General features: G+C 27.2%; 53 protein-coding genes and 1 other RNA gene (2 of these 54 cut by a window edge). 29 read left to right on the forward strand and 25 right to left on the reverse strand.

Annotation, left to right across the window (positions count from 1 at the left end):
- From RT575_RS11680 to nusB, 5 genes are all read right to left on the reverse strand, one after another.
- Positions 1-460: the beginning of a HAMP domain-containing sensor histidine kinase gene (locus tag RT575_RS11680; RefSeq protein ID WP_313581041.1), read on the reverse strand. 1,055 nt of this gene lie to the left of the window's left edge; the window shows 460 of its 1,515 coding nt (coding positions 1-460); its start codon is at positions 458-460; the stop codon falls past the left edge of the window.
- Between the two features lie 114 nt (positions 461-574).
- On the reverse strand, positions 575-1,183 hold the full coding sequence (coaE, locus tag RT575_RS11685; RefSeq protein WP_313386160.1) for a dephospho-CoA kinase: 609 nt from the start codon (positions 1,181-1,183) through the stop codon (positions 575-577).
- Between the two features lie 70 nt (positions 1,184-1,253).
- Positions 1,254-1,607 (reverse strand): preprotein translocase subunit YajC, encoded by a 354-nt coding sequence (gene yajC, locus RT575_RS11690; protein ID WP_313386159.1) that lies wholly within the window; start codon positions 1,605-1,607, stop codon positions 1,254-1,256.
- Positions 1,608-1,630: 23 nt separating this feature from the next.
- Complete coding sequence (locus RT575_RS11695) at positions 1,631-2,122, reverse strand: DUF1573 domain-containing protein (RefSeq protein WP_313386158.1); 492 nt, start codon at positions 2,120-2,122, stop codon at positions 1,631-1,633.
- Between the two features lie 44 nt (positions 2,123-2,166).
- Entirely contained in the window at positions 2,167-3,114 is a 948-nt protein-coding gene (nusB, locus tag RT575_RS11700) for a transcription antitermination factor NusB (RefSeq protein ID WP_313581043.1), read from the reverse strand.
- 63 nt (positions 3,115-3,177) lie between these two features.
- On the opposite strand from nusB, the gene RT575_RS11705 reads away from it, so the two are divergent.
- Positions 3,178-4,935 carry an ABC transporter ATP-binding protein gene (locus tag RT575_RS11705; RefSeq protein WP_313581045.1) on the forward strand — a complete coding sequence of 586 codons (1,758 nt, stop codon included), beginning with the start codon at positions 3,178-3,180 and terminating at the stop codon, positions 4,933-4,935.
- A 104-nt stretch (positions 4,936-5,039) separates the two neighbouring features.
- Complete coding sequence (locus RT575_RS11710) at positions 5,040-5,426, forward strand: PUR family DNA/RNA-binding protein (RefSeq protein WP_313386155.1); 387 nt, start codon at positions 5,040-5,042, stop codon at positions 5,424-5,426.
- Positions 5,427-5,561: 135 nt separating this feature from the next.
- Here the strand turns inward: RT575_RS11710 and sucC are convergent, their stop codons facing one another.
- The 9 genes from sucC to RT575_RS11755 all read right to left on the reverse strand — a co-directional run bounded on the left by sucC (position 5,562) and on the right by RT575_RS11755 (position 14,211).
- Positions 5,562-6,755 (reverse strand): ADP-forming succinate--CoA ligase subunit beta, encoded by a 1,194-nt coding sequence (gene sucC / locus RT575_RS11715; protein WP_313373425.1) that lies wholly within the window; start codon positions 6,753-6,755, stop codon positions 5,562-5,564.
- A gap of 192 nt (positions 6,756-6,947) precedes the next feature.
- A complete protein-coding gene (locus RT575_RS11720) occupies positions 6,948-7,793 on the reverse strand; it encodes an SDR family oxidoreductase (RefSeq protein ID WP_313581047.1) in 846 nt (281 codons plus the stop codon).
- An 11-nt stretch (positions 7,794-7,804) separates the two neighbouring features.
- The gene (locus RT575_RS11725) at positions 7,805-8,947 is read right to left on the reverse strand and encodes an MBL fold metallo-hydrolase (protein WP_313581049.1); all 1,143 of its coding nucleotides are present in this window, start codon (positions 8,945-8,947) and stop codon (positions 7,805-7,807) included.
- Between the two features lie 432 nt (positions 8,948-9,379).
- Positions 9,380-10,189, reverse strand: coding sequence for a siderophore-interacting protein (locus tag RT575_RS11730; RefSeq protein WP_313581051.1), 810 nt, complete (start codon positions 10,187-10,189; stop codon positions 9,380-9,382).
- 8 nt (positions 10,190-10,197) lie between these two features.
- Positions 10,198-10,614: an EamA family transporter gene (locus tag RT575_RS11735; RefSeq protein ID WP_313581052.1), complete on the reverse strand. Its 417-nt coding sequence runs from the start codon at positions 10,612-10,614 to the stop codon at positions 10,198-10,200.
- 10 nt (positions 10,615-10,624) lie between these two features.
- Positions 10,625-11,557 carry an ABC transporter substrate-binding protein gene (locus RT575_RS11740; protein WP_313581054.1) on the reverse strand — a complete coding sequence of 311 codons (933 nt, stop codon included), beginning with the start codon at positions 11,555-11,557 and terminating at the stop codon, positions 10,625-10,627.
- Between the two features lies 1 nt (position 11,558).
- Positions 11,559-12,323, reverse strand: coding sequence for an ATP-binding cassette domain-containing protein (locus RT575_RS11745; protein ID WP_313581056.1), 765 nt, complete (start codon positions 12,321-12,323; stop codon positions 11,559-11,561).
- Positions 12,320-13,270 (reverse strand): iron chelate uptake ABC transporter family permease subunit, encoded by a 951-nt coding sequence (locus RT575_RS11750; protein ID WP_313581058.1) that lies wholly within the window; start codon positions 13,268-13,270, stop codon positions 12,320-12,322. The genes RT575_RS11745 and RT575_RS11750 overlap by 4 nt, the downstream gene beginning before the upstream one ends.
- On the reverse strand, positions 13,267-14,211 hold the full coding sequence (locus RT575_RS11755) for an iron chelate uptake ABC transporter family permease subunit (RefSeq protein ID WP_313581060.1): 945 nt from the start codon (positions 14,209-14,211) through the stop codon (positions 13,267-13,269). The genes RT575_RS11750 and RT575_RS11755 overlap by 4 nt, the downstream gene beginning before the upstream one ends.
- A gap of 137 nt (positions 14,212-14,348) precedes the next feature.
- Between RT575_RS11755 and RT575_RS11760 the strand changes: the two genes are divergently transcribed.
- Positions 14,349-15,323, forward strand: coding sequence for an AraC family transcriptional regulator (locus RT575_RS11760; protein ID WP_313581062.1), 975 nt, complete (start codon positions 14,349-14,351; stop codon positions 15,321-15,323).
- Between the two features lie 55 nt (positions 15,324-15,378).
- On the opposite strand, the gene RT575_RS11765 is transcribed toward RT575_RS11760, so the two are convergent.
- Positions 15,379-17,364, reverse strand: a complete 1,986-nt coding sequence (locus RT575_RS11765) for a TonB-dependent receptor domain-containing protein (RefSeq protein WP_313581064.1) — start codon at positions 17,362-17,364, stop codon at positions 15,379-15,381.
- A gap of 165 nt (positions 17,365-17,529) precedes the next feature.
- Between RT575_RS11765 and RT575_RS11770 the strand changes: the two genes are divergently transcribed.
- Both RT575_RS11770 and RT575_RS11775 read left to right on the forward strand, forming a co-directional pair.
- Positions 17,530-18,204 (forward strand): ABC transporter ATP-binding protein, encoded by a 675-nt coding sequence (locus RT575_RS11770; protein WP_313581065.1) that lies wholly within the window; start codon positions 17,530-17,532, stop codon positions 18,202-18,204.
- Positions 18,204-18,968 (forward strand): TIGR02757 family protein, encoded by a 765-nt coding sequence (locus RT575_RS11775; RefSeq protein WP_313581067.1) that lies wholly within the window; start codon positions 18,204-18,206, stop codon positions 18,966-18,968. Before RT575_RS11770 ends, RT575_RS11775 begins: the two co-directional genes overlap by 1 nt.
- On the opposite strand, the gene RT575_RS11780 is transcribed toward RT575_RS11775, so the two are convergent.
- Positions 18,965-19,942, reverse strand: coding sequence for an AraC family transcriptional regulator (locus RT575_RS11780; RefSeq protein WP_313581069.1), 978 nt, complete (start codon positions 19,940-19,942; stop codon positions 18,965-18,967). The genes RT575_RS11775 and RT575_RS11780 overlap by 4 nt on opposite strands.
- A gap of 127 nt (positions 19,943-20,069) precedes the next feature.
- On the opposite strand from RT575_RS11780, the gene RT575_RS11785 reads away from it, so the two are divergent.
- The 5 genes from RT575_RS11785 (at position 20,070) to RT575_RS11805 (ending at position 26,445) form a co-directional block, all read left to right on the forward strand.
- The gene (locus RT575_RS11785; RefSeq protein WP_313581071.1) at positions 20,070-22,430 is read left to right on the forward strand and encodes a TonB-dependent receptor; all 2,361 of its coding nucleotides are present in this window, start codon (positions 20,070-20,072) and stop codon (positions 22,428-22,430) included.
- A 29-nt stretch (positions 22,431-22,459) separates the two neighbouring features.
- Entirely contained in the window at positions 22,460-23,686 is a 1,227-nt protein-coding gene (locus RT575_RS11790; RefSeq protein ID WP_313581073.1) for a DUF4374 domain-containing protein, read from the forward strand.
- A gap of 7 nt (positions 23,687-23,693) precedes the next feature.
- Positions 23,694-25,193, forward strand: a complete 1,500-nt coding sequence (locus RT575_RS11795) for an ankyrin repeat domain-containing protein (RefSeq protein ID WP_313581075.1) — start codon at positions 23,694-23,696, stop codon at positions 25,191-25,193.
- 6 nt (positions 25,194-25,199) lie between these two features.
- Complete coding sequence (locus RT575_RS11800; protein WP_313581077.1) at positions 25,200-25,679, forward strand: DUF2271 domain-containing protein; 480 nt, start codon at positions 25,200-25,202, stop codon at positions 25,677-25,679.
- Positions 25,680-25,797: 118 nt separating this feature from the next.
- Positions 25,798-26,445: an alpha/beta fold hydrolase gene (locus tag RT575_RS11805; RefSeq protein WP_313581079.1), complete on the forward strand. Its 648-nt coding sequence runs from the start codon at positions 25,798-25,800 to the stop codon at positions 26,443-26,445.
- On the opposite strand, the gene RT575_RS11810 is transcribed toward RT575_RS11805, so the two are convergent.
- The gene (locus RT575_RS11810; protein WP_313581081.1) at positions 26,446-26,961 is read right to left on the reverse strand and encodes a hypothetical protein; all 516 of its coding nucleotides are present in this window, start codon (positions 26,959-26,961) and stop codon (positions 26,446-26,448) included. It lies immediately after the preceding gene.
- A 122-nt stretch (positions 26,962-27,083) separates the two neighbouring features.
- Between RT575_RS11810 and RT575_RS11815 the strand changes: the two genes are divergently transcribed.
- From RT575_RS11815 to RT575_RS11890, 16 genes are all read left to right on the forward strand, one after another.
- Complete coding sequence (locus RT575_RS11815; RefSeq protein ID WP_313581083.1) at positions 27,084-27,950, forward strand: decaprenyl-phosphate phosphoribosyltransferase; 867 nt, start codon at positions 27,084-27,086, stop codon at positions 27,948-27,950.
- On the forward strand, positions 27,950-29,266 hold the full coding sequence (locus RT575_RS11820) for an FAD-binding oxidoreductase (RefSeq protein ID WP_313581085.1): 1,317 nt from the start codon (positions 27,950-27,952) through the stop codon (positions 29,264-29,266). Before RT575_RS11815 ends, RT575_RS11820 begins: the two co-directional genes overlap by 1 nt.
- Positions 29,267-29,269: 3 nt before the next feature.
- Complete coding sequence (locus RT575_RS11825; RefSeq protein WP_313581087.1) at positions 29,270-29,995, forward strand: SDR family NAD(P)-dependent oxidoreductase; 726 nt, start codon at positions 29,270-29,272, stop codon at positions 29,993-29,995.
- Positions 29,995-30,585 carry an HAD-IB family phosphatase gene (locus RT575_RS11830; protein WP_313581089.1) on the forward strand — a complete coding sequence of 197 codons (591 nt, stop codon included), beginning with the start codon at positions 29,995-29,997 and terminating at the stop codon, positions 30,583-30,585. Before RT575_RS11825 ends, RT575_RS11830 begins: the two co-directional genes overlap by 1 nt.
- Positions 30,586-30,660: 75 nt before the next feature.
- Positions 30,661-33,663, forward strand: coding sequence for a T9SS type A sorting domain-containing protein (locus RT575_RS11835; protein ID WP_313581091.1), 3,003 nt, complete (start codon positions 30,661-30,663; stop codon positions 33,661-33,663).
- A gap of 87 nt (positions 33,664-33,750) precedes the next feature.
- Complete coding sequence (locus tag RT575_RS11840; RefSeq protein ID WP_313581093.1) at positions 33,751-35,262, forward strand: hypothetical protein; 1,512 nt, start codon at positions 33,751-33,753, stop codon at positions 35,260-35,262.
- Entirely contained in the window at positions 35,262-36,407 is a 1,146-nt protein-coding gene (locus RT575_RS11845) for a glycosyltransferase (RefSeq protein ID WP_313581095.1), read from the forward strand. The genes RT575_RS11840 and RT575_RS11845 overlap by 1 nt, the downstream gene beginning before the upstream one ends.
- A gap of 4 nt (positions 36,408-36,411) precedes the next feature.
- Entirely contained in the window at positions 36,412-36,960 is a 549-nt protein-coding gene (locus tag RT575_RS11850) for a serine acetyltransferase (protein ID WP_313581097.1), read from the forward strand.
- A 4-nt stretch (positions 36,961-36,964) separates the two neighbouring features.
- Positions 36,965-38,029, forward strand: a complete 1,065-nt coding sequence (locus tag RT575_RS11855; protein ID WP_313581099.1) for a glycosyltransferase — start codon at positions 36,965-36,967, stop codon at positions 38,027-38,029.
- A complete protein-coding gene (locus RT575_RS11860) occupies positions 38,029-39,018 on the forward strand; it encodes a glycosyltransferase (protein ID WP_313581101.1) in 990 nt (329 codons plus the stop codon). The genes RT575_RS11855 and RT575_RS11860 overlap by 1 nt, the downstream gene beginning before the upstream one ends.
- A gap of 3 nt (positions 39,019-39,021) precedes the next feature.
- Positions 39,022-40,134 (forward strand): EpsG family protein, encoded by a 1,113-nt coding sequence (locus RT575_RS11865; RefSeq protein ID WP_313581103.1) that lies wholly within the window; start codon positions 39,022-39,024, stop codon positions 40,132-40,134.
- Positions 40,125-40,877: a glycosyltransferase family 2 protein gene (locus tag RT575_RS11870; RefSeq protein ID WP_313581105.1), complete on the forward strand. Its 753-nt coding sequence runs from the start codon at positions 40,125-40,127 to the stop codon at positions 40,875-40,877. Before RT575_RS11865 ends, RT575_RS11870 begins: the two co-directional genes overlap by 10 nt.
- The gene (locus RT575_RS11875; RefSeq protein WP_313581107.1) at positions 40,864-41,967 is read left to right on the forward strand and encodes an MraY family glycosyltransferase; all 1,104 of its coding nucleotides are present in this window, start codon (positions 40,864-40,866) and stop codon (positions 41,965-41,967) included. The genes RT575_RS11870 and RT575_RS11875 overlap by 14 nt, the downstream gene beginning before the upstream one ends.
- Entirely contained in the window at positions 41,968-42,753 is a 786-nt protein-coding gene (locus RT575_RS11880; protein WP_313386130.1) for a polysaccharide biosynthesis/export family protein, read from the forward strand. It abuts the gene before it with no gap.
- The gene (locus RT575_RS11885; RefSeq protein WP_313581109.1) at positions 42,753-45,236 is read left to right on the forward strand and encodes a polysaccharide biosynthesis tyrosine autokinase; all 2,484 of its coding nucleotides are present in this window, start codon (positions 42,753-42,755) and stop codon (positions 45,234-45,236) included. The genes RT575_RS11880 and RT575_RS11885 overlap by 1 nt, the downstream gene beginning before the upstream one ends.
- A gap of 7 nt (positions 45,237-45,243) precedes the next feature.
- On the forward strand, positions 45,244-45,825 hold the full coding sequence (locus RT575_RS11890; RefSeq protein ID WP_313581111.1) for a sugar transferase: 582 nt from the start codon (positions 45,244-45,246) through the stop codon (positions 45,823-45,825).
- 27 nt (positions 45,826-45,852) lie between these two features.
- On the opposite strand, the gene RT575_RS11895 is transcribed toward RT575_RS11890, so the two are convergent.
- From RT575_RS11895 to glmM, 4 genes are all read right to left on the reverse strand, one after another.
- On the reverse strand, positions 45,853-47,481 hold the full coding sequence (locus RT575_RS11895; RefSeq protein WP_313581113.1) for a carboxyl transferase domain-containing protein: 1,629 nt from the start codon (positions 47,479-47,481) through the stop codon (positions 45,853-45,855).
- Between the two features lie 51 nt (positions 47,482-47,532).
- The gene (locus RT575_RS11900) at positions 47,533-48,138 is read right to left on the reverse strand and encodes an ACP phosphodiesterase (protein ID WP_313581115.1); all 606 of its coding nucleotides are present in this window, start codon (positions 48,136-48,138) and stop codon (positions 47,533-47,535) included.
- 86 nt (positions 48,139-48,224) lie between these two features.
- Complete coding sequence (locus RT575_RS11905) at positions 48,225-49,604, reverse strand: tetratricopeptide repeat protein (protein WP_313581117.1); 1,380 nt, start codon at positions 49,602-49,604, stop codon at positions 48,225-48,227.
- Between the two features lie 93 nt (positions 49,605-49,697).
- The gene (glmM, locus tag RT575_RS11910; protein WP_313581119.1) at positions 49,698-51,080 is read right to left on the reverse strand and encodes a phosphoglucosamine mutase; all 1,383 of its coding nucleotides are present in this window, start codon (positions 51,078-51,080) and stop codon (positions 49,698-49,700) included.
- 107 nt (positions 51,081-51,187) lie between these two features.
- On the opposite strand from glmM, the gene RT575_RS11915 reads away from it, so the two are divergent.
- Positions 51,188-51,505 carry a GlsB/YeaQ/YmgE family stress response membrane protein gene (locus RT575_RS11915; protein ID WP_313581121.1) on the forward strand — a complete coding sequence of 106 codons (318 nt, stop codon included), beginning with the start codon at positions 51,188-51,190 and terminating at the stop codon, positions 51,503-51,505.
- A 98-nt stretch (positions 51,506-51,603) separates the two neighbouring features.
- On the opposite strand, the gene RT575_RS11920 is transcribed toward RT575_RS11915, so the two are convergent.
- From RT575_RS11920 to ffs, 4 genes are all read right to left on the reverse strand, one after another.
- Positions 51,604-52,170 carry an acetate uptake transporter gene (locus RT575_RS11920; RefSeq protein ID WP_313581123.1) on the reverse strand — a complete coding sequence of 189 codons (567 nt, stop codon included), beginning with the start codon at positions 52,168-52,170 and terminating at the stop codon, positions 51,604-51,606.
- Between the two features lie 158 nt (positions 52,171-52,328).
- Positions 52,329-54,170 carry a membrane protein insertase YidC gene (yidC, locus tag RT575_RS11925; RefSeq protein WP_313581124.1) on the reverse strand — a complete coding sequence of 614 codons (1,842 nt, stop codon included), beginning with the start codon at positions 54,168-54,170 and terminating at the stop codon, positions 52,329-52,331.
- Positions 54,148-55,800, reverse strand: a complete 1,653-nt coding sequence (locus RT575_RS11930) for a CTP synthase (protein ID WP_313581126.1) — start codon at positions 55,798-55,800, stop codon at positions 54,148-54,150. Before RT575_RS11930 ends, yidC begins: the two co-directional genes overlap by 23 nt.
- Positions 55,801-55,878: 78 nt before the next feature.
- An RNA gene (ffs, locus tag RT575_RS11935) (signal recognition particle sRNA small type) lies at positions 55,879-55,977 on the reverse strand.
- 329 nt (positions 55,978-56,306) lie between these two features.
- On the opposite strand from ffs, the gene RT575_RS11940 reads away from it, so the two are divergent.
- Together RT575_RS11940 and RT575_RS11945 are read left to right on the forward strand one after the other, a co-directional pair.
- Positions 56,307-56,876: a DUF4199 family protein gene (locus RT575_RS11940; protein ID WP_313581128.1), complete on the forward strand. Its 570-nt coding sequence runs from the start codon at positions 56,307-56,309 to the stop codon at positions 56,874-56,876.
- 3 nt (positions 56,877-56,879) lie between these two features.
- Positions 56,880-57,671: the 5' portion of a glycosyltransferase family 2 protein gene (locus RT575_RS11945; protein ID WP_313386118.1), read on the forward strand. 171 nt of this gene lie beyond the right edge of the window; only the first 792 of its 963 coding nucleotides appear in the window; the start codon lies at positions 56,880-56,882; its stop codon lies off the right edge, out of view.

The raw sequence follows: 57,671 nt of genomic DNA on the forward strand, positions 1-57,671 counted from the left end.
CCCATCTTGCAGCACTTTCTAAAGTAAATGTACCATCTTGTAAAGAATGTTCAAAGTCAAAATTTAAATCAGGAATTCCGTTTGATGTAGAATCTTTTTTAATTTTAAAAATACGTTCTTGTGAATAAATATTAGCTTTTGTCAAGCTGTCATTAAATTTACCAGAAGGAAACATAGATTTTTCTACAACATAACGTGTCACATATGCATAAGTAACTCCTAAAGAATCTTTAATAACTTGATTAGTAACAACCTGAGGTTTGTTTTTATTTGATTTTAAATCAGATTCTATATGATTAAATTTTTTATAATATTTTTCTAATTCATTTTTATTAACTTTTTCTGTTGTATAATTCATTGCTTGATACACATTGTTATTAAAACTTTCTGTACCAGTCTTAATTGTTAAATTAAGCCAATAAAATTGAATAATAATTAAACCTATGAGTGCTATACTCATAATGATAATTAAGATTTTGTAAAAACCTTTTTTCATTGAAATTTTTTAAATTCTAGGTTATTCCTTTATAATTAGTATAAATATAAGTAATGATATTCTTTTAATACAAGAAATCTAAAAATTATATTCTTTTTTTATTTTTAATAGTGTTTTTTCTACTTCTTTTTTTAAATCTGGTAAATTTCCATTATTGTAAATGATATAGTCAGATTTAGCAATTCTTTCATCATCAGATATTTGATTATTGATTCGTTTTAAGACTTCTTCTTCTGATAAATTATCCCTATCGACTGTTCTTCTGATTCTTTTTTCTAAATCAACAATAACACTGATTACAACATCACAAGTTTTATAACTTCCACTTTCTATGAGAATAGCAGCCTCTTTCATTATAATTTTACTTGTTTGTTTATTTTTCCATTCTTCAAAATCATTAAAAACAGCAGGGTGAACAATTCTATTTAGTTCAATTAATTTAGACTTATCATTAAAAACTTCTTTTGAAACGTATGCTTTGTTTAAACCATTTTTATTATAAGAGTTTTCTCCTAATAATTCTATTATTTTATTTTTAACATCAATATTCTCATTCTGAATAATTTTTGCTCTTTTATCAGAATTATAAACAGGAATACCAAATTCTTCAAAAAAAATAGCAGCTGTAGTTTTTCCAGAACCAATTCCTCCTGTAATTCCAATTATAAAATATTGATTGTTTTTCATGGTGTGAAGATAAAAAAAAGCCGAAGAAATATTTCTTCGGCTTTTGGTTAAATGTATGTTAACCTATAAATTAATTTTTATCTTCTATAGTTTTCTCTGACTTTGTTGTTTTGTCAGTTGTTTTACCATAACGGGCAGCTGTTAATTCTTTTGAAAGAGCTGCTCTTTCAAATTTAATTTTTCCAGCGCCTGTTTCTATAACTATAGCGTCATCATAAATTTCATTTACTTTACCATGAATACCAGAAGTTGTTACAACTAAGTCTCCACGTTTTATGTCTGCTTGAAATTGTTTTTCTTGTTTTGCTTTCTTTTGTTGTGGGCGGATCATGAAGAAGTACATAATAACGAACATTCCTCCGAACATTAATAACATTGACATTCCTCCTTGAGCGCCAGCTTGTAAAAAGATAGTTTGAATCATTTTTTATATTTTAATTGGTTTTATTAATTTCCAAATGCTTGTTGTGCATTTTGGTTATTAACAGTAGCACCAACTATATTTGCAGTAATGTCAAATTTTTCATGACCATTAACTGTATTAGTTACTAATGTTACTGTTTTTTGCTGTTTACCATTCATATTTCCAGCAGTATACTGTACCTTAATAGAATCTGTACCACCAACAGCAATTGGGTTTGTAGGGAATTCTGGAACTGTACAACCACAACTTGCTGAAGCATCACGAATAATTAATGGTGATTTACCATTATTAGTAAACTTAACATAAGTTTCTACTTTTTCATTTGCTTTAACATCTCCAAAATCATGACTTGCTTCAGCCAAAGTTAGTACAGGAGCAGTAGCAGGATCAACAACATTTTCAGCTTGCTGAGATGTTTCTTCAGCAGAAAAGTTTTCACTTGCTTTTTTTTCACCACATGAGCTAATTGCTAATGATAGTGCAAAAGCTCCTAAAATAAATATTTTAGTTTTCATTTTTATAAATTTTTGTCCTAGTCAAAAATAAGAATTTTTTATAACTATAATAATCCTCTACCATATTTTGGTAAATTATCATTATCTTTTAACTCTTTTAAAGTTTTATCTAAGATTCCATTAACAAATACACGTGATTTTTCTGTTGAATAATTTTTTGCTAATTCAATATATTCATTAATTGTTACTTTTGCTGGAATATTTGGAAAATATAAAAATTCTGTTAATGCCATTTCTAATACAATTAAATCAATAGTTGCAATTCGATCTAATTCCCAATTTTGAGCCTTTTCATCGATTATCTTTCTTGTTTCTGATTGATGACGAATAGTTTTTCTAAATAACTCTTCTGTAAATTTCTTATCATCTAAATCTTTATAAACTTTGAATAATGAGATTAAAGGGGAACTACTTTCACGAAAAGACTTTAAAGTTGTGTGAACCATTGCATTAGCAATGTGTACATCATCAGCCCAAGTAATTTGTATACCTTCTAAATAGTCATGTAAATCTTCATATTCAGCAATAAATTCTACAAAAACTGATGATATGAATTCTAAATCTTCAGCAAAAGAGTTAGTTTCATTACTCATATAATTTTTATATAAGTCACTTTCAATTAAAGATTTGTAGATATTGTTTGGATAAGAATCATAAATGTCCCAAAGTAAATTTTTATTATCATTAGAATATCTACTTAATTCTAAGTTTTGTTCTAATATTCTGAAAACTTTATTGTTTACAAATTTTAAATTTGGGTTTAAATCTTCTTTGGTTGGAAAGTTTTTAGATTTTGCAAGATCTATTTTATGCTCAGCAATATCTTTCTGAACTTTAATTAAATTTAGCAGATAAATGTATAAATCATAGATTTGGTCAATACTTTTCATCATATTTTTTTCGACCATTCTTTCTTCACCACTTGTCCCTAAACAATTGTAAGCATAAATGTTTTGCATTACTTTTTCGCGGAGTTGTCTTCTTCCCAACATAATTTCAATGATATAACGTCTAATTAAGATGCAAAGGTAAAAAAAAGAATGTAATTTTGTCTTGTGAAATCATTACAAAAATTAAATAAATTTTTATGGAAGTATAAATGGAGAATTTTATTAGGCTTCATTTTTACAATTTGTGCCAATTGGGTACAGGTATTTTCCGTAACTTATATTCGCGAGGCGATTAATACTGTAGAAGAATTACTCCGTAATTTTAAAAAGAATGGTACAGATAATTTAGAAACATTAAAACAAGGATTAATGTATGCTAGTTTAGCATTTTTCTTTTTTAAAGTTTTAGGAGGAATATTAACAGTTGGAACAAGACAAATGATTATTGTAGCATCTCGTTACATTGAATTTGATTTGAAGAATGTGATTTATGATAAATATCAAAAATTATCATTGTCATTTTATAAGAAGCATAAGACTGGTGATCTTATGAACCGAATTACAGAAGATGTAGGTTTGGTGCGTATGTATCTTGGACCAGGAATAATGTATCCGATAGATTTAATTTCTAGAGTTATAATTATTGCTTACTTTATGCTGAAAATTGATGAAGAATTAACGTTATACACTTTAGCTCCTTTACCTATTTTATCAGTATTAATTTATAATGTTGCTAAAAATATAAATAAAAAGAGTAAAAAAGTACAAGAACAACAATCTACAATATCTTCTTCTGTACAAGATACATTTGCTGGTATTAGAGTTATTAAATCATTTAATTCAGAATCATTTGTAAAATCAAAATATAAAGAAGAAGCAGATGAATATCAAAAGAGAGCTCTTAATTTAGCACAAATACAAGCAGCATTTGGCCCTTTAATGGTAGTTGTAGTAGGTGTGAGTAATTTAGTTATTCTTTATTTAGGAGGATTAAAGTATATTGCGGGAACAATGGATATTGGTTCAATAGCTCAGTTCTTTTTATATTTAAATATGCTTATTTGGCCATTTACTTCATTAGGTTGGATAACAATGGTTGTACAAAGAGCAGAGGCTTCTATGTTTAGGATTAATGAATTTTTAAATGCGGAAACTAATGTAGATAATAATCCTAGAAAAGAACATCTTGTAAAAGGTAAAATAGAATTTAGAAATGTATCATATGTTTATGAGAATACAGGAATAAAAGCATTAGATAATGTTTCTTTTACAATTAATAAAGGAGAAACTTTAGCTATACTTGGTAAAACAGGATCAGGTAAAACAACAATTGCTTTACTTATAGCTAGATCTTTAGAACCTACATCTGGAGAAATATTGATTGATGGAGAAAATATCAATAATCTTACAGTAGATTCTATTCGAGAAAGTATTGGCTATGTTCCACAAGAGGCATTTTTATTTTCTGATTCATTAACAAATAATATTTTATTTGGTTCTAATGAAATTGAAGAAACCATTGCTGAAAAATTTGCAAGAAAAGCTGTTGTTCATGATAATATAGATAACTTTAAAGAAAGATACGAAACTGTTGTCGGAGAAAGAGGTGTAACACTTTCAGGAGGTCAAAAACAACGTGTTTCTATTGCTAGAGCTCTGGTTAATGATCCAACTATTTTAATTTTTGATGATAGTTTATCTGCTGTCGATACAGAAACAGAGGAACAGATTTTAAATAATTTATCTTCTGAAATAGAAGGAAAAACAACTATAATTATTACTCACCGTGTTTCTTCAGCTAAACAAGCAGACCAAATTTTAGTTTTAAAAGACGGACATGTATTAGAGAATGGCTCAAACACAGAACTACTAAATAAGAAAGGATATTATTACGAATTATTCAATAAACAACTTTTAGATTAATAATTTTATATTTTTTAATAAAAATTAATTTAAAATAGCAAATTGTTTGTATTTTTTTTTAGTTTTGTTAGGATATATTTAACAACTAAACCTAAATTTGATTTATGAATAATTTAGAAAACCAAGAAAAGGTGGATGCAGAAGGAGTGTTTTCCAAAGTATTAAGGGCTGGCCGTAGGACATACTTTTTTGATGTCCGAGAAACAAGAGCAGGTGATTATTATTTAACTATCACAGAAAGTAAGAAAAATACACAAGATGACGGAGCTGTCTTTTATAAGAAGCATAAGATATACTTGTATAAAGAAGATTTCGAAAGTTTTAAAGATATGTTATCTGAAACAACAGATTTTGTATTTTCACAAAAAGGACAAGAAGTAATTTCTGAAAAGCATCAAAAAGATTTTGATGCTAAGAAAGAATATAACTTAAATAAGACTGAAGAGAATAGTACAGAATCATTTACTGATATTGATTTTGATGATATATAGTTTAATTAAATTATATATTTAAATAAAAACTAAAATCCCTCTCTAACTAAAATTAGAGAGGGATTTTTATTTAATGGAATAAAAAAAGCTCTCAATTAATTGAGAGCTTAAAATATTATAAAAAAACTAATATTATTAGTTTAATAATTCTTTTACTTTATCTGCAGCGTTTTGTAAAGTAATAGCTGAATGAACTTGTAAACCAGATTCATCAATCATTGTTTTAGCGATTTCAGCATTTGTACCTTGTAAACGAACGATAATAGGAACATTTATTGCATCTCCCATGTTTTTGTAAGCATCTAAGATACCTTGAGCAACACGATCACAACGAACAATACCTCCAAAAATGTTAACTAAGATAGCTTTTACATTTTCATCTTTTAAGATAATACGGAAAGCTTTTTCAACACGCTCAGCATCAGCAGTACCTCCAACATCTAAGAAGTTAGCAGGATTACCACCTGATAATTTAATAATGTCCATAGTAGCCATTGCTAAACCAGCTCCATTAACCATACATCCTACATTACCATCTAATTTTACAAAATTTAAACCAGCTTCTCCAGCTTCAACTTCTGTAGCATCTTCTTCTCTTGTATCACGTAAAGCAGCAATATCTGGATGACGGAATAAAGAGTTGTCATCAATTGTTACTTTAGCATCAACAGCGATAATTTGATTATCAGATGTTTTAAGAACTGGGTTAATTTCGAACATAGATGCATCAATAGAAACATATGCATTGTATAAAGCAGTAATGAATTTAACTCCTTCTTTGAAAGCGTTTCCTGATAATCCTAAGTTAAAAGCAACTTTACGTGCTTGGAAACCTTGAATACCTACAGTAGGATCAATTTCTTCTGTAAAGATTCTTTCTGGAGTTTTTTCAGCAACTTCTTCAATATCCATACCACCTTCAGTAGAATACATAATCATGTTTTTACCAGTAGCACGATCTAAAAGAACAGAAACATAATATTCTTCTGTTTCAGTTTCTCCTGGATAGTATACATCTTCAGCAATAAATACTTGGTGTACTTTTTTACCTTCAGCAGAAGTTTGAGGAGTAACTAATTGCATACCGATGATATCGTTAGCTCTTTCTTTTACCTCTTCTAAATTTTTAGCAAGCTTAACTCCGCCTCCTTTTCCACGTCCTCCAGCATGTACTTGAGCTTTAACAACATGCCAACCTGTTCCAGTTTGTTCAGTTAAAGTTTTAGCAGCTTCTACAGCTTCTTCTGGTGTTGTAGCAACAATCCCTCGTTGTACTTTCACACCATATTTACTAAGAATTTCTTTTCCTTGATATTCGTGAAGATTCATTTTTTAGATTTTTTTCAATTACAAAAATAAAAATATTGTTGATGTATTCTAAATTTTAGGATACTAAATTTTAGCTAAAGTTACAAAAAACTTTTATAAGTTGATTTTTTATATTTTTTAAACTTAATATTCTATAAATAAAGGCCTGAAAAGATATCTTCTCAGGCCTTTATTTACGCTTATTAAAAAATATTATTTTGTGAATTTTTTTACAACTTCTGCTAATGGAGTTGTTGGACGATTCAATAATTTAGATAAAGTTTTGTCGTCAGAGAATAAAGCTCCATGAGCTGCTTTGGCATCACTATCAGCTAAGATTTGAGCAAATCCTTCAGGTAAACCTATTTTCACAAGTGCAGCAGTAAAATCTGCTTCAGATAAATTTACATAAGGAATCTCTTTCCCAATTTGTTTTGAAACCTCAGCAGCTAAATCAGATAAAGTATATGCTATATCTCCAGCTAATTCGTATATTTTATTCTCGTGTCCTTCTGTAGTTAATACAACAGCTGCAGCCTCTGCATAATCTTCTCTTGTAGCAGAAGATATTTTACCACTTTCTGCACTCCCAATAAATGCTCCTGCTTGGATAGATCCAGGAATAGATCCAGCATAATTTTCTGTGTACCAACCATTACGTAAAATAGTAAAATTTAAACCAGATTCTTGTAATGCTTTTTCTGTTGCAACATGTTCTGGAGCCAATGCCATGTCAGATGTAGAAGCGTGTAATAAACTTGTATAAACAATCCATTTTACACCAGCTTCTTTTGCAGCATTTATTACATTTTTGTGTTGGGTTTCTCTTTGTCCAATTTCGCTACTTGAAATTAAAAATAAACTATCAATCCCTTGTAGAGAATCAGCTAATATTTCAGGCTTAGCATAGTCAAATAATCTTGTTTCAATTCCTAAATCTTTTGCTTTTTCAGTATTTCTAACTAAAGCAATTAAATTTTCTTTTTCAGTTCTTTCTTTTAATTTTTCTATTGCTAAACGTCCTAATTGACCAGTAGCTCCTGTTATTGCTATTTTCATAATTTTATATATTATTTTATTGTAAATGTTCCTTGTACGTGAGTAGATTTTCCGTCTTTAGTATAAGTATTACTGTAAACAGTGTTGTTATTGAAGTTTTGTACTTGAATACTATTTTCATTTGTATTTTCGTCTATCCAATAAACCATAAAAATATTATTTGCTATTTCTTGTGCGATATATTTTATTTTTTTAGAAGAATTATCGTTAATTAAATTCTTATCATCTTGTATAGTTAAATTGTATTTTAGTTGACCAAAATCAAAAAGAATAGTATGTTCTATAGCAGGGTATACACTTTTTAAATCCCAATTTGCTTCTCCCATAAAAACTTTAGTACCAAATTCTAAATTGTCTATTCCTGTAAGATTAGGATATTTCTCTTTCATATATTTTATAACTTCATCTGCTGTTTTGTATGTACTAACAGTTTGTTTATAAGTTAAAAGATAATTTTTTGTAAAATCTAAAACTTTAGGAGAAAAGTTTCGTTCTGTAAAGTGGGAAGGAATCACAGTTGTAGGGTTTAAAGCTATCATACTATTTATTTGTTCAATCCATTTATCAATAGCTTGTATATTTTGTGTATCAGCCATCCAAATATGACCTTCTTCTGATACAGAAATTCCCCCTAGGATTGTTTTTATCGATGGAATCCAAATATAACTATGAGAAGGGTCATTTTTTGTTTTTTCAATCTCAATTTTGTTTCCTTCTAAATCAGGTAATGATTTTACTGCTTCTGGAATTATAATTTCCGATGGTATATCATTTTTTAATTGTGGTCCCCAAACTTTTAACTTTCCATCTTTCGAGGCATTTATTAAAAATGCTGTTTCGGCAGTAGATACTATTTTTGCCTTCGGGAAATTCTTTTTAAGAACATCTAAACCAAAATAATAATCAGGATCGCTATGAGAGATATAAATTATTTTCAAATCCTTTTTCAATTTTTTTATTTCTTTCACAAGTTCTTCAGCATATTGTTTTTGGAATTGCGCATCAACAAGGTATGCATCTTTGTCTCCATATATTATTGTTGATGCAACATTAAATATTGAATTTGAACCTGGAGTATAAGTTTTCGTTTTTATTGTTCCTGCAAATAAAAAACTCGTTATTAATAACGATAGTGAAGCGAGTAATGTTTTCATTTTGATTAGTTTATTTTATAAATATAATAATTATGTAATAATAATTGTTACAAAATAGATTAAATTTTTTTATTCTTTTATTGGTACAAATGTATATGTTTTTTTAATTGTAACAAAATTTATTACAATTAAATTTTATTTCTATCTAATTTTAATTAATTTTTGGGCATTCCCTTCGGGCGGGCTTTTGTTTCAATCTTTTTAGATTGGTGCTTGATTGAATATTAAAATGAATCCAATCTAAAAAGGATTTACACGACAATCCCTAATGCAATATCAAGTATATTTTTTTAGAATTAGAAATATCAATTATAAATTCTATTTTCTATAGAAAATGGATTTGCGACAGGGATAGAAATGGCATCCTTTACGAAACAATTTGCGAGTAAAGATAGAATGTATAGCCCGGTTGTCGCCCTAAAATAATATATACTAATATTCTGTATTTTTTTCTTTTTGTCTGTCTGATTGCGATTTATCTTCTGAAATACCAATTTTCCAATAAGAATAGGCATATAGCTCTTTATTTGTCCATGATTTTACTTTTCTTAAGTAAGTTCGAATTTCTTTTACAGTAGAAAATTCAGCAGCTACATAACCAAATTTAGATTCTTCAGAAAAATTAATTTGTTTTGTAACTTCAGCGAGGTTACTTCCTAATTCTGGTGATGAATTGTGTACCCATATAAATTTAATATCTGCATTTGTTTGTAATTCTTGTTCGTCTTTTTCATCATGAACTTCTAAAATACAAGTTCCTTTAGCTTGATTGGGTAGTGCTTCTAAAATGGAACTAATGACGGGAATTGCAGTAGCGTCTCCTACAAATAAATAGTAATCTGCTTTTGCAAAAAGCTCTGTTGGTTCCGTTCTCATCATTACACCAAGTTTACTACCTTTTGTAGCATTTATAGCCCATTTAGAAGCAGGGCCATTATCTCCATGATTAACAAAATCAATTATTAACTCCTTTTTTTCGAGATTAATGCCTCTATGAGTATAAGTTCTAATTGAGGGTGCTAATTCCTTGGGGGGATGAATCCATTGATGGTTTTGATCATTAAATTCAGGAAAATGAATTTCATTTAATCCTTCAGGTGGAATTAATATTTTATTATTATCTCCAATTGTACTATTTGCAAATTGGTATATATCTTCTGAAGTTACATGTATTCTAATGTAATGAGGAGTTATGAATTCCTTTTTTATAACAGTTGTTTCTATTGTACCTTTTGTTAGCATAAAAATATTTATTTTAATAATAATATTAAGGTGCCACCAACAATAAATGTAGCACCTAAGATTGTTTTAATATCTATTTTTTCTTTTAAAAAAAATGTAGCAAGTATAATAGTTAAGACTATACTAAATTTATCTATTAATGCAACTTGAGAAACATTTCCAATTTTTAAAGCTCTGAAATAAAAAATCCAAGATAATCCTGTACAAATTCCAGAAACAATAAGAAAAATAATATTTTGTTTTGTTATAAATGTTATCTCTTTATGTTCATTTCTAGCAAAAATAATAAACCATATCATTAGTAAAACAATAATTGTTCTAATACCTGTTGCTAAATTAGAATTTACATTGTTAACACCAATTTTTGCTGTAATAGCTGTTAAGGAAGCAAAAACAGCAGAAAGTAAAGCATAAATCCACCACATTTTTTAAGAATTATTTTATAGCATTTTCTATCTCGTCCATCATCATGTTTATAGAACTTATACCACCACCAGACAAGTACCAGATAGAGGAGTTTAAATAAATTATTTTATTATTTTTATAGGCATTAGTGTTTTTAATTAATGGATTTTCGAATTCATCTTTGTTTAATCCTTTGTCTCCAATAGCATCACTTCTGTCGATGACAAATAAAATATCAGGATTTTTATCCATTACAAACTCATTAGAAACACTAGAACCATGAAGATGTTCCCCTAGGTTGGTAGCAGCTTCTTTTACGCCCAAAATATCATGAATTAATCCAAACCTTGAGCCACTCCCATATGCACTCATTTTTCCTTTATTATGTAATACAATTAATGCTTTTTTATTTGTTTTTTCTGCTTCATTTTTTATTTTTTCACCTTTTGCTATAATTTCATTATATGCTTTGTTGAATTCATCTTTTTTATTAAAAATTTCACCTAAATTGTCTAAGTTCTTCTTTAAAGCTCCTAATTGATTTTTTGTATCCCATTCCGTTAGTATAGTCGGGGCAATTTTAGAAAGCTGTGTATATGAGTCTTGTAGACGGCCACCAATAATTATTAAATCTGGTTGTAGTTCATTAATTTTTTCGATATTAACTTCTACAATATTTCCAACATCTTCTATAGAAGAATCTTCTCCATATTTTTTTAGATGTGTAGGTAAACCAGATTTAGGAATTCCAATAACATTAGCTCCAATATAATCAAGGTCTTCTAATTCACTATAGTCTAATACAATCACACGTTGTGGATTTTTAGGAACAACGACACTATCTAATCCATGTACAATTGTTACAGTTTCTTTTTCAGAAATTGTTTGTTCTTTTTGTTCATTTTTACATGAAGTAAATAATATTACAACCGATGCTGCAATTAACAATGATATTTTTTTCATTTTAATAGATATTATAATAGTTACATAATTTTTTGTTGTTGGTAATAGAGATACAAAATGGAATTTCAAAAATGTCAGAAAGAATTTTTTCATCGATAACATTATTTGTTTCATCAAAATATTTGATTTTACCATTTTTTAAAGCAACGATATAGTCAGCATATCCAGAAGCAAAGTTGATGTCATGTAGTACAATAATGATTGTTTTTCCTAATTCATCAGTTAATTTTCTTAGAACCTTCATCATTTGTACAGAATGCTTCATATCTAGATTATTTAGAGGTTCATCTAATAAAATATATTGTGTATCCTGTGCCACAACCATTCCTAAGTATGCTCTTTGTTTTTGACCACCACTCAATTCATCAAGATAAGAATCAGAGATGTCATGTAAATCAAGAAAATGAATAGCATCTTCAATTTTTTTATGGTCTTCTTGTGTTAGTTTGTTCTCAGAATATGGAAACCGACCAAAAGTAATAAGTTCTCTTACAGTTATTCTAATGGCAATATTATTAAACTGTTTTAAAATAGATAACTTTTGTGCTATTATTTTGTTCTTATAATCATTTATATTTTTATTGTTAACAATTACAGAACCTTTATCTTGTTTTAGTAATCGACTGATTATTGATAATAAAGTACTCTTTCCAGCTCCATTACTTCCTATAAGAGCTGTGATTTTATTTTCAGGAATTTTTAAATCAATTCCATTTAAAATGATTTTTTTTCCAAAATTTTTAAAAATATCTTTTACTTCTATCATAACTTTTTTGATTTAAGAACTAACACCATGAAATAAATTCCTCCAATAAAATTTATTATTGTAGATAATGGTGTATTTAGATTTAAAAAATGTTCCATTACAAATTGTCCAATTACAATTGTGACAAAAGAAATTAAACAACATGTTATTAGTAATAGTTTGTGTCTATATGTTTTCATAAAAACATAAGACAAGTTAGCTGTCAATAGTCCTAAAAAACCTATAGGACCTATTAGTGCAGTTGAAAGTGATACAAGAACAGCTATAATAATTAATACAAAACGAATTATTTTATTATAATTTACCCCAAGACTAATTGCATTTTCTTTTTCTAAGGAAATAATGTCGAGTTTTTTGTTTAATCGGAAACCTATAAAAAATGTTGGAATGATAATTAGAATTGTATACCATAATATTTCTTTATTTATTTTATTGAATGATGCAAACATTTTTCCTTGTAGAATAAAAAAATCATTAGGGTCTATAAGTAACTGAATAAAAGAACTAAAAGAATCCATAATCATTCCGAAAACTAAACCAACTAAAACAAGTAAATATAAATTACTTTTAATTTTTTTATATATTAAACTATATATAAGTATAGAAAAACCTATCATAATAAGAATAGATACACAAAAATTTTGAAAGCTATTTATTACTTTGAAAGTTTTATCACTAAATATAAAAACGAGTATACTTTGTAGTAATAGATAAACAGCTTCAAATCCCATGATAGAAGGTGTAAGTATTTTATTATTTGTGATAGTTTGGAAACTAATAGAAGAGAAACCAATACAACATGAAACAATAGTTATAGCAACAAGTTTATAAAATCTTAACTCAATTGAAAAATGCCAATTGTTACCTAATCCAAATAATAAATATAGTAGAATAGATATAAGTGCAATAACTAAAAGACCTATTATTTTTTTTGAATATAATGTCATCTTTTTCTGATTAGTAAAATTAAAAATAATAGTCCTCCAATGCAGCCAGCCATTAATCCAATTGGAATTTCAAAAGGAAAAATTATAATTCTTCCAATAATGTCACATATCAATAAGAGTAAAGCTCCAAATAATGCAATAAGTGGTAAAGTTTTTTTTGTGTTATCACCATAAATTAAACTAACAATATTTGGAACAACTAAACCAACAAAAGATATAGCTCCAATAGTTACAGTAATGACCGAAACAGTGATAGAAATTAAAATCATTCCGATTATTAGTACTGTTTGATAATTTAATCCAATGTTTTTTGCAAAGTCTTCTCCCATTCCTGCAGCGGTAAATCTATTGGCGTATAGATAGGTTATTATTAGAGGAGGAATAGTTAGATAGATAATTTCATATTGACCTTCTAGTATTCCAGAGAAATCTCCCATCATCCAAGTATTCATACTTTGAACAATATTAAAATTTATAGCAAAAAACGTTGAAATAGAATTAATAATTCCACCAAACATTAATCCTATTAATGGAACAAAAACAATATTTTTTATTTTAATGTGTTTTATTGTTTTTAAAAATATAATTGTAGTTAATAGACTAAAAATAAAAGCAAAAATAGATTTTACAAATAAACTCGAAGATGGAATTAGTATTAGTCCAATTAATAAACCTAGCTTCGTTCCCTCTAATGTACCTGCAGTAGTTGGAGAGACAAATCTGTTTTGTGTAATTTGTTGCATTATAAGTCCTGCAATACTTAACCCTATGCCAGAAAGTATGATTGATAAAGTTCTAGGTATTCTACTGACAAAAAATACCATCATTTCAAGAGGCTCTTTTTTTATAATATTTACTAAAGAAATATCTTTAGAACCAATGAACAGAGATATGAATGAAATAATAAATAATAAAAATATTGTAATTACTAGTTTAAACAAAATAGTTTATTTTTCTAATTAAATTAAAATCAAATCTTTTTATTTAGAATAAATTAAATTTGTAAAGACAAAACTATTTTTTCTATTGGTTTGTTGATAGATGAAAGACGGAATAGTTTCGATGAAAAAAATGAAAAATGAAAATAAAAATAGAAAGTGTTTCACCAGAAGGGATATCAGTAATTAATGGATATACAAGGGAACTCTCTTTTTTAGATGTAGAAGAAACAAAAAGGACTAATTTTGCTGATGGAGTAAAGGATGAAAATTTAATTATATCCCTTTCTGATATATGTATTTCTGAAATTGAAATTGATTCTTTGAGAGAAATTGATTTTTATATTCATGTAGATAAGCCTGTCATTGAAATGATGTTTTTTATTTCAACAAGTTCTACGTTTTATTTTGATGGAATAAATGGAGCCTTAGAAATAAATAATTTTCATCATAATATTTTTTATAATCAATCTGGTTATCAAAATATCTGGCAATCTGGCAAAAACCAAAAAGTGGTAACAATTACAGTTTATCCAGATAATATACTAAAATATTTACAATCTAATATTTATAACAAATTTTTAAAAGCAATAGATAAAGAAAATAATGTATTTCTTTTTGATAAGGATTTAGTTATAACACCCCGTATGTATGTTTTGTTAGATGAAATTATAAAGAATAAACAAACAGAAGGATTAAGGAGACTACATATAGAAAATTGTATTTATGAATTATTTTTTTTACAAATAGAACAATATAATAATTTGATTGATAGAACGAAATCGGCTCTATCAGCTAATTTACAAAATAAGATTATTGAAGTAAAAAATATAATTGATGACAATTTATCAACGCCTTTATCTATTATGAATTTAGCACAATTAGTAGGAATTAATGATTACCATTTAAAAAAAGGATTTAAAGAATTGTATAATACTACAATATATTCTTATACAGTAAAAAAGAGAATGTATAAATCTAAAGAGCTATTATTGAATGAAGAATTAAATGTAAATGAGGTAGCTTTTTTAATGGGGTATAATGATGCAACAAATTTTACTGCCGCTTTTAAGAAATATTATGGATATACACCAGGTAAAATATTAAAAAAATAATTTTTTTAATAAAAGGCTGTTTCATAATAGAAATAGCCTTTTATTGTTTTTTTTGTTAAAATCTAAACGTAGCTCCAATTTGGTATCTTGTACCATCAATACGGAATTCTGTTGCTCCTGTACTGTTGTATACTTGTCTATTAAAAATATTATAAACACCTAAGTTAAACTGAAAGTTTTTGGTAAAGCGATAAACTCCTCCTAAATCAAATAACGAATAGTCTGATATAGTTGTTGTAGCTGCATTACCTCTTGATATTCCCGGAAGTGACTTACTTCTAAAATTATATCTAGACCATAAGTCTAATTCTTTTATTACTTTCCATTCTAAAATAGCATTTGCCATATGTTTAGGTAAACGAGATAAAGATTTACCTTTTAAGTTACCTGTTCTTACTTCAGATTCTGTAAAAGTATAATTAGTTTTTAAATTGATATCATTAGATAATCTAATAGCAAGATTACTTTCTAAACCTCTAATTACTGATTTATCAACATTTGTTTGTCTAGAAACAAAAAGATAGTCAACGCCATTATATTGACAGTTGTCACAAACTCTTACTTCTGTAATTTTATCATCAAAATTTGTATGATAACCTGTGATACTCGCACTTATAACTTTTTTGTTGTCCTCAAACATTATAGTTAACTCTTGATTGAAACTTTTTTCAGGTTTTAAATTTGAATCTCCAAGTATTACACCAGGAATAGGAGCATTGGCACCTCCTGTTATAGACCCCCAATTGTCTGTTGATTGCCTTAATGATGGAGCTTTATATCCACTAGCTACACCTCCTTTTAAGGTAAAATTATTATTAATAGAATATATTAAATATCCTCTAGGTGCTATATGAGAACCATAATTTTCGTTATTATCATATCGTATACCAGTAACAAAGTTCAATTTTTTTAATATTTTCCAATTCATTTCAGCAAATAAAGCCCATTGGTAACGTTTAATTTCATTTAGTATGATACCATTATTTTCGAATTGATTTTCTGGATCATTTAATTTTTCATTTCTAAACTCACCACCAAAAGAAAGAACATGTTTATTAAAATCATAGGTATTAATAGAATTCAGAATTGTTGTTTTATATTTCATTCCACGAGAGAAGTTATCACTTTTGTCATGCTGTAAAGTATTATTTAATCTTAATCTCCCATATTTTCCTTGATGACCTAATGCATAGTTTATACGATCATAATTATCAAAACTAGTTGAACTACGTCCTCCAGCTGCGAGTGATTTTCCTATTCTTGAATATCTTTCTTGTCTATTGTAATTAAAATCAGCAGTAATAGTATTATTTTCGTTAGGGTTATAGCTTAACTGCCCACCAATACTTTTAATTGCTCTTTCTGGAAAACCACCAACAATTTTATCTTCATCACGATGAGAGTATAATCCGTTTATTTTTAGACCTAATATATTTTTTATTAATGAACCAGAAGCATTAGCATTAACTTGATAAGTATTTCCTGCATCAGAATTAGTTGTTATCATAGCGTCTGTAGCCAATGAACCTCTCCATTCTATATCAGAAGTTTTTTTGGTAATTATATTTATTACACCTCCCATTGCATCAGAACCATATAATGTAGACATAGGACCTTTTACGACTTCTATTCTTTCGATAGCTTCTATAGGAGGCATCAGACCTTGTTCTAGTCCTGGTCCATCAGAATTTGGACGAATTGCTCTTGTATTTGCTCTCTTACCATCAATTAAGATTAGTGTATAGCCAGCATCAGCTCCTCTAATAGATATATCACTAGATCCGCCTCCTCCGGTGATGAATACGCCAGGAATATCTTGCAGTACATCTGTAATATCACGATAAGCTCTTTTCTTTATTTCAGATTGTGGAATAACAGAGATAGTAGCAGGAGCATCTTTTACATTTTGACGATAACCACTTCCTGTGACTACAACTTCATCAATTTCTATTTTTGCAATGGAATCATTTTTTTCTTGAGCATAAACAAAAGATAATGCCATTGTTGTTATTGTAGACAAGAAAATTTTATTTTTCAACATGTGTTAATTTTATTTAGAATTAATTAAAATAAATTTATTTTGTAAAACTAGATGCTAAAAAAAATACTATAAAGATGAATAAAGGAAAATTTTCGATGAATTAAGAAATGAATAGATAATTAGTATAAAAAATAAAAATTTGAATGAATATTGTATCTTTACCTTATGATAAAGGCAGAAAATATTGTAAAAAAATTTGATGATTTGGAAGTGTTAAAAAACGTATCACTTACCATTTCAGAAAAAGAAATTGTTTCTATTGTAGGAGCTTCTGGAGCAGGTAAAACTACATTACTTCAGATTTTGGGAACTTTAGAAAAAAGTACAGAGCCAAAAAGATATAATACAACAATTAATATTGCTGGACAGGACATAACAAAGATGAAAGATGCTGAATTGTCTAAATTTAGAAATGAAAATATAGGTTTTATTTTTCAGTTTCACCAATTATTACCAGAGTTTAATGCGTTAGAAAATATTTGTATTCCTGCTTTTATAAAGAAAACAAAAAAGTCTGAGGCTGAAAATAGAGCAAAGGAATTGATGTCATATTTAGGACTTTCTAATCGATTGACTCATAAACCAAATCAGCTTTCTGGAGGTGAACAACAACGCGTGGCTGTTGCACGAGCTTTAATAAATCAACCAAAAATTGTTTTTGCTGATGAACCTTCTGGGAATTTAGATTCTAAAAATGCTGAAGAATTACATGAATTGTTTTTCAAACTAAGAGATGAATTTGGACAAACTTTTGTCATTGTGACACACAATGAGGAATTGGCAAATATGACTGATAGAAAATTGGTAATGGCCGATGGGTTATTTCAAACAGAAATGTAATGAATAAACAGGAGTTAAAATCATTTTTAGATGAAAAGTATTTGCAATATAATACAACAGATTTTATAGATTCTGACCCAATACAGATTCCGCATCGTTATTCTTTGAAAGAAGATATAGAAATTTCTGCTTTTTTAGTTTCTACTATCGCTTGGGGAAATAGAAAAATGATTATCAATAATTCAAATAAAATGATGAAATTATTGGGAGATTCACCCTATGATTTTATTCGAAGTTTTAATGATAATGATTTGGATAAATTGGATGGTTTTGTGCATAGAACATTTAATAGTGATGATTTGAAACTTTTTGTAAAATCACTAAGAAATATTTACGAAAATCATAATGGTTTAGAAAGTATTTTTAATAAAAATCAAACAAAGGATTCTATGCAAGGTTCTATTTCGGCATTTAAACAAGTTTTTTTTGAAGTTGAACATTTGGATAGAACAAAGAAACATGTTTCGGATCCTCTTAATAATTCAGCAGCAAAACGTATCAACATGTTTTTACGATGGATGGTTAGAAATGATAAGCAAGGAGTAGATTTTGGGATTTGGAAATCTATACCAACATCAATACTTTCTTGTCCTTTGGATGTGCATTCAGGAAATGTAGCTCGTAAATTAGGAATTCTTACTAGAAAACAGAATGATGCAAAAGCATTACTAGAACTAGATACTCAATTAAGAAAAATGGATGCTAATGATCCTGTTAAATACGATTTTGCTCTTTTTGGGTTAGGAGTTTTTGAAGGGTTTTAATCTATTGTTTTGTTATTTAAAAATTTACGTGGAGTATAACCATAATATTTTTTAAATGTATTGATGAAATGAGATGGATTTCTATAGCCTAATATAAAAGAAGTCTCATTTACAGATTTTTTATTTTCGAGAATAATTAATGACATTTTCATTTTTAAGCTTATTTCATAATTATGTATACTTTTTCCAACAAACTCTTTAAATCCTTTTTTTAATTTGAATTCATTTAGAAATACAATTTTAGATAGTTCTTTTATACTTGTTATTTTATTGTAATTTTTATCAAGATATTCTTTAGCTTGTAAAATTTTTTGTCGATCGCTATTATGTATGTCATTACTTTCTAATGACGAGAAGTGTAGTAATAAAAGTAATTCTTTAAATTTATTCTGAAGGTAAAAATGTTCATTTTTACCTTTATATGTGTTTTCTTGTATTTCATAGATAATTTTGAGTAAATTAAATTGTAATGGGATTACTATTGTGCCAAAATTAACTGATAATCCATTTTTTACATTTTCATATAAGAAATCTTTATCTTTAAAATATTCATTTTTTATTAATGCTAAAAAGTATTCTTTTGAAAAGAAAAATCTAATATAACTAAATGAAGCATTAGGTTTTAAAAATACAGTAGTTTCTTTTCTTTCTCTATAAACAATTTGTAATATTCCTTCTGGAATACTCTTTAATAATGATTCAAGTTTTATTTGAGAACCACTTGTTACAGCAATAGATATTTGAATATGCTCTTTATCTATACTATAAAATTCATGAATTGGTTTTAGGATTTCATAGTTATTATAAATAATACAAAATCCACTACTATAATGTACTAAAGATTTTCCTTTAATAAATTCGTTACTTATGTTTATTTTCTTTTTTTGAATTTCAGAGTTTATATCAAGAGAAGAATTTATTTTTCTATCAATAATTATCTCATTTGCTTCACTCAGTTTATACTTTACATTCATAATCTTGATTATGCTATTATTAATCCAGAATTTACAATTTCTAGCTTTTTATTTGACTTAGTTTTGTTGCGAAATTATGTTAAACAAGTCTAAATAAAAATAGATAATGAATATAAAATTACTCTTTTTGAGCTTGATACTGTTGCCATTTTGGGGATTGGCACAAGGAACAAGTCAAATTTACGGAATTGTTTCTACAAATGAAAATTCTTTAGAAGGGGCAGTTGTATTTACATCTGATAATAAAGAAAATTTATCAAAAACAGATGAAAAAGGTTTTTATCACTTAAAATTAAATGATGGTAAATACAAATTAGTATTCAAAGCAAAAGGATATCAGGATAAACAAATTATTGTAAATGTAAAAAAAGGAGAGTCTAAAAGGCTTAATGTAAAATTAGAATCAGAATCATATAATTTAGATGAAGTAATAGTAAATAGAAAATCTGCAATACAACAAATTAAAGAATCTCCATTTAATGTTGTAGCTCTTGATGCAAAAGCTGCCTATAATTCTACACAAGATTTAGCACAATTACTTGATAAGGCCTCAGGAGTTAAAGTTAGAGAAAGTGGAGGTGTAGGATCAGATATGTCTATTTCATTAAATGGTTTTACAGGAAATCATGTGAAATTATTTATGGATGGTGTACCAATGCAAGGTTTTGGTTCCGCATTTCAATTAAATAATATTCCTGTAGGTATTGCTGATCGAATAGAAGTTTACAAAGGAGTTGTTCCTATTGAATTTGGAACAGATGCCTTAGGAGGAGTTATTAATATTGTAACGAATCAGAATAGAAATACATCCGTTGATGCTTCTTATGCCTATGGCTCATTTAATACACATAAGACAAATATTAGTTTTAATCATACAACGAAATCAGGATTTACTATTAGAGCAAATGCAAATCAGGCATATTCTGATAATGATTATAAGGTGAAAACAACAGTTTTAAATTTACAAACAGGGAATCGTCCAGATGAATTGCATTGGGTAAAAAGGTTTAATGATGCTTACCATAATGAAGCAATTAGTTTAAAAACAGGATTTGTTAAAAAATCATGGGCAGATCAGTTATTATTTGGTTTTACATATGGACAAGATTATAAAGAGATTCAACATACTAATTTAATGAGTATTGTTTTCGGAGAAAAAAATACAAAATCAACATCTTATTTATATTCAATTTCCTATGAAAAAAAGAATTTATTTACCAAAGGACTTAATTTAAGATTCAATGCAAATTATAATGAAACAGAAGGTAGAAATTATGATACAATAAATAGACAGTATAATTGGTATGGCGAGTATATAACATCTAATACAAAGGGAGAATATGGTCAAAATACTTTAGCAAAGTATCAAAATAAAAATCTTTCTAGTAGTTTAAATATAGGTTATCAAATTAATAAATATCACTCAATAAGTATTAATGACTTAATCTCCACTTATAAAAGAAAAAATGATGATGCAGCAGCTGTAGCTGAACCAGGAACTGTTTTAGATACAGTAAAAAGAACGAATTTAAAAAATGTTTTAGGAATATCTTATCGTTATCAACCAAATAAAAAATGGATATCAAACCTTTTTTTGAAACAGTATAATGTTCATGTTACTGGACCTGTAAATATCTCAACCCAAACAAACAGGGAAACTTTAGAAAGGCAAAATCGTTCTTTTAGTACAACAGGTTATGGTTTTGCAACTACATATAATTTTGAGGATTTACAGTTCAAAGCTTCTATTGAAAAGGCTTATAGATTGCCAACTGATCAAGAATTATTTGGAGATGAGGTATTAGAATCAGGAAATGTGACACTGCAAGCAGAAGAGTCTTTAAATTATAACTTAGGTGCTATTTGGAATAAATCATTTAATGAAAATAGTTCTGTATATATAGACGTTAATGGTTACTATAGGGATACAAAGAATTTTATTCGTAGAGTAATTGATGCTAGATATGGTTCTGGGGGAAGTGTAAATTTTGGTAAAGTAACGAATATAGGAATTGATGCTGAGATAAGATATTATTATAAGAATAACTTTACTATTGGAGGTAATGTAACTTATCAAAATTTAAGAAATAAAGAAAAATACGAAAAAGTAAATACAACTCAACCATCTGCAACATACAATGATCGTATGCCTAATATTCCTTATTTCTTTGGGAATGCAGATGCAGCATATTACTTCCATGACTTGTGGAAAAAAGGAAACACACTTTCTATTGGTTATACTTTTAACTATGTAGGAGAATTCTATCAACAATTTGAAAGTTTAGGTTATGCTGGTTCAAAAAATAAATTACCAGAACAAATGTGGAATGATGCAAGTGTAACATATTCATTACAAAATGGTCGATATAATTTCACTTTTGAGGCTAAAAATATAAATAACGCTTTGTTATTTGACAATTTCAGTTTACAGAAGCCAGGTAGAAGTTTCTTTATGAAATTTAGATACTTTTTTAATCGTAGAAAATAATTTAATCATAATAATTAACAATAATCAAAATGAAAAAATCTTTAATATCTCTAAAAGTTTCTGCAATTGCAGCAATATTATTTTTAAGTTTTATAAATATAAGTTGTAGTAGTGATGATAACTCTAATATTGAAACAGAAACACCAACAACTGAAAGTGATAAAAAGTTTTTTATTGCAGCAACGCAAGATGGGGCAACATATTTTTTAACAGCAGATGATTTAGAATCTGGTTCTACTACAATAAAAGGAACAGGAATAGAAGTAGTAAATAGTTTTACTCATTTAGTAAGTGGAACAAATAATGCAATTACGGCTCTTGCATATAGACAAGGAAATCCTGGTATAGGAATTTCATTTAAATTGGATGATAGTCATAATTTAACGAAATTATCTAATGAATTTCAATTAACAAGTGGATATAATACTGTAGGTATTTTTCAGAACTCCATAGTTGCTGGTCGTACGGCAACACTTTCTAGTGGAAATCAAGGTGCAGCTTTCTATTTTGTTGATCAAACATCAGGAGTTGTTTCTTCAAAAGAGTTTGAATCTACTCAACAATTAGGAAATGGAACTGTAACTCCAACTTTTGCTGGAATTGTAGATAGAGGAAATGGAGAATGGTTATCTGCCTATACGAAAGAAGCTGAAAATGTGGATAGTGTTTGGGTTGCATCATTTGATGCTAATTTTAGTTTGAAAAGAGTTTATAAGGACAACCGCATAAGTTATTCAACTGGACGATGGAGGTCAGCTCGATATTCTCAAATGGCAAATGATGATAAAGGAAATACTTATGTGTTTTCAGGATCATATGAAACGTCGACAACAAAACCTGCAGGAGCATTGCGTATAAATAAAGATGCTGCATCGTTTGATAATAGTTATTATTTTAATATTGAAGAAAAGTCAGGAGGATATAGATTTCGTAAAGTTTGGCATGCGGGAGGAGATTATTTCTTGTTAGAGTTTTATAATGATGTTGAGTATGGTAATATGACAACAGCAACACAGTATGCAATAGTTAATGCAGCGAATAAAACATTCCAATGGATAAAAACTGGTTTCCCTTCAAAAGAGAATATTACAGAAACAGGTTGGCCAATAGCATACAATGGAAAAGTTTATTTCCCTGTTACAACTACAAATGCAAGCCCAACAGTTTATGTTATAGACCCAACTACAGCAACTGCAAAAGCTGGACTTGTTATAGAAGCAGGAGGAGTATTAGGATTAGGAGTATTTGAATATTAATTAAATTATGAAAAAAATAATCTTAGCAATAGCATTTGTATTTAGTGTTATTAATATTAATGCCCAACATAAAATTTTAGATAAGAATTTTTGGGCAACAAAGCCTAATTTAGAAGAAGTAAAAAGAGAAATAAAAGGATTTGATTTTAAAACTATTCAAGGTTCTGATGATCCATTATTTTTAGCTATTAGTAATGATGCAAATATTAATGTGATTAAGTTTTTAGCAGATCAACCAGATGTAAATTTTGCTAGAACAATACATGAAGGAAGAATTTATCTTCATAGTACAGTTACAAAAAATAATTTATCTGCAACCCAATATCTTATTGATAAAGGATCAGATATTAATTTTATAGATGCTAATGGACATACGCCGGTTACTTTTGGAGGATTTAATGGTTCATTATCTCCTGAAATGATAGATTTATTGTATAAAAATGGATTGGATCTGAATAAAAAGTATGAAAATAAAGAAGGAGCTAATATATTATTATTATCTATAGGTTATGATAAAGATTTACGTATAACAAATTATTTAACATCAAAAGGTATATCAATACAGAGTGTTGATAGCTTTGGACACAATGTAATTTATCATGCTGCAAAAATAGGAAATGTAGACATTATAAAATATTTAATATCAAAAGGAGTAAATCCTCAACCAGAAGCACTAATTGCAGCAGCACAAGGAACTTATAGAAGTGCTAATAAAATTGATATTTATAAATATTTAATTGATGAATTAAAGTTAAATCCTAAAATTGTAGATGAAAAAGGACAAAATTTATTACATCTTGTTACAAAAAAGCAAAATCAAGATGAAGTAGTTCAATATTTAATTTCAAAAGGAGTTGATGCTAAACTTATAGATAAAGATGGAAATTCACCTTTTATGAATTCTACAAATGGAAGAAGTCTAGTAGTTGTAGAACTATTATATCCTTTTAATAAAAACATTAATAAGGTTAATAAGGATGGAAATTCACCAATTAATAATGCTGTTAAAAATTCAACAGGAGAAATTGTAGAATTTTTAATTAAGAATGGTGCTGATGTTAATTTAAAAGATAAAGAAAATAAAAGTCTAGCATATGTATTAATAGAATCTTTTCGTGAACCAAGAAATTTTGGAAGATTACCTCAAAAAGAACAAAAAGATGATTTTAAATTAAAATTAGAAGCTCTACAAAAAAATGGAATTGATTTCTCTAAATCATTTTATGATGGTAATACAATTTATCACCTAGCTGTTGAAAAAAATAGTCTTGATTTATTGAAAAAATTAAAAGGTATAAATGTAGATATTAATGCTAAAAATAATGAAGGGTTTACAGCTTTACAAAAAGCTGCATTGATTGCTAAGAATGATGAAATAATGAAATATTTAATTTCATTGGGAGCAAGTAAAGAATTTAGAACAGATCTTGATGAAACAGCTTATGATCTTGCTAAGGATAATGAAGAATTATCTAAAAATAAAATTTCAATAGAGTTTTTAAAATAAAGTTTTATGAAATTATTAATAAATAAACTCATATTAATTTCTTTTTGTTTACTGTCATTATTTTCTTTTGCTCAAATAAATAAATACAAATGTTTAATGCAAATAACAAACTATCAAGGTGAAGCTGCTTATGTTGTTGTTTCATTAATTAATCCAAAAGGAAATTATGAAAAGACACTTCATATTTTTGGTTCGGATAAAAAATGGTACAATACTTTAAAAAATTGGGATAAAGCTATAAAATCACAAAAAAATAATTTTAATGGAATTACAGGAGCTTCTATTTCTGGTGGTAAGAGAACTCTTATAACTATTTCTTTAGATGATTCTTTATTAAATAAAGGATATAAAATAAGGTTTGAATCTGCAGTAGAAAATAAAAATTATTATTCTTCAGAAGTTGAAATTCCTTTGAATGTTCCTGAAATGACAGAAAGAATAGAAGGTAAAGGTTATATAAGATTTGTGAAATTGAGTAAATTTTAAATAAATATATTTTGAAGTATTACAGTAGTAGATGATTATTTTATTTACTACTGTTTTTATTTTATATACAAATCTGATTAAAAATAATATTAATTAATATTTTTGATAAAAATATAAAATGAAAGAATTAGAAGGAATAAAATATATAGAAAGAAAGCCAGAAGTAAAAACAGAGAATAATCCATTAATAGTTTTGATTCATGGTTATGGTAGCCACGAAGAAGATTTATTTTCTTTTGCTGATGATTTACCAAAAAATGCTCATGTAGTAAGTGTACGTGGAGTTAATGATATTCCGTACGGAGGATATGCTTGGTATGATATTAGTTTTATGAATAATGAAAAGTGGATGGATGAAGAGCAAGCAGTTAAATCTAAAAATAAGTTATTAAGATTTATAGATGAAATACTTGTTCAAGAAAACTTAGATTCAAATCATGTAACATTAATGGGGTTTAGTCAAGGAGCTATTTTAAGTTATGCAATTGCATTAAATCATCCTGAAAAAATAAAAAATGTAGCAATTCTTAGTGGATATCCAGAACATAAAATTATAGGAGATATTGATAGATCTAAAGATTTTTCATATTTAAACTTCTTCATTTCTCATGGAACAGAAGATGTTGTTTTACCAATAGATTTAGGTAGAAAAGGAGAGGAATTGATAAAACTTCTAGGAATACACTTTGAATATCATGAATATCAAAGTGGTCATGGTATTATTCCACAAAATTATTTTGATTTAATGAAGTGGATTAATCAATAATTAAATGAATTTAACTTCTATGGCGTCTCCATGATATTCTTTAAAAGAGGCGTCATAGAATTCGATATTTGTATATCTATATAATAATTCAGTAATTTCTTTTTTCAGAATACCTTTTCCATATCCATGGATAATAATTAGTCTTATTTGGCTTTCGAACATTGCACGTTCAACTTCATTTCTTGCAACATCCACTTGTGTTTGTATAATTTCTGCATTGTCTAAATCTCGCCAATTATCGACTAAATTTTCTATATGCAAATCGATTTCTCTCGTTAAATAAGGATGACGATGAGACTTTCTAAAAGTCTTGAATTTAGGTTTAGAAAATTCTTTTATTTCTTCATCACGATATTCTTCGTAGTCAATATCAATATCTTTAATGATTTCGTTTGCGTTATATTCATATTCAAAACCAAATTCATCATAAAAGTAAATATTATCTCCTTTTATTTTAGAAATAATTCCAGAGATATTATCATCAATAACTTTTACTTTAGTTCCTATTTTAAACACAATTTAAATTTTTACAAAATTAATAATTTTTCAAGAGTTTTTTCTTTTATTATTAAATAGTATTTAAACTGATATTTGTATTTTTGTTAATTAAAACTAACTAAATCAGATTATAAATCTAAATGATCAACTATCTAAAACTTATGAGAGTTCACCAATGGGTGAAAAATATGTTTGTATTTCTTCCTTTATTTTTTTCAGGGAAATTATTTGAATTTAATTTATTAAAACAATCTTTTATAGGGTTTTTAATTTTTTCTTTTATAGCAAGTAGTATCTATATTATTAATGATTACGTTGATATAGAAAAAGATAAAAAACATCCAGAAAAAAGGAATAGACCTTTAGCAAGTGGTATAATCCCCAAAAATAATGCTTTAATATTATTTACACTTTTACTTATAATTAGTATTATTTTATGCTTTTTTCTTGCCACGATAAAAGTAGGAATGCTTGTTGCAATCTATTTTTTTATGAATATAGCTTATTCTTTCAAATTAAAACAAATAGCAATTTTAGATGTAATGATTATTGCATTTGGTTTTCTATTAAGAGTATTAGTAGGAGGTTATATGACTGGTATTATTATAACAGATTGGACAATATTATTAGTCTTTGATTTAGCATTAATATTAGCATTAGGTAAAAGGAGAGGAGAATTAGCAAATGCAGAATTAGAAGGAGTAACAAGAAAATCTCTTGATGGTTATAATTTAAATTTTCTTAACTCAGCTTTATCAGTTACTTGTACAGTAGCTGTTATGTGCTATTTAATGTTTATTTTATCACCAGAAACACAATCAAAATTTCATCATTATATAATATATACATTTATTTTTGTTTTTACTGCTGTACTTCGTTATATGCAACAAACGTTTGTTTATATGAGAACTGAATCACCAACAAAATTAATTTTTAAAGATGTTTTTTTACAAATTTTAATATTTTTTTGGGGAATAAGTTATGTATTACTAATCTACTATAAATAATGAATAATAAAAAACTTACATCGGTAGCTAATTGGGGATTGTATCCTACAATAAAAGCAAATGTAATATCACCAACAACATTATTAGAGTTTCAAGAGGCAGTTTTGTCAAACAAAGATATAATTGCGAGAGGAAATGGTCGTTGTTATGGTGATGCATCTTTACAAAATACAATTATATCAACATCAAAATGGAATAAGTTTATTGCTTTTGATAGAGAAAATGGAATAATAGAAGTAGAATCTGGAGTTCGTTTAGATGAGGTGATTGAAGTTTCTGTTCCTGAAGGTTTTTTTATATCAGTAACACCAGGAACTAAATTTATAACAGTAGGAGGTGCAATTTCATCAGATGTACATGGTAAAAATCATCATGTTGATGGATGTTTTTCTGATCATGTTATTCATTTTGACTTAATGATTGAAGATGGATCAATCATTCGCTGTTCTAGAAATGAGAATGAAAATTTGTTTTGGTCAACAATAGGAGGAATGGGGTTAACAGGAATTATTCTTTCTGCCAAATTTATTCTTAAAAAAATTGAAACATCATATATAAGAAATGAAGCAATTCAAGCAAAAAATCTTGATGAGATTTTTGAGCTGTTTGAGTCTTCAGAATCTTGGACATATAATGTAGCTTGGTTAGATTGTTTGCAAAAAGGGAATAGCCTAGGTAAGTCAATTATGTTACGAGGAGAACATGCAACAATCAATGAATTACCAGATAAATTTAAAAATAATCCGTTAAAAATTAAGAAAAAACTTAATTTAAACATTCCTTTTTTCTTTTCTGGTTTTGTTTTGAATTCATTATCTATTAAAATATTTAACTGGATATTCTTCAATAAACAAGGTAAAAAGCATCTTAAGAATTATGTTGATTACGAAACATTTTTTTATCCTTTAGATGCTGTTCATAATTGGAATAGAATTTATGGTAAAAATGGATTTATTCAATACCAATTTGTAATTCCTAAAGAAAAAGGAAAAGAAGGAATGAGAAAAATTCTAGAAACAATTGCAAAAAGTGGAAATGGATCTTTTTTAGTTGTTCTAAAATTATTTGGAGATAATAATGCACAAGCATACAATTCTTTTCCAATGAAAGGTTATACTTTGGCTTTAGATTTTAAAGTGAATAGCGGATTAGAGAAATTAGTGAAAGATTTAGATAAAATTGTAATGGAATTTGGAGGACATATTTATAGAACTAAAGATGCAATGTCTAATCCAGCATTAACTAATTATTTAAAAAATGTTGATTCAGATAAATTTGAATCAATGCAAAGTGAACGTATCAATAGATTAAAATAAAAAATGATAGTATTAGGATCAAATTCAGATGTAGCAGTTGCCTTTGTAGAAAAAATATTAAGTGAAGGAGAGAAATTTCCTATTGTTTATTTATTTACATCTAATGTAGTTAAGACAGAAAAGTTAGCACAACATTATTATGCTAAATTTGAACAAAAATGTGTAGTAATAGATTTTGATTTAACAAAAGAAAATGATTTTTCTAAGTTAAATACTATAGATTCAGATTTATTATTTTGTGCTGCTGGTTATTTAGGAAAAAACACAGAAGAAGGTTTATATGATGACTGGAATACAAAAAAAATAGTCGAAGTAAATTATTCAAAATTGATTGTATTAATTAATCATTTTGCTAAAAAATTCGAAGAAAGAGGTTCAGGAACAATTATAGGATTATCATCTGTTGCAGGAGAAAGGGGTAGACAAAGTAATTTTATCTATGGATCTGCAAAAGCAGGTTTTACAGCATATTTAGAAGGACTTAGAAATTATTTATTTCATAAAAATATCCATGTAATGACTGTCATTCCTGGTTTTATGGATACACAAATGACAGCTGATATAGAAACTCCTAAGCCATTAACTGCAAATCCTTCGAAGGCTGCTACAATTATTTATAAAACTTACAAGAAGAAAAGAAATATAGTTTATGTAACATTCTTGTGGTGGGGTATTATGATGATTATTCGTAATATACCTGAATTTATCTTTAAAAAATTAAAAATGTAATGAATCGAAAATTATATCTATTTGATTTTGATGGAACATTAACTAAAAAAGATACATTATTTGATTTTTTGAGTTATTCGTTTCCAAAAGAATATTCATACAATTATTTTTTATTTACTCCTTTATTTGTTTTAGCTAAACTAAAAATTTTAAATAAAGGCAAAGTGAAAGAAAAATTCATATCTAAATTTTTAAAAGGATTTTCAAAAACTGCTATTGATAAATTATCAAATAACTATTTTATTAATAATCATCAATCTTTAATTTATCCTAAAGCGGATCAATTTATAAAGTCAATTAATAATTATAACGATAAATTTATAGTATCTGCTTCTCTTGATTTTTGGTTACAACCGTTTGCAGATTATTATGATATGGGTTTGATTTGTACTATTGCAGATTTTGACCAAAAAGGTAACTTTACTGGTAAATTTTTATCAGCAAACTGTAATTATCTGGAAAAGAAAAATAGAATAGAAAAAGAAATAGATTTATCACTTTATGATGAAGTTATCGCTTACGGAGATACTAAAGGAGATGAATCTATGTTCTCTATTACGAGTAAAAATTTTTATAGGTATTTTTCTTAATATTAATTAATTAAAAACGCTTGTTGTGATTTTTATTTCGTAAATTAAATGATATATAACCAAACTCATTTTTTTATGAAATTAAAATTACTTTTATTACTTTTTTGTGTTAAAACAACAATGTTTGTTTTTGCACAATCACAAAATTCTGAACCTACTTTTATTGAGAATCTTAATCAGGTTTCAAAAGAAGACTTAACAGCTCCTAATAGCTATATTTATGATGTTGATTTAGCTAAAAATAATAATTATGGAGGACTTTATATTCCTGTTAAAAAAGCCTATGATGTATGGGCAGATACGTCAGGTTTTTTAAATAAAACAATTCCAAATGGAAAGCAATCTGTATCAGTTGTTTGGCAAACGAAACTTGAATTAATAAATTCCTTATCAATTGAAGGTGAAGGGATAGATGCAAAATTAAAAGTTGGAGTAAATCCTTCTAAAGGAAAAGGGAGTGCTCTTATAGCTTTACATGTAGGAGATAACGGAGATAATAATGACCCTATTTATTGGAGTTGGCTTGTATGGATTACTGATGATCCTACAATTAATGCAGTTACTTATGTTAATAATGCCGACAGTAGAATGGTCAACACTTTTATGAATCGTAATCTAGGTGCTATTGCAAATAATTTTATGGGTAACGACTGGAATAAAGCTGCTGGATTAATGTTTCAGTGGGGTAGAAAGGATCCATTTCCTAGAATGCGATATGCAGACGAAACTCTTTTAACTTATTACACATCTGATAATGAAGTGATTAATAATTATAATTTTCAAGAAAAGATTGTAAAAACAAGAGCTTATGATTTGATTTCTGATAATATAAAATACTCTGTGCAAAATCCATTGTATTTTATTAACAGTACAGAATATGCTGGGGCATGGTTTGCTTCTGATGCTAATAATAAAAAAGAAGTTAATAGTCAGGGTTATGCAACTCAAAATTACGATTTATGGGGAGATAATAATGAAGGATTTACGTCTCCAACTTCTTTTGAACAGAAAGAAAAATCTGCATATGATCCATGTCCTGCAGGTTGGAGGGTTCCTTCATTTGCTCATGCAAATTCTACAAAACCAAATTATTCTCCATGGGGTTCTGGATATAATTATATAGAAAATGAAGATCCAAATGTAACAATTAATGAATCAAGTAATCGTTATCCAAATGCTAAGTTTTATCCAAGAATGGGAGTTGAATTTAAAAATGGTTCTGATAATTATAATTTAGGGACTTATTCATTAACAGGAGGGTATAAAAAGCACAATGATGATATTTTTTATCAAGATAATTATGCTGAATTAAATCTTTGGTCAGCAACATTACAAGGTAATGTGCAAGGGAGAAATTTTCATATAATAAATGATCCTGATCAAAAAAATAATCCATACCTTATAAATACCGCTCAAGAAAGTCCTACAATTTCAGGATTTGCGTTAAGATGTGCTAAAGACACAGGTACTAAAACAGTTTATAATACAGATTTTTTTTATTCAAATATTAATAACTATGAAGAAGGTTTAAATAATCCTAATTCATATATATTATATGATAATAGAGAAGTTTCTATTCCTGTGAATAAAGCATATGCTGTTTATAATCAAATTCTTACTGAACAACAAATGATTCCTAGTGGTAAACAAACCGCGAATGTATATTGGACAACAAATAGTAACCTTATAAAATCTTTAGAGGTTACTGGAAATAGTAATACTGATAAAATAAATTTGAAATTAAATGATAATCAGTATGGTAATGCTATTGTATCACTACATATAGGAGATAAAGGAAATTCAAATGATCCTATATATTGGAGTTGGCATATTTGGGTTCCAAAATCTAATCCTGAAGAGAATACAATTACATATAATTCTGATAAATCAACAAAATCTAATTTTAGAGCTTATAAAACTAAATTAGGTTTTCCTCCAATGAAAACAGAATTTATGAATAGGGTTTTAGGTGCTGTTGAAACCTATGAGCCTAATCAAGTAAATGATATATCAACTGAAACTTATGGAATGTTATATCAATGGGGAAGAAAAGATGCTTTACCAGGTTTTTATAATGTTTCTTGGGAAGCTCAATATCCTATTTATGTAGGTAAGAATTCTGGTAATAATACTATTAGTTATTCAAAAATTGCTGATAATAATGCGTATGTAAATTTAGGATATCAAAAACCTAATCTTCAAAACAATTTTTCTAAAAATGAAATGTTAACATACTCGATAAAAAATCCACTTGATTATTTATATAATACAAATTCAGGATCTGCAGACTGGCTTTCTAATATAAAATTAAATGATAATAGGTGGTCACATGCTGCTGTTAAATCTGTATATGATCCTTGTCCAGAAGGGTGGAGAGTCCCTGATTATGGATTTAAATATCCTATAGGTTCTCCATGGGGGAAAGCTGATTTAATATCAATTAATAGTGATTTATCTGTTGTTGCTTCCGAAAAATTATCTGATTATAAGGTAAATAAAATTTATGTGCGAGATGGTTACAAAATAGTAAAAGCTTTTGCTTTTTATGATCAATCATATAAAATAGGTTATTTACCTGCAACAGGAAGTAGAAGGTATATAGAAAGTAAAGGAGGAGCAAATATGTATGATTTCATATATGCAGCTAGTCTTTGGTCTGCAACTGTTACAAATGAGTATAGCGGATATGTTTTTGGAATAGATGCTTACGATGATTATTATAATATTAATAATACAATTAGTCCAAGTGTCGCAAGAAATGTTGTTTGTGCTAAAGATGTTCAAAGATTTACCAAAGATTATTTTGATTCAATAGATCAAGAGGATGGAGATGATGAACTTAAAATACCAGATGTGGATAAAAATAGTAATTCACTAAGTTTTTATCCAAATCCTATTAAAAATGTTTTAAACTCAAATATTGATATAAAAGGAGAAGTTAAAATATTTACTATTAATGGGAATAAAGTATTACAAGGTAAATTTGTAAATAAACAGCTAAATGTATCTCAATTAAAGACTGGAGTATATATACTTTCATTAGATACAGGAAAGTCTTATAAATTAATAAAAAAATAATTTTATAATGTATAGATGGATGGTCAGAATTATCTTTTTCTGACCATCTTTTTTTTATATATATTTGTATCACTAAACCTATTTTTGATGAATGCTAATAATATTGATGAAAAAAAAATACTCTTTGGCTCAATAATTATAATAGTACTTAAGTCTTTATTTTTTTTAACAAACCATATACAAGAAGATGCTTTAATTTCTTGGAGAGTAGCTCGTAATATTATAGAGTATGGAATTTATGGTTATAACGGAGTGGAAAAAATTTCTGCATCAACAACTCATCTTTATGTATTTGTTGGCGTTATTTTTCAATCTATATTTAAAGGATTAAGTTTTATTTATCCATTATTAATATTTAATATGATTCTTTTTACAATAGGATTATATTGGCTAGCTAGAATATTTTTTAATTCAACGAATAAAATTATTTTATTCATATTTTTTACTAGTTTTTTACCGCCAGCAATTAAGATATCTATTTTAGGAATGGAGTTTGGAATGCTCTTCTTTTTTTATATTGCATTAATTAAATATGGATTTTTACTCAGAAAAAAATGGGCTTTCTTAATTCTTCCAATTGTTATTCTATGGACTAGAATAGATACATGTATTTTTCTTGGTATATTATTTCTTTATGATGTTATACAACAGAGGAAGTGGAATATGACATTTATGTTAGGAGGTATTTTAGCTTTATCAACAACTATATTATTTAACTGGTTTTATTTTGGAGAAATTGTAAATAATACAATAACTTCTAAAAAAAATAATTACCCAAGTGTTGATTTACACGAAAGATTAAAACAGTTTGAGTTATTTAGTCCTAACTACATGGGAATTATAAAGTTTCCAATATCGATATATAATTTTTCTACACTTTTATTTTTTTCTATTTCATTATTATGTTTAATCTATTTATCAAAAAAATGGGAAAATAGAAAAAAAAGTGTTTTGATTTTTCTATTCTTATTTGGAACTTTAAAATCCTTAATATTTGCATTTGCAAATTCTTGGTTTGATTGGTATTATTGGATTCCTCAAATAACTCTTTTTATTCCTATAATCTTATTTGTTTTAGATTCAGAAAAATATAAAACATTATCTATAGTTTATTTTCTTATAATTTTTATACCATTTACATTATATCAAGCTGTACATTCTATTGCAACAGGTCATGGAGAATGGAATCATGCAAGAAAAATAGGATTATACTTAGATTCAATAGAACCCAATAAAGAAAAATATATCTTTTTAGAACCTGCAGGTTATATACCTTATTTTTCAAAATTAAAAGTAATTGATTATGTAGGTTTGGTTGATAAAAGACTAACTGAAGAAAATATTGTTAAAAACGGAATAGGAATAGGTTTTTCAAATTTGATTAATAAAGCTAAGCCAGATTATATTTTAGAGGATAATAAACCAATGTTTAAAGGACAATTGGTGGATAAAAAGATATATGATGATTATGATTTAATAAAAGAATTTAAAATAGAGGATGTCACTAAGTCAGATAATATTATTTTAGATAAAATCTATAAGTTTAAACCATCAGGAAGAAATTTTTATTTGTATAAACGTAAAGATTCTGTAAAGTAATGAATTCTAAGAAAAAAATATTAATTAGAATTGGATCACTTCGACATGGAGGTGCAGAAAAAGTTCTTGTAACATTTCTTAAAAACCTTTCGCCACATAAGTATGAAATTGATTTACTTTTAAATCTATATTCAGGTAAATATTTAAAAGAAGTCCCATCTTGGATTAATATTTATTATTTGAATAAAGGTGAAATGATTACTACAAATCGTTTGCAAGATATTCCTCAAAAAGCATTTCGTGTTACTTATCAAGCTATATTAAAAAGGTTTCCAAAATTATTATATAAATATATTTTACCGAATACAAAGTACGATATAGAGTTCGCTGCAATTCATGGAATAGCAGGTGAGATCTTAGATTCACCAATAAAATCATCAAAAAAAATTATTTGGATACACAATGATTTATCTAATATACCTGAATATACTGAAGAGAAATTAAAATCATTTTTTAGATTTGATAAAATTTTGGTTATTTCTGAAAAAATAAATCAATTATTTTTGAACATTGCTAATTCTGATGAACAAAAAAATAAAATTGTTAGAATATATAATCCTATTGATGTAGAAGAAATTAAAAAACTTTCTTTAGAGCCTTGTACGATTAAGAAATTAGATAATGAACCAACTTTTATTTCAATCGGTACAGTTTTTCCGCAAAAAGGATTTGATAGATTATTGAAAGCTCATAAAAGATTATTAGATAATGGATATAAACATCAAATTTGGATTGTTGGAGATGGTTATGATTTTCCATCTATTCAAAAATTAGTTGATGATTTAAGAATTAATGAATCAGCTAAACTAATAGGTTTCAAAGAAAATCCTTATCCTTTTTTTGTAAAGGCAGATTATTATATTCTTTCTTCTCGATATGAAGGATATCCAACAGTTTTGTTTGAAGCAATGGTTTTAACAAAACCAATTATAGCTACTGATGTTTCAGGAGTCCGAGAAATGTTAAATAATGGAGAGTTAGGATACATAATCAATAATGATGAAGATTCAATATATGATGGAATGAAGTATTTTATGGATAACCCTGAATTAGTAGTAAAATATAAAGATATAATAAAATCAAAATCCTTACCTTTCCAATTAGATAATGCTGTTAAATCTATAGAGCAATATTTTAACGATTAAACCTATGAAAACAATAATTCAGAAAGATTTCTATAGAAATTTTGGATATTGGACAAATTTTCCTTTTATAAAAGGTTTTTTAAGTCCAGGATTCCGATTTATTTATTGTTTAAGAAATGCTCAAAAATACAATAGTAAACATCCTTTAGGATTGTTTTATAGATTATTATTGAGAAGATATTCCATAAAGTATGGTTATCAAATTTCTGCTAAAACAAAAATAGGAGAAGGTTTTAATTTAGGACATTGGGGCACGATTGTTGTTAATCCAAACGCTGTGATTGGGAAAAATTGTAATATTGCTCATGGTGTAACAATTGGACAGACAAATCGAGGTAAATCAAAAGGTTATCCAATAATAAAAGATAATGTTTGGATAGGAACAAACGCTGTTATAGTAGGATCAATTATAGTAGGAAATAATGTTTTAATTGCACCTAACAGCTATGTTACAGAAAATATTCCTGATAATTCGGTTGTAATGGGAAACCCTATTACAATTATTTCTAATGATAGAGCTACAGAAGGATATATAAATAATAGAATCGATTAATTTTTTGAAAACAATTTTATTCATATTACCAGATTTAAATCAAGGCGGAGCTGAAAGAGTAATTACAACTTTGTGTAACGAATTGAATAGAGAATTGTTTAAACCCAAGTTAGTTTTATTCAAAAAAGAAGGATTTTATTTAAATAATCTGAAAGATGATGTAGAAATTTATGAATTGAATGTATCAAGAATACGTTATTCAATTTTTAAAATAATTCCATTAATAATAAAATTAAAACCAGATATTGTTTTTACAGGTTGGGGAGAAATATCTTCATTTTTATCTCCTTTAATTCCATTCTTTTCAAAAACAAAGTTTATAACTCGAGAAACAAATGTTGTATCAAAACACGTAATTCGTAAAGAAATTCTATTCTTTTATAAATTTTATAATAATTTTCATCAAATTATTGCCCAAAGTGATGATATGAAAAACGATCTTATTCAAAATTTCAATATTACTGAAAATAAAATTATTAAAATTAATAATCCTATTGATTTTGATATGATTAATAAGATGAAAATAGAAAAACTAAATTTTGAATATGACAAGAGCTATAAAAAAATTGTTGCAATTGGTAATCTATCTCCAAGAAAAGGATTTGATTTACTATTAAATGTAATGAATGAATTAAAAAATGAATCAATTCTTTTAACTATTTTGGGAGATGGAGCTCTTAAAGATGAATTAGAAAATCAAAAAAAACAGTTAGGTTTAAATAATGTTATTTTTAAAGGTAAAGTAGATAATCCATTTTCATATTTATTCAATTCAGATTTATTTATTCTTTCATCTCGTTATGAAGGTTTTCCAAATGTATTATTAGAAGCTGGAGCTTGTGGTGTATATAGTTTAGCGAATAACTGTCCTGGAGGAATTAATGAGATCATAGAAATAGGAATTAATGGAGAAATTTTTCCTATTGAAAATTATAAAGGTTTTTCAAATAAGATTAAAGATATTCTTTATCAGAAACATGATAAACAAAAAATAGAACAGAGTATTTACTCTCGTTTTAGTAAAGAAATAATAATAAAAGAATACGAAGAGATTCTTCAAAATATATAATGAATAATTATCCTAAAATATCAGTTATTATCCCTGTATATAATACAGAAAAATATCTTTCGAAGTGTTTAGAATCAGTTATAAATCAGACATTAAAAGATATTGAAATAATTGTTATTAATGATGGTTCTACAGATTCATCACAAAATATCATTGATTTATACACCTCAAAAGATGATCGAATTATATCTATCATAAAAAAAAATGGTGGGTTAAGTGATGCTCGTAATATGGGAATCGATAATTCAAATGGGAATTATTTAGCCTTTATTGATTCTGATGATTATATTGATGAATATATGTTGGAGAATATGTATAATCTTAGTCAAAAGCATCAATCAGAAATTGTATTATGTGATTTGGTAAAAGTAAATGAAAAAGGAGAAGAATTCAGGGATTTACCACAATCACCACAATTGGCAGATAAAATTATATTAAAAGACGATTTTACAATTTTTGGAGAAATGAGTTGTTTTGCTTGTAATAAGATATTTAAAAAATCGTTATTTAATAAACATAGATTTAAAAAAGGTATACACTTTGAAGATATTGAATTGATTCCTAAATTAGTTTTAGATTCAACAGTAATATCAAAAATAAATCAACCTTTTTATAAATACTTTGAACGCCAAGATTCGATTACAAAATCTCATACTAAAAGAGGATTAGATATGTTTTTAGCAGTAAATGAGGTTTCAAATTATTTTAAAAATAGTGTATACAATAATAGTAAAACTGATTTAAAGAGATTTCAAATTTTTCAAGGTTATTATTCATATTTAGCTTATGTAGCTTATGTAAAAGATAAATCACTGAAAAAAAATATGCTATTTGCTTTGTCTGAATTCTTATTTAGTAATTCAATTAATAAAAAAGAAATTATTAATTATAAACGTTTTAATAATAATTATCTGATGTCATTACCTAATAAGAAAAAAATATTTTATTTATTAGCTCAAATAGACATTAATATATTAAACATAATTTAGCCAATGAGTTTTATTTATTATTTTTTATTTGGTTCACTTATTCTTTGTTCTTATTTAGAATTTTTTAGTAATAGAAAGCTTGGTAAACCTTTATATTTTTCATTAGTAATTTTAATGAGTTTAACAGCAGGTCTGTCTTATGCAATGAGTCCTGATTGGATTGCTTATTATGAGACGTTTTATTATATGAAAAATATTGATTGGAGTGAAATTCCACGTTGGAGTTATTTAAGTGGAATGGAAGCAGGGTATTTAAGATTAAATAAACTCGTATCAACCTTAGGATTTGGTTATGGGATGTTAACTTTATTAGTTGCTTCTGTATCGTTATATTTAAAATCATCTACTTTTTACAAATATGGTGGTTATGTTTTTTTAGTACTTTTTATTTATGCTATGCCAAACTTTATGTTTGAAGAGCATGTTCATGTAAGACAAGGATTAGCTAATGCAATTGCAATATTTTCTGTTAGATACATTATTGATAGAAAATTATTGAAGTTTTTACTCTGTATTACTATTGGTTATCAATTTCATGAGTCAATCGTTGTTTTTTTAGTAGCTTATTGGATTGCACCTATAAAGTTTAATGAAAAAATTATGGGATGGTTAGTTGTACTTTCTATTGTTGGTTTCTATACTGGTCTTACATCAATTATTGAAGTTATTATGCAGTTCATGCCTATTGGACAAGATAAATTTGAAAGTTATCAAAATCAATTAGGTGCAGATGGAGGTGTTGCTGTTGGAGATTTTGTTAAAATAATATCCGTACTATCAATCATTATTTATAATAAATATGCTGAGCAAGATAAGATTTATTGTTACTTTAGGAATTTATTTATTTTTGGGGTATTACTTTATTTCTTTTTAGGTAAAGGTATTTTTGGAATTCGTTTACCAGGATTTTATACTGTATTCCTTGGTTTTACAATTGGAAGGTTATTGTACAGTTTTTCTGGAAATCCTTTTAAAAAATCTTTTATATACTACAGTTTTATTTTTTACACAGTTGTTCTTTTATTTTGGTTTCAATTAAAACAAGCAAATAATTTAAAATTTAATGATTATACAACTTTTTTAAGTTCAGATTCAATTTATGGTATATGGAAGTAAATTTAGTTTCAATTATAACACCTTGTTATAATTCAGAAAAATATATTAAAGAGACATTTTTGTCAATCAAAGCTCAAACTTATACAAATTGGGAGTGGATAATAGTTGATGATTGTTCTGTAGATAAATCAGTTGAATTAATAAAATCTTTTGAAGACTCTAGAATAAAATTATTTATTCAATCAGATAATCAAGGAGCTGCACATGCTAGAAACTTAGCATTAAATAATGCAAAAGGTAGGTTTATTACATTTATTGATAGTGATGATTTATGGCTCCCTAATTTTTTAGAAACTACAGTTAATTATTTGATATCTAACGATGAAGATTTAGTTTATACAAGTTATAAAAGAGTTGATGAGGATTTAAATCATGCTCTAGATGATTTTATAGCAATAGATAAAATTGATAACAATAGAATTTTATATAATTGTCCAATACCAATGCTTACTTCTATTTATGATAGAAGTAAAATAGGCGTTATAGAATTTCCTGATGTAGATTTAAGAGAAGATCATGCAATGTGGATTTTATTATTGAGAAAAATAAAATATGCTAGGGCAATAAAAGATTCTTTAGGCGTTTATAGGATGAGGAGTAATTCTTTGTCTAGGAATAAATTAGATATTGCAATAAAACAATATAACGTATATAAAGACTTTCTAAAAATGAATATAATTAAATCTTTGTATTATACTTTTTTTTGGGGACTTAATGGATTAAAAAAATATGGAAAATTTTAAATTATTAGATTATTTATACTCATTAAGTATTTCTCCAATATTCATTAATATTTTAGGAGCATTTTTTACAGGTTTATTCATTACACTTATTTCAATTCCTAAAATAATAAGAATATCAATTAGAAAAGGATTAATGGATGTTCCAGGTGAGAGGAGTTCTCATAGTAATAAAGTTCCAACTTTAGGAGGAGTAGCACTATTTTTTGGAATAGTTGTGTCAACTTCAATTTTTTCAACTGAATTAGGAGTTAATTATTCATTTTTTCTATCAGCTATTACAATTCTTTTTTTTATAGGATTAATGGATGATTTATTGGTTGTTGCGCCTGATAAAAAATTATATGGACAGATTATTAGTACAGTATTGATAATTTTCGGTTCAGGTATAATGATTAATTCTTTTTCAGGACTATTTGGAATTTATAGAATTCCTTATTTTATAGGTGTTCTTTTAACATTATTTATTTTTATTGTTTTAATTAATGCTTATAATTTAATTGACGGAATAGATGGTTTAGCTACTGGTATTGGAATTGTTATTAGCTTATGTTTTGTATATATATTTTACAGAATATTTGATTATGCTATTGGTATCTTAGCAATTAGTACTATTGCTGTTCTGTTAGGGTTTGGGCGGTATAATTTATCAAAAGATTATAAAATTTTTATGGGAGACACAGGATCAATGGTTATAGGGTTTATTTTAACTTTTATGGCAGTTAGATTTTTATATATAAGTGAATCTTCTAATTTAGGTTTAAAAACAGGACCAGTATTATTACTTTTCATTTTTGTAATACCAGTTGTTGATACAATTTCTGTTTTTACAATTAGACTTCTTCAGAAGAAAAGTCCATTTACCCCAGATAAAAATCATTTACATCATCAATTTATAAAGCTAGGTTTTACACATATACAAACTTCAGTAATTTTAGTTGTTATTAACATATTTTTTATTATGGTTGGCTATTTATTAAGAAATATTGAAATTAATCAATTACTTTTGTATTTTATAATATTAACAATACTATTCATAGTACTTTTAAGATATATAGTGTATAAAAAAACTAACATAAACAAATCATTATAAATGTCTTACTTTAAATCAACTCTAACCAAATCATTAATTTTATTGATATTATTCAATCTATTTTCTTGTATATCTTTAAAAGATGTTCAGTTAATACAGCCAGATGATACTCTTAAATTAGATAAAAAAGGCTATATAGAATTTGATAAACCAGAATATCATATTCAAGTAAATGATCAAATATTAATAAATGTAGCAACAGCTTCAGGTGAATCAATGGGAATGTTAAGTAGTTTTATAACTGCAGCTAATAACACTACTTCTGGTAGGGGTGTTTATGTTCGCCAAGATGGTAATATTGAATTACCTCGAATAGGAAAAATAAAATTAGAAGGACTAACTCTTGAGGAAGCAAGAAAAGCTGTACAAACAGAATTCTATAAAATATATAACGAAGAAGGAACTTATATTGATGTTAATTTGGCAGGAATAGAATATACTATTGTTGGAGAAGCAAGTCAAGGGGTTTTCAGATCTCAAAAGAAAAAAGTTACATTATTGGATGCTTTTGCTCAATCAGGATCAAATAATATTTATGCGGATCTTAAAAACATTAGAATTATTAGATCAGAGTCTGATGGAACAAAACAGGTTTATGTAGACTTAACTAAAGAATCTATCATGAATTCTGAATATTATTGGGTTCAAAATAATGATATAATAGTTGTTAACCCACGTAAACAAAAAATATGGGGTATAGGACTAAATCCATTATCAGTTGTAACAACAATTATGGGTGCAATAGCAACAATTTTAGGAGTTTATTTATTTTTTGATCGATTATAATGAGTACAGAAGTAAAAGAAAAAAATACAAAAAAGAATAAATCTGAATTTTTAGATATAGAAAGACTTATTCCAAGACTTATAAATTCATGGCCGTTATATATAGTTTCTATTTTAATAGCACTAGCTATTGCTTTTTATTTTAATAATTGGAAATTAAATAAAATATACTCAGCTAATACTACTTTTAAAATTAAGGATAACAATTCCTCAAACAATAATCTTGCTTCAAATTCAATTAATTTTATTTGGGGAGGGAATGCAAATAAGATAGATGGATTATCTTATACTCTAACTTCTCGTATGCACAATGAAAAAGTTGTAAAAAAATCAGAATCTTATATTTTTTATTATGAAGAAGGTCGTTTTAAAAAGTCTGATATTTATAAATTAGATGCTCCTTTTCATGTGCATATAGATACATTATATCAACAAATTGCGAATGTAGAGATAAAGGTAAAACCAAAAGATAATAGATCATTTTATTTTGAAGTAGAAAATAATAATGGTTCACTTTATAATTTTTCAAAGGATAGTATAGTAAAGTCAGATGTAATTAATTTACCTAAAGTAGGTTATTATAATCAATGGATTATTGGTAAAAATTATAAGTTGAAACTGACTCGATCTAATTTACCTTTTACAAATAATACGTTTTCATTTAAATTAGTTCCTATCCAAGTAGCTACATCAAGAGCAACTAGAAATTTTAATGTATCCAATCCATCAAAAATATCTAGTATTATAGCTGTCTCTAAAAATGCTGAAAGTTTAAATGAAGCTGTAGATATTTTAAATAATTCTATTAAGGTTTTAATTGAAAATGAATTAGCAGAGAGAAATTTGTCAGCATTTCAGACTAGAAAATATTTACAAGGTAGAATAGCAACAGTTAAACTAAAATTAGATAGTGCTACTGATCAATTACAAGAATTACAAAAAAGAACAGGTGTTTATAATTTTGATACGAAAAAAAGTGAAATATTATCAAATTTATCAGAATTAGATAAGCAACGTATTCAAATTCAAGAAAAGATAAGTGCTTTGTATCGTTTGATGCCTAAAAAATCTAGTAGTGTAGATAATTTAATAGCATTAAATATAGCTGGATTAGATGTTACATATTATATGTCTAATGTTGATAAATTAGATGGCTTAGAAAATCAAAAAATTCAGATGCTAAAAGTTTATAAAGCTAATGCTGATGAAATAAAGGATATTGAACAGAAAATAGAAAAAACAAGAAGTGATATTTCTAATATAGTCAATGCTCATCTTGAAAAATTAAATACTGATTTATCTGCAGTTAATTCTAAATTATCTGAAACTGAATTTAAAGCTAAAGATTTACCATATGAAGAAATAGAATTTGTTGAGGCTAATAGAGGATTTGATTTAAATAGTAATTTATATTCAACATTAATCAATCAATTAAATACAACCGATTTATCTTTAGCTTCTATAGTTTCAGATATTACTATAATTGACCCTGCTAAAAACCAAAATCAGGGATCAATTTATCCAAATACTAGAAATAATTATTTAGTTGCTTTAGGTATAGGATTTATAATTCCTTTTGTTTTAATTATAATAAAAGAATTATTAGACTTTAAAGTTAAAGTTGTAAAAGATATAACATCGCGAACTAATATTCCTGTATTAGGTTTAGTAGGTCCTTTAGGAGATAATTCTCCATTGGTTGTTATAAATAATCCTAAATCAGGATTATCCGAATCATTTAGATCAATTCGATCTAATTTAAAATTTTTATATAAGTCACCAGCTCTTAATGAAAATAACAAGACAATATTAGTTACTTCTTTTATTGGTGGAGAAGGAAAAACTTTCAATGCAATGAATATTGCGAGTACAATTGGTTCTATGGATAAGAAAACAGTACTTATTGGTCTTGATTTAAGAAAACCTAAAATATTTGATGATTTTAATATTAATAACAAAATAGGTGTTACAGATTTTGTTGCAGGAGATATAGAGTTAAATAAGATAGTACAACGTACAATTCTTCCTAATTTAGATATAATTACAGCAGGACCAATTCCTCCTAATCCATCTGAGTTGATTTTGAGTGAAAGAATGGAGCAATTATTTTCTGAATTAAAAAACATATATGATTATATTATTATAGATTCACCACCAATAGGACTTGTAACTGATTCTTATGATTTGATGAAATTTGCAGATTGTACTTTATATGTTACTCGTTACAATTATTCAGAAAAGAATTTTATAAATACCATTTCTAATAAATACGACGAGGGAGAAATATCTAATGTTGGTATTATATTTAATGATTTTCAAATTAAATCTGGCTATGGTTACGGTTATGGTTACGGCTATGGTTACGGCTATGGTTACGGCTATGGTTACGGTTATGGTTATTTTTCAGAGGATGAAGCTTTTGATAATTCTACTTTAGGAAAGATTAAAAGATTATTTCAAAGAATTAAGGAAAAATTATTTTAATATTTAAATGTTAATTAAGATCATATTTGATTATATATTAGCTTTAATCCTACTATTTTTTTTAGTAGGATTAATTGTTTTATTAACTATTATAACATCTTTTGATACTAAAAGTTTTGGAATTTTCACTCAAAATAGAGTAGGTAAGAATGCAAAAGTCTTTAAAATTTATAAATTAAAAACGATGATAGATGGTTCATCTTCATCAATCACTACAAATAAGCATTCAATTACAAGATTTGGTAGAGTTCTTCGGAAATATAAATTAGATGAATTACCTCAACTATTTAATATCTTAAAAGGTGATATGAGCTTTGTTGGTCCAAGACCAGATGTAAGTGGATATGCAGATAATTTAAAAGGTGACGATTGCATTATTTTAAGCATAAAACCAGGTATTACAGGTCCAGCACAAATAAAATATAGAAACGAACAACAAATTCTTTCGGAAGTAGAAAATCCAAAAAAATATAATGATGAAGTATTGTGGCCTGATAAAGTAAAAATCAATAAAGATTATGTTATAAATTGGTCCTTTAAAAAAGATTTAGAATATATATACAGAACATTAATTAAAAAGGAGAATTAATGATTTAATTCTCCTTTTTAATTAATGTTATACTTGTATAATTCCTAGATTAAATTGTTTTTCTATAGGGGCATTATTTGCAGCTTCAATTCCATTAGAAATCCATTTTCTTGTATCTAAAGGATTAATAATTCCATCAGTCCATAATCTTGCAGCAGCATAATATGGGCTTGTTTGATTATCATATTTTGATTTAATTTCCTCAAGAAGTTCATGTTTTTTTACTTCATCAATTTCCACTCCTTGTTTCTTTAATTTAGCTTCTTCAATTTGTAAAAGAACTTTTGCCGCTTGTTCTCCTCCCATAACAGCTAATTGAGCAGATGGCCAAGCAACTATTAATCGAGGATCATAAGCTTTTCCACACATGGCATAATTTCCTGCTCCGTATGAATTTCCTATTATAATCGTAAATTTAGGAACAACAGAGTTCGAAACAGCATTTACCATTTTTGCTCCATCTTTTATAATTCCTCCATGTTCAGATTTTGAGCCAACCATAAAACCTGTAACATCTTGTAAGAATACTAAAGGAATCTTTTTTTGATTACAATTTGCAATAAAACGAGTTGCTTTATCTGCTGAGTCAGAATATATAACTCCACCAAATTGCATTCCTTCTTTTTTAGATTTTATAATTTTTCGTTGATTGGCTACAATTCCAACAGCCCAACCATCAATTCTAGCATATGTACAAATGATAGATTTACCATAATCAGCTTTGTATTCATCAAATTCAGAATTATCAACAATTCTTTTTATGATTTCATACATATCATATTGTTCATTTCTTAATTCGGGCAGAATTCCAAAAATTTCTTTTTCATCTAGAGCAGGTTTTTGAGTTTCAATTCGATTGAATCCAGCTTTTTTAAAATCACCAATTTTTCCAACAATAGATTTTATTCTATCTAAAGCATCTTTATCATTTTTTGCTTTGTAATCAGTAACACCTGAAATTTCACAGTGAGTAGTTGCACCACCCAAGGTTTCATTATCAATATTCTCTCCAATTGCCGCTTTAACTAAATAACTTCCAGCTAAAAATATAGAACCTGTTTTATCTACAATCATTGCTTCATCGCTCATTATAGGTAGATATGCTCCACCTGCAACACAACTTCCCATTATTGCAGAAATTTGAGTAATTCCCATTGAAGACATGATTGCATTATTTCTAAAAATACGGCCAAAATGTTCTTTATCAGGGAATATTTCATCTTGCATTGGTAAATAAACACCTGCGCTATCAACTAAATATATAATAGGGAGTTTATTTTCTATAGATATTTCTTGAGCACGAAGATTTTTTTTACCAGTAATAGGAAACCATGCTCCAGCTTTTACAGTTGCATCATTTGCTACAACAATACATTGCTTGCCAGATATAAAACCTATTTTTACAATTACACCTCCAGATGGACATCCACCTTGATCTTCATACATTCCATCTCCAGCAAAAGCACCAATTTCGATACATTCTTTATCAGTATCTAAAAGATAATCAATACGCTCACGAGCACTTAGTTTTCCTTTTTCATGTAAAGCGTCAATTCTTTTTTGGCCACCTCCTAAATATACTTTTTTTAGTTTTATTTCTAATTTAGAAAGTAAAAGTTTATTGTGATCTTCTCTTTTATTAAAAGCTAAATCCATCTAGGTTTACTATTTATTTATAGGCCTAAACTAATAATTTTTATCCGTAATCTAAAATGAAATTTTAATATCCGAATAGGAACACAGAAATGTTTTACAATGTTTAATAAGTTTTGGATAAAATATAAGAAAATCATTTTCTAGATCATTAAAATTTATTTTAAATTCTGGAATAATATTATCCAAATTATTGTCAAATTTTGATTGTTTTCCTATTCCTTTTAAAGTTTTTTGAACTCCGTCAATCGTTTTATAATTATTATACCAATCATACTTTATTAAGTATGATATTTTAGTTTGTAATTTTTCAGGTAAATTATTATACCTATTCTGAAAGAGCTGATAGCAATTTTCTTTAAAAATATCGAAAGGAATTTTAGAAAATAAATGCCAATTTTTGATTAAAAAGTAATCATAAATAACATCAATAATTATTGGAGAAAATTTATGTTGAGATGAATGAAAATAACTAGCGCTTTTTTTTACAATTTCATGAGAATCAGTGAACGAATCAATTTCACGATGTAATAAAATTCCAATTTTTATTTTATCAGGAAACATTAAATATTTATTTCCTTTTATATAATCTCCAAGTAGGTTTCCTATTTGTAAATCTTTATCATTAAAAGATAATAATTGATGAGCTACTAAATTCATATATTTAAATTGGTAAATAAAGGTAGTATTTTTTGCGCTAATATTTTGTTATATAATAGTGAAATAACTGTAAAAAAAAAGACCATTTATAATGGTCTTTGGTTAAGATTAATTATTTTTTCTTGAAGTATAGGATAAGAATCAAGCATATCATCTTTTATTGATCGATCCAATAATAGTGCATTTGTCAAAGCTTCATCTCCTAATTGATCTTGATTAGTTTCGTAATAAGCATTACTTAATTGATAAAATAGTTCTGCTCTGTTAAAGTTTTTTAATGCGCCACTAATTATAATAGCAATAGCCTGTTCGTATTCACCGATAGCTGTTAATGTTTCTATATAAGCATACCATGAATTGAATACTAATGGATCTAACTCTATTAATTTTTCTAATTTATTTACAGCCTCTTCAAACTTCATTTGCTTTAAAAGATAATAAATAGAATTTTTATAGTAATTAACATTTTTATCATCTAATTCGATTGCTCTATTTATATAGTATTCAGCTTCTTCAAAATTTGTAAGTTTATCATATAAAGAAGCTATATTTGCCCATGCTTTATCAAGTTGAGGATCTTCTTTTATACAAATATGATAAGCTTTTAATGCTTTTTGAGGTTTATCTAATTTTTCATATAATTCTCCAATTTTTAAATATGTTGTAGCTGGAGATGTATCATATTCTAAAGTTTCTTCTAATGTTGTTATTGCATTACTAAATTCTCCTAATGCATCTAAAGAATTTGCTTTATGTGTATGAGCAGAAATACTATTAGGATTAATGGCAATTACATAATCAAAAGAATTTATAGCTTCATTATATTCTTTTTGATGATTATACAGTAAACCTAATTGTAACCAAGCAGCTTCTGAATATGGATTATCTTCTATATGATCTTTTAAAAATTCTATACAATCTCTTTCATCATTTATTTCTTCATAACATTGTACAATAGAGTAAAAAGAATAATCATTTTCAGGGTTAAATTTTAAAGCTTTTTTAAATGCAATTAATGCAGAATGAACTTCATCCATATTTAGATATTCATTACCTATACAGTTACAAATAAAATCAGTTTCTTCATCATCTATTTTAAGAGCTTCTTCATAAAGTCTGATAGCTTTTTTAGGTATATTCTTCATTCCCCAAAAGCGAGCTTCTACTAATAGGTAATCTATTTCTTTTGAAGCAATTTCTTTTAATTCTTGTATAATTAAAGATGCTTCTTTTAATTTGTTATTAAATAAAAGATAATCAATTCTTTTAATCTTAATGTCTAAATTGTCTGGATGTAATTTTTCTGCATATTCTAGTGCACGTTTAGCATATTCACTATCGTTTACTTCTATATAAAATTCAATAATTTCAACCAAATCTTCAGAATCGTAATATCTATATTCACGATTATCAAGCATTTGCTCAAAATTTTCTATTAATTCATTATTAAAAAAATCTTCGTCCATATATATTACTAAATTACAAAATAAAATAAGCAAAGACTATATCAAAATTGTTATAGTTTTTGCTTATTTGTTAAATACATGAATTAGTATTGTTTATAAAACACTTTTTATACTTTCAATCATTTTATCAGCTAATTCATTTGCTTTTTCTTCAGATGTACTTTCAGTATAAATACGAATTATAGGCTCTGTATTAGATTTACGTAAATGTACCCACTCCGATTCAAAATCTATTTTCACGCCATCAACAGTATTTATTTGTTTATTTTTATATAGTTCTTGTATTTTCACTAATAAATTATCTACATCAATATCTGGAGTTAATTCAATTTTCTTTTTTGCCATAAAGTAAGCCGGATAAGAAGCTCTTAATTCAGAAACTAAGTATTTTTTTTCCGCTAAATAAGTTAAAAATAAAGCAATACCAACTAAAGAATCTCTACCATAATGTAATTCAGGATAGATAATACCACCATTTCCTTCGCCACCAATTTTTGCATCTAATCTTTTCATTTCTGTAACAACATTAACTTCTCCAACAGCTGATGGGGAATAAGTTTGTCCATATTTTTCTGTTACATCACGTAAAGCACGAGATGAAGATAAGTTTGATACAGTAGCAGAAGGAGTTTTAGATAAAATATAGTCTGCAATAGCAACTAAAGTATATTCTTCACCAAACATTTCACCTTTTTCGTCAATTAATGCTAAACGGTCTACATCAGGATCTACAACGATTCCAAAGTCAGCTTGTTCATCAATAACTTTTTTACAAATATCTCCTAAATGTTCTTTTAAAGGTTCAGGATTATGAGGAAAATGACCGTTAGGTTCACAGTATATTCCGTAATGTATAACACCAAGGCGTTGTAATAATTTTGGAATAGCAATACCACCTGTTGAATTTACAGCATCTATAGCAACTTTAAAATTCATATTTTGTATTGCATTAGCGTTAACTAATGGTAATGCTAATATTTTTTCAATATGTAAATCTATTGCGTCATCAAATGTTTCATAAGTTCCTAAATTATCAACTTCTGCAAAAGTGTAATCATCTTTATCTACATATTCAAGAATTTGAGCTCCGTCTTCTGCAGAAACAAATTCTCCTTTTGCATTTAATAATTTAAGGGCGTTCCATTCTTTTGGATTATGAGAAGCTGTTAATATAATACCTCCATCAGCTTTTAGATGAGTTACCATAACTTCTACAGTTGGAGTCGTAGATAATCCTAAATCTATTACGTTTATTCCAAGTCCTTGTAATGTAGAGCATACAAGTTGAGAAATCATTTGTCCAGAAATGCGAGCATCTCTACCAATGATTACTTTATATTCTGATTGATTTGTTTGTGTTTTAAGCCATGTACCATAGGCAGCTGCAAATTTTACAGCATCTATTGGTGTTAAATTATCTCCTGGATTTCCACCGATTGTTCCTCGGAAACCTGAAATAGATTTTATTAGAGACATATTTTTAATTTTTATAGTCTTACAAATCTACGAAATACAAAAATTATTCTTAACTTTTTATGGTGAATTAATAGTAAAGATTTAATAATTAATAAAAAAATAATTTTATGATTGGTGTAGCGTTTATAATATTAGGGATTACTAGCTCTTGGAATGTTATGGTTTATATAATCATAGGTTTACTTTGTACAGGTATAGCTAGAGCATTATTTATTGAAGAATATTTTGGTGGTCTTGTAACTACTGCTATAGTAGGTATTGTTGGAGCTTTTACTGGAGCTTATGTTCCAGTTTTGTTAGGAATACATGATTATTTATTTATGAGTCCTTTACATTGTATTTTATCATTTTTTGTATCATTATCATTATTATACTTATGGAATAAAATTGTGATATCTTCTGTTGATAAACAAAAATTGCAATAGCGATAGCAATGTAAATCCTTTGCTAGCAATTTTATGAGGCTAAGTTGCTAGCAAAGATTGAAGAGGATAGCATGTACTATAGTGATTGGCAAATTTTTTTATAGAGGTAAGATTTCTTTTTCGTATTTATTATTAATCATTATTGCTGATGCTTCGTAAAATGCAATAAATCCACAAATAATTCCAACCCATCCAGCAAATGAAATTATTCTATTATTTCCTGTGAAATTTCCTGCTGCCAATAAGAAAAATAATAATGTAAGTGAACCAAAAAGTAATTTTCCTGTAAGATTACCTCTCAGTGTCTGTATGAAATTTACAAATGTGAATAAACCCCAAATTGATAAATAGGATCCCATTGCATTTTCATCAGGCTTATCTACACCAAAAAGAGGAGCTATCCATGTAAAAACTAAGGTTAACCAAAATGCTCCGTACGACATAAATGCAATACTCGCAAAATTATTACCTTTTTTCCATTCTAATGCTCCAGCAATAAATTGTGCTCCACCACCAAAAAATACTCCCATACCCATAATCATACTGTTTACAGGGAAAAATCCTGCATTATGAATATTTAGAAGTATAGTAGTCATAGCAAAACCATATAATCCTAATGGCCCAGGATTAGCTGTTAAATCTTTAATTTCGTATTGTTTTTCCATTTTTGTGATTGTTTGTATAACAATTATAATTGATAAAAATGAAATCAACAAATAAAAGTGTATTTTATACACTAAAAAATATTTTATAGCAAATTAAAAGAGATAAAAAAAAGGTCGTTAATTTAATTAACGACCTTTTTATATTTATAAATAAGAGTTTATTTTTTCTTACCTTTTTGTTGCTCTTGCATTTCTTGTGCTTGTTTCATCATGTCTTGCATGCGAGAAGCAAATTTACCTTGTTTTTTGGGTTTTGCTTTATTGGCTTTAATTATTTCATGAATTTTAGCTTCATTAATCATATATTTTTTGATGTATAGAACAATAAATATATTAATTGTATTAGAAACTAAGTAATACCATGATAAACCTGACGCATAGTTATTAAGGAATACGAAGAAGAAAAGAGGCATTATGTACATCATGTATTTCATGAATTGCATATTTGGCATTCCTTCTTGTTGTGGCATTTGGAAATTATCCATAGAACCTGAAACTTTAAAGTATATCATCATTGCAACAATATATAAAAGAGCAAATATACTTAAGTGACCATTTAAAAATGGTACCCATTCAGGTAATTTAATTAAATCATCAAAAGCAGTTAAATCATCAACAAACCAAAATGGAACTCCTCTTAAATCAATTAAATTAGGGAAGAAACGGAATAATGCATAGAAAATAGGTATTTGTAATAATGCTGGTAAACATCCTGCTAATGGATTAATCCCTGCATTACGATAAATAGCCATAGTTTCTTGTTGCTTTTTCATCGCATCTTTAGAATCCTTATATTTTTCATTAATTTCATTTAATTCAGGACGAATTACTTTCATTAATGCAGATTGACGGTTTTGTTTATACATTATAGGAGATAAGATTAACTTAACAACAATTGTCATTAAGAAAATAACCCAGCCATAAGTTATACCTACAGAAGCTAACCACTTGAATACGTTTAGGAAAAAGTATTTGTTTAACCAACCAAATAATCCCCATCCAAAGTCAATTAAGTTCTGAAAACCTTTATCATTATAGTTTTTCAACATTTTGTAATCCAATGGAATAAAATCCCATGTGAATTTTGTATTAATCTCACTATTTTTAAGGTCTATTTTCGAATTTAAATGATAGTATTTACTGTGTACTAAATCTTGTTTATCTGAATTTACAGACCCTCCATTAGTATCTTTAAATCCTTCTTCGTTAGAAAGTACTGTAGCAAAAAACTGTTGTTTGTTAGCTACCCAAGAAATTGCATCTTCTTCTTTCCATTCGTCAGCACCAAATAATTCGTATTCGATATCTTTATTTCCTTTAAATTGGAAATAAGTATGTGACCAGTATTTTTCTTGATCTTTTCCTTTCTCAGTACTGAAACCATTCATATTCCAAGCTAAATCTACTTTGTTATCAGATGTAATATTTGATAAACCTTGTGTTTTAACTTCAAAATCAATTCCATAAGAATCTCCAATAGTGTATATATATTGTATCTGACTATTTAATGCGTTAGCAGTAAATGTAACAATAGTATTGTTAGCATTTTTTTGTACTTGAGGTACAAAAATTAAGTCAGAAACATTTATTACAGCTCCTTGTTTAGATTTAAATGATAAATTAAATGTATTAGAACCTTCTTGTATTAAATGTAAAGGGTCTTTGTGTCCATCTTTTTTAACATTGTAAGCATCGTAACCGATAATTTGAACATCAGAAATCTGAGCTCCTTTAGGTGAAAATTTCACCTTAATTTTATCATTACTAACTTCTACATCTTTTGCTTGAGTAGTATCTACCTCTTCAAAAAGTTTTTGTGAAGCTGTTTTGTTTAATTGTTCTTGCTTTTTAGCTTGCTCTTGCTTTTGTACTAATTCTTTCTTTTGCTTTTCGACTTGTTCTTCGGAAGGCTTATTAAGATAATAGAATACGCCAAAAAGAATTGCAATTAAAATAAAGCCAATTGTCTGGTTAAAATCAAATTTTTTCTCTTGTTGCATGCACTAAATCATTTTGTTTATTCAATAAAGCTGCCTCGATAAAACTTATAAATAAAGGATGTGGCGAAGCAACTGTACTCTTATATTCCGGATGGAATTGCACACCTACATAATATGGGTGTGTTTTATGTTCTAAAATTTCTACTAATTCTGTTTCTGGGTTTTTACCAACAGGTAAAAATCCATTGTCTACAAATTCTGTATAATAATCATTATTAAATTCATATCTATGTCTATGACGTTCTAAAATTTCTGTAGAATTGTAAATTTTATTGATTTTTGTATTTTCAGTCAATGTACATTTCCAATTTCCTAAACGCATAGTTCCTCCTTTATCTGTAATATCTTTTTGGTCTTCCATTAAGCTAATTACAGGATGTGGAGTTGTTACATCTATTTCTGCAGAATCTGCTTTTTCATATCCTAAAACATTTCTTGCAAACTCTATTGCCATTATTTGCATTCCTAAACAAATTCCTAGTGTAGGTATATTGTTTCTTCTTGCGAAATTAGCAGCAATTATTTTTCCTAATATTCCTCTATCTCCAAAACCAGGAGCGATTAAAATTCCTGAAACTCCTTTCAATTGTTCAGCAACATTATCTTCTGTTATATCTCCAGAATATACCCAACGTACTTTTACATTCGTTTCGCAAGTTGCAGAAGCATGAGTAAAAGCTTCTGTTATAGACTTGTATGAATCATGTAACGATACATATTTTCCTACTAAAGCAATTTCAATTTCATTTTTTGGATTCTTATGATTTTCTAAGAATTTTTTCCAAACAGCGAAATTTGGTTCCTGATCAGTTGGCAAATCTAAGCCTTTTAAAACAACTTCATCAAAATTTTGTTCATGTAATAAAAATGGAACTTCGTAAATAGTACTAGCATCCATACATTCTATTACATTTTCTTTTCTAACATTACAGAATAATGCTAATTTATTTTTTACATCTTTTGGTAGATGATGTTCTGTACGTGTAACTAAAACGTTTGCTTGAATACCGCTTTCCATTAATGTACGAACAGAATGCTGTGTAGGTTTTGTTTTCAACTCACCTGATGCAGCTAAGTAAGGTACTAATGTTAAATGGATGACTAAAGAATTATGTTCTCCTAATTCCCATGTTAATTGGCGAATAGTTTCTATATATGGTAAAGATTCTATATCACCTACTGTACCACCAATTTCTGTAATAATAATATCATAATCACCAGTATTACCTAGTAACTTTATACGACGTTTAATTTCATTTGTGATATGAGGAACAACCTGAACAGTTTTCCCTAAATAGTCTCCACGACGTTCTTTTTCAATAACAGACTGATAAATTCTTCCTGTAGTAACCGAATTGGCACGAGAAGTTGGTCTATTTAAAAAACGCTCGTAGTGCCCTAAATCTAAATCAGTCTCAGCACCATCTTCCGTTACGTAACATTCACCATGCTCGTAGGGATTAAGTGTTCCTGGGTCGACATTGATATATGGGTCTAACTTTTGTATAGTTACTCTATATCCTCTTGCTTCTAGTAGCATTCCTAAAGAAGATGCTACAATTCCTTTTCCTAACGACGATGTTACTCCTCCGGTAACGAAAATGTACTTTGGTGCTTTGTTTGTTTCCATTGAATCTTTAAATCAATGGTTGCAAATTTACGAATAAATAATGGGGTAAAAAAAAGATACTTAAATTTAGAGAATAAAAAAAGGCAAGCGACCTACATCACACCGCTACGACCGTATACCTTTGCTACGTTCCCGTCCTGGAGGGTTCAACAGGAGCTGGTTGTGTAGGACTTGCCTGATGCAAAGGTAAAATATTTTTTATAAAATAAAAGTGTTTATAGAAAGTTTTTTCTCTAAAAATCTTGTGTTTTGATTCTATTATTTAGAAATGAGTAGATTATAAGCGAGTATTTTTTTTATTTTTTTTGGCAATTCCTACGGACCGCGCTTTATCTTTCTCAATCTTTTTTTGATTGGTTGTTTAGCTAATGTCGAAATGCATCCAATCAAAAAAGGATTTCCACTGCAATCGTTATTGCTTTTTTTTTTAAATATTTTTTTATTTCATTGTTTTAAAACATAAAAATATTCCACAAAGAATTATAAGATATATATATCTTTGTCAAATGATAAGTTTTAATAAGATTTTCAAAAATTCTTTGATATTAACAGCGATTACATTAGTGCTGTTTTTCGGTTTATATTTTTATTTTTCTACGAATGGTAATGTATCAGTAAAAGATTATTATACGTATAGTTTTATGATATGTTGTTTCATACTTTTACCTGTGTATGCAATATATTGTTTTTTCATGATATTTAATTTGTCAAAAAAGAAAGCAATTAATTATCAAACTAGAGAAGACTTAATGAGTTTTAAAGAAGGATTTAAAGTAGGTTTTTATACTATTTTCTTTGCTGGTGCTATGAGTCTTATTGTTATTTTTCTATTTTTCAATACAGCAGGAGAGTGGGCACAAGATAGCTTAAAGCAAGGTCTTTTAGATACTTTTACAGATAATATGGCTGATCCTAAAATTGCAAAGGATATAGAATTATACAGAAATTCTGATGGATATAAAAATTTAAATTTATTTACAATTAAAAACTTTTTTGGATTGTTTTCTATGTTTTTATCTTTTTATATAGCTATCTCAGCTTTATTTTCTCAATTTTTAAAAAAACGTGTTTTTTAACATATGGATATATCAGTTGTTGTCCCTCTATTAAATGAGCAAGATTCTTTAGAAGAATTATTTTATAGAATAAAAAAGGTTTGCGAACAGAATGATTTTTCATTCGAAGTTATTTTTGTTGATGACGGAAGTACAGATGAGTCATGGCAAATTATAGAATACATAGGGAATTTTAATCCTGAAGTAAAAGGAATTAAATTCAGAAAAAACTATGGTAAATCTCCAGCTTTAAGTGCAGCTTTTAAAGAAGTGAAAGGTGATGTGGTGATAACAATGGATGCTGATTTACAGGACTTTCCAGAAGAAATACCATCATTATATCATATGCTTAAAAATCAAAAAGCAGATATTGTATCTGGTTGGAAAGAAAATCGTCAAGATAATAAATTGACAAAAAACTTACCATCAAAATTATTTAATGGTGTAGCAAGAAAAACTTCTGGTGTTAAACTTCATGATTTTAATTGTGGACTAAAAGCATATAGATATGAAGTTACACAGAATATAGAATTATATGGCGATATGCATCGTTATATACCAGTTTTAGCAAAAAATGCAGGGTATTCTCGTATCATAGAGAAAAAAGTAAAACATCAGGCAAGAAAATATGGTGTTTCTAAGTTTGGAGCAAATCGTTTTGTAAATGGGTTTTTAGATTTAATTACATTATTCTTTGCTTCTCGTTTTGGAAACAAACCAATGCATATTTTTGGTTTATTAGGAACTTTAATGTTTATCTTAGGTTTTATGTCTTCTTTTTACATTGGAATAGAGAAGTTATTTAAAGTTTATATT

This window comes from Chishuiella sp., assembly GCF_032109125.1.
GTDB lineage: Bacteria > Bacteroidota > Bacteroidia > Flavobacteriales > Weeksellaceae > Empedobacter.

Coding starts and splice junctions, on each gene's coding strand:
- RT575_RS11695 (WP_313386158.1), bottom strand. CDS start 2,122: ATGAAAACTAAAATATTTATTTTAGGAGCTTTTGCACTATCATTAGCA.
- RT575_RS11775 (WP_313581067.1), top strand. CDS start 18,204: ATGAATAAACAGGAGTTAAAATCATTTTTAGATGAAAAGTATTTGCAA.
- yidC (WP_313581124.1), bottom strand. CDS start 54,170: ATGCAACAAGAGAAAAAATTTGATTTTAACCAGACAATTGGCTTTATT.
- glmM (WP_313581119.1), bottom strand. CDS start 51,080: ATGTCTCTAATAAAATCTATTTCAGGTTTCCGAGGAACAATCGGTGGA.
- RT575_RS11820 (WP_313581085.1), top strand. CDS start 27,950: ATGAATAATAAAAAACTTACATCGGTAGCTAATTGGGGATTGTATCCT.
- RT575_RS11895 (WP_313581113.1), bottom strand. CDS start 47,481: ATGGATTTAGCTTTTAATAAAAGAGAAGATCACAATAAACTTTTACTT.
- RT575_RS11765 (WP_313581064.1), bottom strand. CDS start 17,364: ATGTTGAAAAATAAAATTTTCTTGTCTACAATAACAACAATGGCATTA.
- RT575_RS11905 (WP_313581117.1), bottom strand. CDS start 49,604: ATGGACGAAGATTTTTTTAATAATGAATTAATAGAAAATTTTGAGCAA.
- RT575_RS11720 (WP_313581047.1), bottom strand. CDS start 7,793: ATGAAAATAGCAATAACAGGAGCTACTGGTCAATTAGGACGTTTAGCA.
- RT575_RS11800 (WP_313581077.1), top strand. CDS start 25,200: ATGAAATTATTAATAAATAAACTCATATTAATTTCTTTTTGTTTACTG.
- RT575_RS11795 (WP_313581075.1), top strand. CDS start 23,694: ATGAAAAAAATAATCTTAGCAATAGCATTTGTATTTAGTGTTATTAAT.
- RT575_RS11930 (WP_313581126.1), bottom strand. CDS start 55,800: ATGGAAACAAACAAAGCACCAAAGTACATTTTCGTTACCGGAGGAGTA.
- RT575_RS11900 (WP_313581115.1), bottom strand. CDS start 48,138: ATGAATTTAGTAGCTCATCAATTATTATCTTTTAATGATAAAGATTTA.
- RT575_RS11790 (WP_313581073.1), top strand. CDS start 22,460: ATGAAAAAATCTTTAATATCTCTAAAAGTTTCTGCAATTGCAGCAATA.
- RT575_RS11880 (WP_313386130.1), top strand. CDS start 41,968: ATGTCTTACTTTAAATCAACTCTAACCAAATCATTAATTTTATTGATA.
- coaE (WP_313386160.1), bottom strand. CDS start 1,183: ATGAAAAACAATCAATATTTTATAATTGGAATTACAGGAGGAATTGGT.
- RT575_RS11750 (WP_313581058.1), bottom strand. CDS start 13,270: ATGACATTATATTCAAAAAAAATAATAGGTCTTTTAGTTATTGCACTT.
- RT575_RS11725 (WP_313581049.1), bottom strand. CDS start 8,947: ATGAAAACATTACTCGCTTCACTATCGTTATTAATAACGAGTTTTTTA.
- RT575_RS11915 (WP_313581121.1), top strand. CDS start 51,188: ATGATTGGTGTAGCGTTTATAATATTAGGGATTACTAGCTCTTGGAAT.
- RT575_RS11760 (WP_313581062.1), top strand. CDS start 14,349: ATGAAAATAAAAATAGAAAGTGTTTCACCAGAAGGGATATCAGTAATT.
- RT575_RS11850 (WP_313581097.1), top strand. CDS start 36,412: ATGAAAACAATAATTCAGAAAGATTTCTATAGAAATTTTGGATATTGG.
- RT575_RS11710 (WP_313386155.1), top strand. CDS start 5,040: ATGAATAATTTAGAAAACCAAGAAAAGGTGGATGCAGAAGGAGTGTTT.
- RT575_RS11860 (WP_313581101.1), top strand. CDS start 38,029: ATGAATAATTATCCTAAAATATCAGTTATTATCCCTGTATATAATACA.
- RT575_RS11875 (WP_313581107.1), top strand. CDS start 40,864: ATGGAAAATTTTAAATTATTAGATTATTTATACTCATTAAGTATTTCT.
- RT575_RS11840 (WP_313581093.1), top strand. CDS start 33,751: ATGAATGCTAATAATATTGATGAAAAAAAAATACTCTTTGGCTCAATA.
- RT575_RS11920 (WP_313581123.1), bottom strand. CDS start 52,170: ATGGAAAAACAATACGAAATTAAAGATTTAACAGCTAATCCTGGGCCA.
- RT575_RS11730 (WP_313581051.1), bottom strand. CDS start 10,189: ATGCTAACAAAAGGTACAATAGAAACAACTGTTATAAAAAAGGAATTC.
- RT575_RS11770 (WP_313581065.1), top strand. CDS start 17,530: ATGATAAAGGCAGAAAATATTGTAAAAAAATTTGATGATTTGGAAGTG.
- yajC (WP_313386159.1), bottom strand. CDS start 1,607: ATGATTCAAACTATCTTTTTACAAGCTGGCGCTCAAGGAGGAATGTCA.
- nusB (WP_313581043.1), bottom strand. CDS start 3,114: ATGTTGGGAAGAAGACAACTCCGCGAAAAAGTAATGCAAAACATTTAT.
- RT575_RS11745 (WP_313581056.1), bottom strand. CDS start 12,323: ATGATAGAAGTAAAAGATATTTTTAAAAATTTTGGAAAAAAAATCATT.
- RT575_RS11835 (WP_313581091.1), top strand. CDS start 30,661: ATGAAATTAAAATTACTTTTATTACTTTTTTGTGTTAAAACAACAATG.
- RT575_RS11890 (WP_313581111.1), top strand. CDS start 45,244: ATGTTAATTAAGATCATATTTGATTATATATTAGCTTTAATCCTACTA.
- RT575_RS11780 (WP_313581069.1), bottom strand. CDS start 19,942: ATGAATGTAAAGTATAAACTGAGTGAAGCAAATGAGATAATTATTGAT.
- RT575_RS11865 (WP_313581103.1), top strand. CDS start 39,022: ATGAGTTTTATTTATTATTTTTTATTTGGTTCACTTATTCTTTGTTCT.
- RT575_RS11735 (WP_313581052.1), bottom strand. CDS start 10,614: ATGTGGTGGATTTATGCTTTACTTTCTGCTGTTTTTGCTTCCTTAACA.
- RT575_RS11845 (WP_313581095.1), top strand. CDS start 35,262: ATGAATTCTAAGAAAAAAATATTAATTAGAATTGGATCACTTCGACAT.
- RT575_RS11825 (WP_313581087.1), top strand. CDS start 29,270: ATGATAGTATTAGGATCAAATTCAGATGTAGCAGTTGCCTTTGTAGAA.
- RT575_RS11830 (WP_313581089.1), top strand. CDS start 29,995: ATGAATCGAAAATTATATCTATTTGATTTTGATGGAACATTAACTAAA.
- RT575_RS11940 (WP_313581128.1), top strand. CDS start 56,307: ATGATAAGTTTTAATAAGATTTTCAAAAATTCTTTGATATTAACAGCG.
- RT575_RS11815 (WP_313581083.1), top strand. CDS start 27,084: ATGATCAACTATCTAAAACTTATGAGAGTTCACCAATGGGTGAAAAAT.
- RT575_RS11870 (WP_313581105.1), top strand. CDS start 40,125: ATGGAAGTAAATTTAGTTTCAATTATAACACCTTGTTATAATTCAGAA.
- RT575_RS11740 (WP_313581054.1), bottom strand. CDS start 11,557: ATGAAAAAAATATCATTGTTAATTGCAGCATCGGTTGTAATATTATTT.
- RT575_RS11885 (WP_313581109.1), top strand. CDS start 42,753: ATGAGTACAGAAGTAAAAGAAAAAAATACAAAAAAGAATAAATCTGAA.
- sucC (WP_313373425.1), bottom strand. CDS start 6,755: ATGAATCTTCACGAATATCAAGGAAAAGAAATTCTTAGTAAATATGGT.
- RT575_RS11805 (WP_313581079.1), top strand. CDS start 25,798: ATGAAAGAATTAGAAGGAATAAAATATATAGAAAGAAAGCCAGAAGTA.